Consider the following 57,671-nt stretch of genomic DNA (forward strand, 5'->3'; position numbering starts at 1 on the left):
AAAAACCAGCCAAGTGCTGGCTTCATCCCTCCAATACGAAAGGAGCTGTTATCCATGGGTTCAACCGATCTCGTTAACCAGGCCATCCAAGGAGATCGTGAAGCCTTTATCCGGCTTATTCGAGACATTGAAAACTCTTTGTACAATACGGCAAAGTCCATGCTGAGAAAAGAGGAGGACGTGGCCGATGCCATTCAGGAGACAATCCTGAACGCATACAAATCGGTGCATACACTCCGGGAAGCCCGGTATTTCAAAACCTGGCTGTTTCGTATCCTCATCAATGAATGCAACACGATGCTGTCCCGCCGCTCTCTCTCCACCGCTTATGCGGAAGTACCTTCAGAAAAGCGGGAGCATTCCAGTCCCTACGATGAGGTCGATATGCGAGAAGCGGTAGACCATCTGGAGGAATCGAAACGAATTGTTGTCGTTTTGCATTATTTTGAAGACCTGTCCCTCCGTCAAGTCGCCGATGCCCTGAATATTTCCGAAAGTGCAGTGAAAATGAGACTTACTCGGGCAAGGCAGGAGTTATATCAGAAATTCAAAAATTTTCGGGAGGTAAACTTACATGTCAAACCCGTTTAATATCGATCAGGAATTAAAGAACCAAGCGAAGGAGCGTCCCCTGATGTCTGAACTTGTTCGTAACCGGATTGATGCCACACTGGAATCTCTGCCGGTGTCGCCAGACACATTGAAAACGGAACAGACTTTGCGCTCCAGTCGCCAGAACAAGCGATGGCACAGGGCTGCAGCTGCGACGATCGCAGCCGGAGTATTGGGCGTGACCGTATTTGCATCCGGCTTTGTATCACCGGCCATGGCTGCCTCCTTGCGCAATATTCCAATCGTGGGCAGCCTCTTCAGCTCGATAGAAGCCGATATGGGTCTGCGAACGGCGGGCAACGAAGGCTTGACTACCCCTGTTAACAGCAAGGTCGCTTACCAGGATGTGAAGCTCGAAGTGCTTGAAGCGGTATATGATGGTACACGTGCTGCGTTTCTGGTTCATTTCACTGCGCCTAATCTGAATCATGGCGAATATGACAATGGCAAGGACATCGTGAAACTGAGCAGCGGAATTGAGGATGTCTTTTTAAAAGTCGACGGGACCTGTCCGAATAGCGGACTGTTCTATAGTTCGGTAGGAGAAACGCAGCCAGATACACTGCTCTTTGAGCAGGTCATTTCCTCCGATCAGGGAACGGCACATTGGCCGGATCAGTTCGACGCCAAAGTTCAATTGACATTGCAGGGTATTGATCATGAGTTCGAGCTGACGGTTCCATTTACCAAATCAACAGATAACATTCATCGGGTTCTGCCTAACACAGCCATGACCAACGATCTGTATACGGCCGCTGTTACGGAAGCTGTGGTTACCCCTGTCACCACTCGTCTAACTACTGTTATCAGTTTGAATGATAAGAATACTCTTACGGCAAAGGAGCAGGAAAAGCTGAGTCACATCGGATTTGCCGTCTATGATGATCAGGGGCGGCAACTGACCTCACTTAGCGGCGAAGGCATCTTTGAGGGAAACCAAATAACATTCGAGCGCATGTATGCTACGACTTCCAAAGATGTGAAATACCTGATTGTGAAACCTTTCGAGATCAAGGATGACTTCGCCGAAGAGGTTAAAGATACACAATTCATCAAGGGAATGGAAATGAAGATTCAGCTTCAATAGCCTAATATCATTGCCTTATCGAAGGAGCCATTCCATGTCCATCCAATATTCAATCTCATCTCCCATCGTACTTGGCCCATTATTCGTTCTGGTCCTGCTCGCCCTGATGCTCCATGCCAGGGTGAGCAAAACCAGGTACACGGTCAGACAGTATGTGTCGATGCTCGCATTTGCCATATATATGTTGGGCGTTATGCATTTTGTATTTTTCCCTATCAACGTGAACATCGGAATCTATGCCAATCAAACGCCATGGTATCAAAGCATTCAATGGATTCCGCTCCTGACAGCGGATGCACCAAGCTTTCTCCTAAACATTGTGCTGTTTATGCCACTGGGGTTCATGCTTCCTTTCATAAAGCCTTGGATTCATTCGATGCGTACAGCAGCATCAGCAGGATTAGCCCTAAGTTTCCTCATTGAAATTACACAGCTCCTGCTCCGAATAACCTTGGGCAACGGTCGCAGCACCGATCTGAACGATATAATAGCCAATACAACAGGAAGTGTACTTGGTTTTATCATCCTGAATCTGTTCACCAAAAGTTCCATCGGCCAGCGACTAATGGCACTATGGGAGTCACCACAGGGAGTATCATCCAAAAATATGCAGTAAAATGAATATGAGCATGCATAACGCCCCTTGAAGGCAAAACATGGTCCATACACAAGATGAAAAAAGTCGAGTGCTATGGTACAATGAAGGAATTGTGTATTCAGAGACAGACATGTGGATAAAGGCCATGAACGAAGGATTTCTGATGCGCTTTTATCCATTCATCATGCTGCCATTTTAGGGAGGCTTATGGAACAACCATGCTCATTATTGGTATCGCCGGAGGAACCGGCTCCGGTAAAACGACGGTAGCTCGCTCCGTCATAGACCGTCTGGGATCAGCTAAAGTAACGTTTATCTCCCAAGACAATTATTACAAAGACCAGTCGCAGCTCACACCTGAGCAACGCCGACTCACCAATTACGATCACCCGTTTGCATTCGATAATGATCTGTTGATTGAGCATCTCACCCTGTTAAAAAAAGGCCAAGCGGCGTATGCTCCCGTATATGACTTCACCATAGATAACCGTGCTGCCAATGAGACGGTTGAACTGGCACCGAACCATATTGTCATTGTAGAAGGATTACATGTGCTGATTGACGAACATCTTCGCAGTCTGATGGACATCAAAGTATTCGTTGATACCGATTCCGATGTGCGGATTTTGCGGAGAGTACTGCGGGACATTGAAGAACGCGGACGCACGATCCAATCCGTGTACAAACAATATCTCGAAACGGTAAAACCAATGCACGATGCTTTTATCGAGCCATCCAAAAAGTATGCCGATATCATTATTCCAGAAGGCGGACATAATGAAGTAGGTATTCAGATGTTATCCATCCTCACCGAGAAATACCTCACCGGAGAGAATTGGAACGGCGCTTAATTTGTTTCAAAGCAACACAACAGAAATCTAGGTTACGATACAGCGTAATCTGGATTTTTTGTTGATTTTTCATTTATAATAGTCCCCAATAGTTGAAAGGAGATCTACCCCTATGGCTACTTTTGAAGAGTTCATGCAACATGACATCCGTGTTGGTACCGTGGTGGAAGCCGAACCCTTTCCCAAGGCTCGCATACCCGCTATTAAAATGACGATCGACTTCGGACCACTTGGTCTTAAGCGCTCCAGTGCTCAGATTACCCAGCGCTACACGCCTGACATGATGATCGGCAAACAGGTCATTGCTGTAGTTAATTTCCCACCCCGGCGTATTGCCGGTTTTGTCTCTGAAGTACTTGTGCTAGGCGGCGTGCCTGGTGAAGGCGATGTTGTCTTGCTCACACCGGATAGTCCATTACCTAATGGAACACCGATAGCCTGACTTTATTTTGAGTAAGAAGAATAGGGCTTTTCAAATGTTTGGAAATCGAGTATTCTTGATTTATTGATTATTGATGGAACTACATATGTTGGAGACCTTAAAGCATAAGGCTATGAATCTGCGGATTCGTGGCCTTTTTTTGTGTTTTTTGAGGAAATATAGGTCTTGAGCATTAGTAACAGTTGTGTAGAAAGGAGAAAATATATTGCTAAATCATACCAACAGCCTAGTTATACATGGTAGAATATTGATTATTATTACAAATTTAGTATCTAGTAGCCTGAAAAGTACATATCAAGGAGAGAAATTCACAATTGAGAGGAGTAAGATTCATGAAAAAAATGATGATTTCTGGAGTAACGGCATTAGCTTTATTAACAGGGGGTATCGTAGGTTTTGGAGGCGTTGGGAGTTCTGTAGAAGCCGCACAAGCTACAACTACATTCAAGGACGTTCCAGCTACACACTGGGCATCCGCAGCGATTAATTCAGCCGTGGAACAGGGATATTTCAAGGGGTATGCCGATGGGACATTTAAACCAAGTTCACCAGTCACCAAAGCTGAAATGGCAAGTATCCTGGGACGTCTATCCTACCAGCCTAATGCATCGACACAAGAACAAAACAATTTCACGGACATACCCGAGTGGGCAAAGAGTGGTGTCTCAATAGCTATCGCAAAAGGTTTTATCAACCCTTCTAATTACAAGGGAAAATTGGATGCACAAGGCGCTCTTCAACGAGGCGAAATGGCTACTTGGCTAACGCAAGGGCTAACCGTGGTTGATCCTGAGTACAAACAAGCACTCTCTGATGTAACCAACACCGTTGTGCCCGCAAAGGAATATTTTATAGGTAAACTCGCAAGCGCTCAAAAAAATGCAGTAGCCGTTGCCCTGGGAACAGGACTTATGAGTGTGGCAAACGATAAAACATTTGGCGTTGATCGTACTACAACACGAGCGGAAGTAGCCGTATTGATCGCCCGTTATGCGGCAGTTGCCAAGACAAAACCTGCCGATTTTCAGGGTCTGAATGAGCTGCGGGCGGTGGGCTTGACGGGTACGAATTTGAATATTATTGCGCCTAAGTATCAGAAGACTCCAAAAAATAAATTCTTTGATTCGTATGATTACAGTAGAGTCACTGATCAATTCTCTCAAGTCAGAAATAAAGAATTAGTTACAGTTACTAGTTATGCAGATGTTAAATTAAAAAATTGGATTATCATAAATCCGTATGTTACAGGATTAAAACGTAGTATCTATTATCCAGTTTTTGTTGATGAGAAAGACACCTTACTGCGTGGATCGTATTATTCTTTTGCTGAATTTGATTTAAACATTAAAAATTCCATGACTCAACTTCAGGCTGGTAGCCTTTTACAATCTCCAAGTATCAATGCTTTAAAATCACCAAATTCTGAATCTTTCTCTAAATACTCAGTACCACATATTAATGATTTCCTTGGTAGTAAAGGGTTATTTCAGGTTAAGAATCCTACTTACTGGTCGATGGGATTGTTACACTTTGATAAAGAATTAACAACTCAAGTGAAACTTATTACCAAAGAGGGAACCGACTTCAATGTCACATCAAATTAATTTCAAAAGGGTGATTCGCATTGCGTTTCGATTCCGTACTTAAAAAATCATTCATTTCTTTACTCATAATAAGTATATTATCACCTATTCCTTCTATTCTTGCTGGAGGTGGCCCGGGGGTAAAACCCCCTTTGGAGGCTCCACGTTGGGAGCCTGCCACCCCAGCAAAATCTCAAAAGAAAGTTAGTCCTGTCGAAGGTAAAGGTACAAGTAATATCGGCATTTACATATATCAACTAGATAATATGAAGTGGCAAGTAGACGGAGAATGTAATGGACAAGAATTATCAAATAATTCTACGACAAATAAACCCAATTCATCCTTGGTGTGTATCAATCTTCCTTTAGACAAACCAGTCTACAAGCCAACTGTATATACAGATAAGCTTGGTGAACCACATCATAGCTCTGAATTCAATTCTGCTTCACTAAAACCAATGTATATGGACAATAAAGATTACTATACTTCGGGTGAACCTATTTTGGTCAGCGTAGATAGTTTCACAGGTGATGCAGTGAAATTTACGATGCAAATCGGAGGTGCTATTGAACCAACAGCCCACAGACCCTATAATCCACCTAAATTCTCTGCCGACTACATATTCAATACGGATATATATTGGCGGGCCTTTGCCGAAATAACCAAAGAGATCAATCTTACCGCTGGCGGGCAACTTAACTTGAACCAGTCCAAACAATTGAATGCAACGGTCAAAACGAAAACTGGAGATGGAAACTTTGGTGCAGAAACCAATGTAAACACCGGTAGCGGTGGTACAACTACATGGGAATCATCCAATCCTGGTGTCGCTACCGTTAGTAACTCCGGAGTAGTCCAAGCCGTCAGCAGAGGAACAACAACCATCACCGTATTGTGGAAGAAAGATGGATTTCAGTTAACTACCACTACAAACATTGGTGTTGAAGAGAGCCCAGGTACTGGCGAAGGCGACGGTAACGGAGGCGGTGGAGGTTGCACACCAACGATTGGACCACCTTCTGCTGGAACCATCATGAGCATGAATGATCTCGATCCAAATGCCAACGGTGTTATTAAGTCAGATAACAGAGATAATGAGACATTCAATGTGTTAAAAGGAATCCCTACTTCCGAGTCACTCTACACAAATGCCTTTGCTGACAATTACCTATTTAAACAAGCTTGGGCAAAAATGAGCGGTAAAGTTACATACAACTGTAATGTCACAATCTCGTACGAAAGAGAGTGGACAGTACCTGGACCAGAGGAATGTGATGATGATGGTTGTACACCAGGGCCACCTGTACCCGCGAACGACACGGTACCCAAGCCATACAACTTCCAGATCACAAGAGACTACTCCTACTGGAAAATTAACAATCTGGAAGTATACAAGATCGCTAAAGCAACCATGAGTAATTACGCTTTGCCCGGTGAGACCGTTACGATGAATCCAACAGGATACACACCACCAACACTAGAGTCTAAAAATGATGAATCCGTAGAAAGCCATGTACGACCAGGGCAAACCACTTCAATCTCATATACTCCAACCAAATTAACAGGTGGTTTGAACCAACCTCCCAGTGTGCCTGATGATACATCACGGTTAAAAGGGATGGCTGAGTCCAACACACCTCAAAGTAAAGTGAATAATGATCAAGTGAAATTCAACAACACAACCATTATGAATGATGTGGAAGCAACCAAAGATGGCCCAACGCCATCCAATATTCCTAATCCAACGATGATTGGGCGTGATGTGCTGTACAAACCGGGTAATATGATCAGCAATTCCCTGCTGAATAAAGCAAACACCACAAGCTCTGGTGAGATCTATTATGATTTGCTACCGGGTAACGTGAATGGCGGTGCCAATAAAATATTACCGATTAACGGCATCAACACGGTCACCGTACACACCCCTGTCGTCAACTACGCCTGGGTATCGGATGATCAACCGCATAATCAGAAAACCGTACCGGACCCAACCAGCGCTGCACTCATTCTGGAACGTCCGTTCATTGTGCGAATCCCTACATCGGGACAACACTTGGACGCAGCGAGTTATCCCGGTTATGGAAATCGGGACTATGCCAAATATTTTCGAATCAAACAGGTGCAATTCCCGTTTGATGTCTATAACGCTGACCGGAGTCAGTTTATCCCTGCCAAGACATGGGTTGATATTCCGATCAATCAACTGGATACCACATTCTACCTCCCTGTATGGGTAGACGAAGGCAAGTACCACATTGCATTCCGCAATATTGCAGAGAATGCACCTGCAAACTTTACCGAGCAACAGGATGCCAATACCAATCTGGCATATCATGTCGCAGCAGACACTGTACCGGTAGATGTCATCGGAAGGTTATATGATTTTCATGTCACTGATATCTCTGATTACAACTGGGAAAGTGTATTTCGCAAGCGGTTGGGTAGTCCCGAACCAACGGGCTATAGCTACTGGACCGGGATGAATAGCATTGATGGTGATCCGCGAGGCAACCTGGCTCCATTTGTATTGCCTATTCGACCAGGAAGCCATCCGGTGCAGGGATTCGCTAACGCAACTGTGAAGACAGGGTACCATTTCAAGTTCGATCTGAAGACCAAGGGCAATATGTTTGGCAAACAGGATGGTATTCGAATTACACCCACTTTTGCTTTTGTGAGTAAAGACGGGTCCTCCCGACAAGAAGTGGATCTGTACTACCATCGAGGCCAGGAACGCCTGATCCGTATCGGATCGGTGCAGGATCTGGAGAAACGCTTTGTTGTCCTGAACTCACGTCTTCGAAATGTACCCGGCACAGAGTTAGGCGATACAGCGCGTTACCAGTATACTTATGAACTGTCAGCTGAAGAACGTAATCAGCGTACGTTGGCAGAATATATGGTTCGCTTGGTCGATCAGATTTCTCATCAAAAAACATGGGTAGGTCGTTATGACTGGATGATCCTGTCTGCTCCAATTCGGACACTCATTGGACCCAAAACGGACATTCCTTCCGGGGTCAACGTGGACCGGGCCAATGCATCAATCCAGCGCTGGTACGGGGAGTACAGCTTACCTGCCGATGTATATGCCGTACCAAAAGGTACAGATCTCGAACCTCTTGCTCGACAAAATCAACTGGATGAGAAATCGAATGTTTTTCTAAAGAATGGTTATATCGTAGTCAACTTCAGCATGGAGAGCCTGCGGAATGGAAATACAGAGGCACCCCATCTGCAATACATTCATGCACCACTGATAAATCAATGGCAGATGGAAGGTTTCAACAAAAAGCCAACAGACAGTCAAGGTAGAACCTGGCCGCTGAAGGATGGCGACATTGTCTTTTACCATGCTGATCAGTCTAGCCGGAATGACTTCCAATCCCAAGTACCGCACTAGTTTGAATCTCTCATGTCAGCACGACTGGCTAAGCATATGTAGCCAACTGCATGTGGACCGAAGAGTCTAAATGTGGAGTACCTCTCCAAAATAGACTGACTGTCTTTATAGCGATAATCACCCAATGAAGCAATCAAAAAATATATTATGAAATAGACTTGAGGGGCAGATAAAATACTATGCAGCCTTCACAAAACTACGGTGTACTCAATGACATAGGTGAACTGCAGACATAAGATGAAGCATTCACAAGTGATTCCAGTGTCACATCCCAACTACACACAACATGCCTGTTATACAACAAAAGGGTTATCCTGAAAGTCATCTATGGACTTCTGGGGTAACCCTTCTTGCATCATTCTCTTTTTATAACCTTACTTAGACTATAAAGAAAACCCGCACATTAGTATTATCCTGACAGACTTTCTCCAGGAGACAGGTAGGTTAGCAGGAACGTGATGCCGAACAATACGACTACGAGTTGTAATAATCGTTTAACGATATATCTGCTCAAGTGCTCTAACGTCCTTCCCCAAAACTTTATTTATGTGCCATGATGTTCTTCATCCACAGCTCCGCTGAAAACTTATAAATTCTATCAAAAAAAGCGTCCATCTCCGTGTTACTGGATGAGGACGCCTTAAACAAACAGATTTCCAGAAAAAATCATGCTTTCTAAACACCTTCCTATCTCCCGTAGGGTACTACTGTGTTTGTAAAACCTGGCAGGTCTCCTGGCTCCAGAATCATCGTCACTTGCAGCTCCTTCCCGGCTTAAACCAGTGGATTATCGCTACCTGACTCCTCTGTTACAGTGGCGGGACCGCGCCGGTATCACACCGGACTTCCCTATTAAGCTTCCACCCTGACGGGCAAAGCACCAAGTTCTACATATTCAATTACACTTCTGTATCAGTAAAGCGGGACAACGTTTAATGATCAAAACTTTTCTTTTAAATCTGAAACACTAGATGCGTCTAATCTCGATTTCGCGAACCCTTCGGAGACACACCCGTCACTCGCTTGAACATCTTGGAAAACAGTAATGGGTCTGTATAGCCAACCGAATGGGCCACTTCACTTACCGACAGCCCTGGATTCTGAAGAAGTTCGGCAGCACGATTCATACGGTACTCCAGGAAAAAGGACTGTAGCGACATGCCATATCGCTCTTTGAACAATCCCGATAGATACGTGCGATCCAGCCCCACAGCTTGGGCAATATCCAGAATGGAGGTCCGCTGACTGTATCTGTTCTCCATAAACTGCACCGCCTGCCGGATGTACGTCTCTTTGTTCGAAAGGAGCTGTCCGATTTCTTCCTCCACAGGTGAAGAAGAGATTAATTCTGCGATCAAGCGGTACAAGAGACTCTGATTCATCACATCGCCCCCCGGACGCGTAGAAGCCTGGACCAACTCCGTATACAACTGTTCCATCGTATTGGTATCCTGAGCATCATATATCGGACGCTCCGGGCTCAATTGGGCACGTTGCATGAATGCTTTGGCTTGTACGCCTTTAAAACCAAACCAAGAATACGTCCAGGGCTCCTGCGGATCTGCCTCATAATGTATAAGTGTGTCCGGGAGAATGACAAAACCCTGTCCCTGAGTCAGATTGTACTCCTGATCCCCCATGTACACGGTGCCCCGTCCTTCATGGATGTAGTGCACAATGTAAGAATCACGTACACCCGGTCCCCAATAATGCGCAGGGTCACATGCCTCCCACCCAAAAAACAACAAAATCAGCTCCATCTGTGTCCAGCCTGCGGGAACCACATTCATCTCAATGCGACTCATTTTTCGCCCTCCATCCTGACTTCGTTCCGCTTATCTCTTCATTCAATCTATTTATATTATAACAGCTAAATTGCTTCCATATTAATTGAAAGCGGGAACAAAAATGGGATTATGACATGTTTGAAAGGGGTTGAGCCATAGTTATATGCGCCGAATCGGCCTATAGTTGGGGTACAACATTTTTCAGGGAGGCTAAACTTAAATGAATAAAATTACGTTCCTCGGTGCAGGCAGCACCGTCTTTGTTAAAAATGTGTTGGGTGATGTCATGATGACCGAAGCACTGCAGGATTTTGAACTGGCATTGTTTGATATCGATGCTGAACGTTTGAGCGATTCAGAGCGTTTGCTGACCAGTCTGGCCCGTTCACTCGGAAGTCGTTGCATCGTGAACGTATATCATGACCGCAAAGAAGCGCTGCGCGGAGCCAAATATGTCATCAACGCCATCCAGGTCGGTGGATATGATCCATGTACCATTACGGACTTCGAGATTCCGAAGAAATACGGACTGCGTCAAACGATTGCAGACACACTCGGTATCGGCGGAATTTTCCGTAACTTACGGACGATTCCGGTCATGCTGGATTTCGCCCGAGATATGCAGGAAGTATGTCCAGATGCGTGGTTCCTGAACTACACCAACCCGATGGCCGTGCTTACCAACGTCATGAATGTGCATGGTGGGATCAAAACCGTAGGATTGTGTCATAGTGTGCAGGTATGTGTACCGCATCTGTTTGATGCACTGGGGATCGATCAGACGGGTGTCGTAGCCAAAATTGCAGGCATCAACCACATGGCATGGCTGCTTGAAGTCACAAAAGATGGGCAGGATCTGTACCCTGAGATTAAACGTCTGGCGAAGGAAAAACAGAAGGAACAGCATGACGACATGGTTCGTTTTGAGCTGATGCAGCGTTTTGGCTATTATGTAACGGAATCCTCTGAGCATAATGCCGAGTACCACCCTTACTTCATCAAGCGGAATTACCCGGAGCTGATTGAACGCTTCAACATTCCGCTTGATGAGTATCCACGTCGCTGTGTGAACCAGATTGAAGGCTGGAAAGAAATGCGTACCAAGCTGTTTGCCAGCGAAAATATTGAACATACCCGCAGCCGGGAATACGCATCGCATATTATCGAAGCGATGGAGACGAATAACCCGTACAAAATTGGCGGCAACGTCATGAACAACGGACTAATTACGAACCTGCCGCGCGAGGCATGTGTCGAGGTACCTTGTCTGGTCGATGGCTCAGGAATAAGCCCTACGTACATTGGGGATCTGCCTCCACAACTCGCGGCATTGAACCGGACAAACATCAACACGCAACTGCTGACAATTGAAGCGGCAATCACTGGTAAAAAAGAACATATCTATCATGCTGCCATGCTTGACCCACACACGGCTGCCGAACTGTCTATCGATGACATCGTAGCGATGTGTGATGAGTTGATTGAGGCTCACGGCGACTGGTTGCCAAAATACACGTCATAATATAAAAGCACCGTTTCCTTTGCAGCTAAAGGGGACGGTGTTTTGTTCGTTCCATAGTGCTCACCCGCTGAAGCGTGCATCACATTATTGTTAAGAAATGTCCCTCTGCGTTGAACCTTACTCGGCAGGGAGCAAAAAGCGATAACCAATGCCAGGCTCCGTCTGAATATATCGCGGATTCGTTGGATCTTCATTTAATTTTTTACGCAGATGTCCCACATATACCCGAAGATAATGGCTGTCGGACTCATGATGATGTCCTCCCCATACTTGCTGCAAAAGCTGACGCTGGGTGATGATTTTCCCCGCATTCGAGGCGAGCACCTTCAGCATCTCATATTCCGTTGGGGTTAATTTGACCAAAGCCCCCTCCAGTTCGACCTGCCTTTGGGCCAGATCAATCGTGAGTGATCCGAAGTGCAGTATCGGCTCATCCGTCGTTTTGGCTACATGACGCAGCGCCACCCGAATACGGGCGACCAACTCACCCATTCCAAATGGTTTGGTCACATAATCATCTGCACCACCATCCAACGCGGCAATTTTGTCTCCCTCCTGATCCTTCGCTGTCAGCACTATAATCGGCACTTGCGACCATTCGCGAATCCGGCGAAGGACCTCCATGCCAGACATGCCCGGCAAACCAAGATCAAGGATGATCAAATCCGGATGTACAATACTGGCCTGAATAACGCCCTCCTCGCCATCCCCACACTCGTGAAGTTCGAATTGGTGTGCCTGAAGGGTGACCTTGAGCAATTTGCGAATCTGCGGCTCATCATCGATCACCAGTATGCGAGCCCCTAGTGGTGCGTTCATGTTATTCTTCAACCTCTCCTTGTTCTGAATAGGAAAACGACGATCCGTGAGCCTCCATGGGGATATCTATGCGCATTCTCGTTCCCCCGCCCGGATTCGGCTCTGCCACAATGGTACCTCCGTGGACTTCCACAACGCCTTTGCAGATTGCCAGACCAAGCCCCGTTCCTGTGACATGTTGAGTCGACTCTGAGCGATAGAACTTATCAAATATACGCAATCTTTCCGCTTCCGGTATACCTATGCCTTGATCAGCTACCCAGATCGTCAATTGATCTGTACTCTTATCGCTTGCCACAGTGATGACAATCTGGCTCTCATCAGGCGAATATTTGATGGCGTTGCTGACGATATTGACCAGCACCTGCTCCAGTAACACTTCATCTCCGTAGATAAAGGCAGGGTCATCAGGCAGGTCAACTTGAATGTTGCGATGCGGACTGAATCCCCGAACTTGTGTCAGTACAACGCTAATGATTTCTCCCACGTCACACCATTTCCGGTTCAGTTGCAACATGCCGCTCTCCAGCCGAACCATACCCAACAGATTCGTGACGAGACGATTCATACGCAAGGCTCCATCCCGAATGTTGCCTGTTAATTCTCTCCGATCCTCGGGTGTAAAAAGCGTATCATTCTCCAACAATCCTGTAGCCGAGCCGATAATGGCGGTTAGGGGTGTACGCAATTCATGAGAGACAGAATCCAGCAGCGCTGTGCGTATGCGCTCTGATTCAGCAGTAATCTGCGCCAATCTGGCCTCTTCCGCCAGCTTCACTCGGGCAATAGCACCTGCGGCCAGTCCTCCGCATGCCTCCAACAGACGAAGCTCTTCTTGCTGCTCATGAATCTCGCCAGCGTCCATGCTTACGGCGAGCACGCCATGAATCTGCTCCTCTGTGCGTAGCGGCACATATAGCCCGAGAGATTCCCGCAATGTGGATGATCCTTTACCAGCGATCTGTCCGTGATTATACACCCATTTGGCAATGGCAATCTCCGACTCTCCATCTCCCCAGCCATCCTTTTCGCCTTCTGATGCGGGTGCAGAAGAGCTTGTAACCAGCAGATCACCCTGCCCATTCGGAAGATACACAGCTACTGGCTTACCCATGGTAAGCGATACTTGGGTTGCAATGTTAACCAGTAATGTATTCAGATCCGTAATAGCTGTCATCTGACGACTCAATGCGTATAGGGAGTTAGTCGTGGCCTCGCGTGCTTTTACCATCTCCAACTGTTGTCGCAATCGACCTGCAAGACTGGCTGTCAGGATCGCCACCGCAAGATATACAACAAAGGAGATGAGATATCTCAAATCCTCAACCGTAAAGCTCAAATATGGCGGGACAAAAAAGAAGTCAAACATAATGACGCTAAAACTCGCGGCATATACAGCTGGCCCCATTCCCCAATACACGGCACTCACCAGGACGGGAAACAGATATATAAGCGCTACATTAACCAAATCACCACTCATGCCGATGGCATGAAGCAGTAAAGTTAGCAGCGTCACCCCGAGGGTCACCCATACATATGCCGGAACCCGTTTCCCGTGGGCTGCCTGCGTTTCTTTTTTTATTTGTTCAGACAATATCCATTCACATCCCGCTCAGTTCATAATCATAATCTGCAACGATTAATACATCCAGATGCCGCGACAAGCGTACAAGTCGGTTGACCACCGACCCTGAGCCGCGATAGCCATTCAGCCACCACACCCGTCTTGCCTGCCCGACCACCAGCTGGGTTGCTCTTGCCTTCGATGCCTTTCTTGCCAAAATCTCAGGTACATCGCGCAGTCTTGGACTGTGATGAATATGAAATTGACCACCAAGCCGAATTGTCAGCTGCTCCAACGCTTCCAGATGGCACTTCACTTCGTCACTCATGGACTCACCGATGTGGATATGATGTACATGCCAGATGGCTTTTAGACGATAAGCCATGCGGAATCCGCGCCGGATCAGCCGCTCGGCATGACGATCACTGCTTACACATACAAAGACCGCTTCCTGTCTGCGCCAAGGTCCTCGAAGTGCAATTTTGGCCTGCTGTGTTTCAAGCCGTTCATCGACATCGTCCGCCAGTTCGCGCAGGGCAAGTTCTCGCAAGGCAATCAGATTGCCGATTTTGAAGAAATTCGCAAGGGCTTGCTCGACCTTGGCAGTTGCATAGATTTTACCCTCCCTCATGCGCTGCCGCAAGGCCTGGGGTGCCACATCAATCAGTTGCACCTCATCCGCCATCTGAATGATCCGATCGGGTACGGTCTCGCGGACACGAACACCAGTAATATGTTCAACGGCATCATTCAGACTTTCGAGATGCTGTACGTTCATTGTGGTAATCACCGAGATGCCCGCATTCAGCAGGAGCAGGACATCTTCATAACGCTTTTGCCGAACACTCCCGGGTACATTCGTATGCGCCAGTTCATCCACAAGCACCACTTCTGGGCAAAGATGCAGAATGGCCTCCGTGTCCATCTCTTCCAGACGAGTTCCCTGATAAACGCGCTTCGCGCGAGGGATCACAGACAGGTGGCCCATCTGCTCCACGGTTTCTGCCCGCCCATGTGTCTCCAGCAAGCCGATCTGCACATCGATGCCCTTGCGGAGCAAATCATTGCCTTCCCGCAGCATCATGTAGGTTTTGCCTACACCTGGTGCAGCTCCGATATATATTTTGAATGTGCCGCGCTGAATCTGACCAATCTGTTCCTTCATTTCCTGCTCGCTTAGTCTGCGGTATGTCAGCGACTCCACATCGTTAACTTTAGCCGGAACCACACGTTCACCCTCTCTTGCCGCTCGATCAGCAACCAGAAACAGATCGACACCACGTAATTTGCGCAACAGCGAGTTAACAACAGACCCTTGCCACAGTTCCTGCCAGCGTGTACGCCGGGAGTGTCCCATCACAATACGGGTAATCTGGTGCTCCATGGCGTAACGTGCCAGCGTAGACGGGATGTTGCGACGGTGTAATACGGACAGTTCCTCCATATGGCCGCCAAACTTCTCCACCAGCTTGATCATATTGCGCCTAAATACGGCTGCCTCCTTGGTTAATGGCTGCTTCATATTCCGAAAAACCACGGCGCACAGATCACCATTCAGCCGTTTGGCAATCTGTTGTCCACGCCGGATATAGATGGAGCCGTTCCAATGATATTGCGTGGACACCAGAATCCGTTCCATGATGCCTGTTGTGACGGTAATTCCCATCTCCTCCCGATGCTCGCGCAGGGATTCATTCACCCCTTCTGCAACCAATCTCAGGGCCAGTTCGCGCAGAATACCCAGATTACCTTGACGAAAAACTGCTTCTCCCTCATGCCCCTTCAGATGACCTTCTGCCAGACGGCTCAGTATGGTTTCTGGTGTGACGTCTATCAGCTTCACTTCATCCGCAAGCTCCAATGTATCGGCAGGCACCGTATATTCTGCTGCGATCCCCGTAAGTTGTCGTGCCAGCTCTGTATAGCCTTCCAGCTCATACACATTCACCGTTGTCATGACACTGATGTTGTTTCGGAGCAAAAACTGAATATCCTCCAGCCGGGTAGCATACCGAGCACCTTCTCTGTTGCGATGTGCCAAACCATCCACCAGCACAACCTCCGGATTACGTGCCAATAGTGCATCCAAGTTCAGATCCTTCATCTCTACATCATCACTCTCGCGTAACCAGTGAATGCTTGGAATCCGTTCGAGTGCGCCAAGCTGCTCTACCGTTTCCGGTCTGCGCATCGTGGACACGGCACAGATGACCACATCAATGCCTTGTTGGCGCAACGTGTTCCCTTCCCGCAACATGTGATACGTTTTGCCCGATCCGCTGACTGGGCCGATGTAGATTTTGAGCGTACCCTGTTGCAACTTCGTAATCATCTTCAACATCTCTTCCGGTGACTTGCGCTTGAAGCTGTCTTCCATCCGTCCCACTCCCCCTTTCCTTTAAAAATATGAAGAAAAAATGGAGAAAGCCCCTCCCGATAATCGTGAGCAGGCTAATATGTTCGTTCGTTAGTTCAGTTCTGCTGTCAGCGCCAGATTCAGAGCCGTTACATTCACACGTGGTTCCCCGAATATACCCATCTGACGGCCTTCCGTATGCTCATTTACAAGTTGCACAAGCTGCTGTTCACTAAGCCCGGTAGCTTCGCTAATGCGCGGGATCTGTGCCTCAGCGGCTTCGGGAGAGAGATCCGGATCAAGTCCAGAGCCTGAACCCGTCACGAGATCAGCAGGGATCTGCTTCAATCCCGGATTTTCCTGCTGGAGCTGAGCAATCTTTTCTTTCATCTCGCCGATATACTCCTCCGAGGCTACGGCGCGATTTGAACCGGCTGAAGCCGTTGGATCATAATTGGCATTTGATGCCCGGGGCTGGAACAGCCCCGGCGATTGGATTTCCTGCGCCAGCAGGGACGAGCCGATGATTTTCTCATCTTGCGTAATCAAACTTCCATTCGCCTGCGCAGGAAAGAGAAGTTGAGCTACGCCAGTCGTTACAAGCGGGTAGATTAAGCCGCATATCAGCATAAGCACAACGGATAACCGTACGGCGGTCAAGAACATGTTCATACAGATCACTTCCTGATTTCATTAGGATAGAAGGACAATATTGATATGGGTTGTTATCTCGTTAAAAAAATCCCGACAGAACCATGTCAATCAGCTTAATGCCGATAAAAGGTACAATCACACCACCTACGCCATAGATGAACACATTGCGACCAAGCAGTCGTTCGGCTGACATCGCCCGATACTTAACCCCTTTCATCGCGATGGGAATAAGCAGCGGAATAATAATAGCGTTGAAGATGAGCGCCGACAGGATCGCGGACTGCGGCGAAGCCAGATTAATAATATTCAGCGCCTGAAGCTGCGGCATAGCGAGAATGAACATGGCTGGAATGATCGCAAAATACTTCGCGATATCATTGGATATCGAAAAGGTTGTCAGTGCGCCGCGTGTAATCAGCAACTGTTTGCCAATGGAGACAACCGACAATAACTTGGTCGGGTCGGAATCCAAGTCAATCATGTTGGCCGCTTCCTTGGCCGCCATGGTGCCCGAATTCATCGCCAGGCCCACATCGGCCTGCGCCAGAGCAGGAGCATCGTTGGTACCGTCGCCCGTCATGGCGACGAGCTTGCCCTCCTGCTGTTCTTTTTTGATCGCCGCAATCTTGTCCTCGGGCTTCGCTTCCGCAATAAAATCATCCACGCCCGCTTCCAGCGCTATGGTTGCTGCGGTCAGCGGATTGTCGCCTGTACACATAATGGTCTTGATGCCCATGGCGCGCATCTCAGCGAACTTCTCCTTCAGCCCTGGCTTCACAGTGTCTTTCAGATAGATCACACCGTAGATTCGTTCATCGATGGCAACAGCAAGCGGCGTGCCTCCGGCCTTCGCAATACGATTTGCAATCTCATCCAGATCTCCCGGTATACGGCCTCCTTCGGAAGCAATATAACGTTTGATTGCATCCACCGCTCCTTTGCGGATCTTCATTCCGCTGATCAGATTCAGACCAGACATCCGGGTCTCTGCCGTGAACTCCACATTTTCCGCATTGGCATACCCCGTCTCAGACCAACTTTGGCCTTGTTTGCCTGCCAATTCCACAACAGAACGCCCTTCCGGGGTCTCATCTCGCACAGAAGCCTGTAAAACAGCCCTCGTCATCTCTGATGAAGTAATGCCCTGAACTGGAATGAATTCAGATGCCATACGGTTTCCGTATGTGATCGTCCCCGTTTTGTCCAGAATCAACGTATCGATATCCCCGGCTGCTTCCACCGCTTTACCCGACATGGCGAGCACATTAAACTGCGTAACACGGTCCATCCCGGCAATACCAATGGCAGACAGTAATCCACCAATTGTGGTTGGGATCAAGCAGACGAGCAGTGCGATTAGGGTCGCCAGATCCAGTCGAATACCCAGGTAATTCGCCATCGGGACCATTGTTAGAATGACGATCAGAAAGATCAGGGTTAAAACGGCGAGCAGGGTTGTCAGCGCGATTTCATTAGGTGTTTTCTGGCGCTGAGCACCCTCAACCAGAGAGATCATCCGGTCAAGGAATGACTCCCCAGGATCGGTCTGAACACGCATGACGATGTAATCGGACACGACGCGGGTCCCTCCGGTAACGGAGGAGAAATCTCCCCCTGCTTCCTTGATGACCGGGGCGGATTCTCCCGTAATGGCCGATTCATCAATGGAGGCCAAGCCTTCCATAATCTCACCGTCCGTCGGGATCAGTTCACCAACTTCCACACGGACCATATCGCCTTTTTTCAACTGGGTCGAAGACACTTGCCGGATTGTTCCATCCTTCTGCACCAGATTGGCCAGGGTGTCCGACTTCGTCTTGCGTAACGTATCCGCCTGAGCCTTACCTCTGCCTTCTGCAAGTGCCTCCGCGAAGTTGGCGAACAGCAGCGTGAACAGCAAAATGAAAAACACGGCAATGTTGTACCCGCGCCCAGCCTCGGATGCGGTGAATAGATCGGGATTGATGCAGAGTAAGAGCGTAATGAATGTACCAACCTCGACAATAAACATGACCGGATTTTTGATCATGAACATCGGATTTAGTTTCTTGAACGCATCGAGTGAAGCCTGAAGTATCATATCCTTGCTTAACGACCGTTTCGATCCGGGATCACGTTGAATATTACCTCGGTTGTTATCCGGCTCATTGCCCTTCGTTCTAAACATTTCTGTATCCATGTGTTGCATCGTCTGCTCCTTCTTTCGTTCGACTGCATTCATCGTGCACTGCCACCTCCGTACGTTACGTCCTTATACCAATTCCTCTGTTGCTCCCCTGTCATATTTCTCATTGAATCATTGCCAGATGCTCTGCGATCGGTCCAAGGGCAAGCGACGGGAAGAACGTAAGCGCACCAACTACAATGATCATCATGACCAAAATGCCAGCAAATAGAGGTGTGTGTGTCCGCAACGTGCCCGTAGTTACAGGCACAACCCGTTTGGTGGCGAGTGAACCCGCAATAGCCAGCATGGCGATCATCGAAACGTACCTTCCCAGCAGCATAACGATACCAATCGCGATGTTGTAAAAGTCTGTATTGGCATTTAGTCCTGCAAAGGCCGATCCATTATTGGCTGCACCCGAGGCAAAAGCATAGAGAACTTCAGTCAGGCCATGCATGCCCCCGTTCGAGATGGACGCAATGGCTTCGGGCCGCATAAGCGCGATTGCCGTTGGCCCCAGAATAATCAAAGGATGAATGAGCAAGGCGATGGATGCGAGCTTCACCTCTTTGCCCTCGATTTTTTTGCCCAGAAACTCAGGTGTCCGTCCCACCATTAATCCACAGATAAACACAGCCAGAATCACATACAGCAGTCCGTTGATCAGCCCTACCCCTTTGCCCCCAAACACGTTATTGAGCATCATCTGAGCCAGTGACACCAGACCTCCAAGCGGAGTGAGCGACTCGTGCATATTGTTGACTGAACCTGTTGTAGCCGCCGTCGTGACCGCTGTGAATAAGGCCGACTCCGGTATGCCGAACCTAACCTCTTTCCCCTCCATATTGCCTTGAAGACCTACTGCATCCAGCGCGGGTACACCGCGATATTCGGAGACAAATACGGTGGTCAACATCACTAGGAAAAGAAAACTCATCGCCGCGAACAATGCCCAACCCTGCTTCCGGTTATTGACCATCAAACCGAAGGCGTATACCAGTGCCGTTGGCAGCAACATCATACAGACAATATGCACCAGATTGCTCAGGGCCGTCGGATTCTCGAATGGATGTGCAGCATTGGTTCCAAACCAGCCGCCACCATTCGTTCCGATGTGTTTGATCGACTCCAGTGAGGCGACCAGTCCACGTGAGATCGTCTGCTGCGCGCCTTCCAGCGTGGTTGCGTTCACCGCTCCCGCGAGTGTCTGAGGCACCCCCTGGAACACGAGGAACAAGGCCACGATGAAGCTCAGCGGTAAAAAAATTCTCGTAATCGACCGTACAAGGTCGACGTAAAAGTTCCCCAGCTCATCCCGGCGGCCTATCAGCCCGCGAATGAACGCAATAGCCACTGCAAATCCCGTTGCTGCCGACGTAAACATCGGAAACGTCACGGCCAGCATCTGTGACAGATACGACAAGGCGTTCTCGCCCGTATACGACTGCCAGTTCGTGTTGGTCATGAAGGATACGGCCGTATTAAATGCCTGCGCCGCTGGCATTTTGCCGATGCCATCCGGATTGAGCGGTAAATACTTTTGCAGCCGCAGCACCAGAAACATCAACACCAACATTACAAAGTTGGAGAGAAGAACAGCCATTAGGTACTTTTTCCACCCCATGGATTCGTTCTCGCGTACTCCCATTACTCGATAGAGCAGTCGCTCCGGTCCACCAAAAATCCGATCCAACCCCGTTCGCTGTCCATCAAACACGTTCACTATATATTTTCCCACCGGTTTCACCAGCAGCAGGATGATAAGCAGCGTCACCGCTACTTGCACTACACCGATACCCATATCCGCATTTCCTCCCTATTCGACGTTCACTTGTTCGTGCATTACGCACATTGTCAGCATCAGAATTTCTCCGGCTTCACCAGCACATAACCGAGATATATCACCAGTGCGAGTACAATCATGCCGATGACGATCATTTGGCATCCCCCTCTCTACCCTCAAGCCTTCTCGCAGAATTTCACGAATCCCCAAAACACCGCAAACAGCAGCACAACCAATCCAATCATCGTGGCATCATTCACCATGCGCCCTTCCTCCCTCTCTCTACCGTTTTCTGCACCTGCTACATGTAAAATCGTAATATGAAACGCTGTAAAAAAGGGGTAAAGAAATTCCTCCATGGGTGTAAAAAAAACGTAAAAAAGACCCGCTCTCCTCAGCTAAAGGCTGAAAAGAACGGGTTTATCATCATTTTATACGGAGCAATCCATTACGTGCCAATCTATTACCTACCCGTCATTTCAAGAGCTACGTGTAGGCATTTCCCTAACATTTTTAATACTAGTTTGTGGCTTGTTCGTCATGTACTTGTTAAAAAAGTCGGTGTTTATTCCTGTCATATGATGAAAGAAGGAAGTTTCCACTTTCCAATCCTCCTCAATCATATAACGGATATCCACAAGACCTTTATTGGAAAGCAGGTCAATAATGGTTTTAATTCGCATCGGCTTTTGAAGTGGAATCTCCCTGTCAAAAGGCTCCTTTTCCAGATATCCTCTTCGGTGCATCGCCGCATAGAAATTACGATGATCCTTAGCTTCCATCATTCCTAGATGTGCTGCTCTGTATCCCAGCACTTGTAGGGAAGTCTTCCATTTATTTTTCAAATCAAGATATAGATCGGGATTCGTCTTATAAGTGATCTCATTCATGTCCGATGAAAACTCTTCTTCGGGCAATAAAAATGCACCCGCAAACAGATTAGCTTCATTTTCAATCAATTTGTGTTCTTTTCGGTCCAGATTGACAAATTCAAGACGATAATGAAGCAACAAATGACCAAGTTCATGTGCAATATCGAAATTCCTACGAACCGCAGAACGTTTGATGTTGCCCAGTATGATAAACGGACGATCATTTCGTGTCCAAAGGCTGTACGCATCAATTTCTTCACCAATCGCTTTTTCAAAAACATATACACCACTTTTTTCGATCCGGAACATCAGGTTCTCATTCGTGGATGGCTCCATATTCAGCCGTTGTCTCGCAAGATGGGCAACATAATGGATCTGAGTCGTACGATCATCGTCTGTATGGTTCATATACTCAATTGCCTCTTCCCGCAATTGGATAATATTCAGTGTGGGAAGGCTGATCTGAGCGGTAATATAATTAATGAACGTGTCCAGATATTCTACATGCTTTGCTTCTGTCTGTGTCTTGGATATCACATTCATCACTTTCGAACGATAGGCAATGTTCATAACATCAATGTTGGCTGCGTTATTACGCTGTGTAAGCATATCTTTCGTATAAAAATACTTGCTTTTTACACTGAAAATGCGTTTCAACTCATTCACAATTGGCACCTTCGGAGAGGTATAAGCATTTTCATATTGCCAGACTGCTTGTTCTGTCACACCTAATTGTTCAGAGAGCTGTTTTCTCGAATAACCATGCATGATCCGCAAATTGGTCAAATTTTCACCAATGAACATGCTGCTCCCTCCTTACTGAACGACACAGGGAATCACCCCCGCTGTTCTCCTTCCAAAATTTCAATATCATAAGCTGCCGGATCAACGATATCTTCCACATCAGGCGTAAGCGCCTCCCGTTCACTATCATCCAGTTCAGCACCAGAGATGAGGTCTGATAAATCTTCTATAAAATAAGCGATATTATCATGCGGATTAGGCAGATAATGCTGAACCTTCGAAATTTGGTATGCATCATCAATAGCATAAGTGAGTATATGAAACTCATTATATGTAGATGCAAGATGTTCAAGTTCTTCTTTCACACGGCTGACCTGACTCTCTGAGATTGGAAAAGAAAGTTGCTCAACCCTCTCCAACTCACCATGTTCATTACGGCGTGGTTGAATCAAAGAAAATTCCAGATCGTTATTAATCTTGGAGAGATCGTGTAAATAGGTACGGAAAGCACCTTTGTTGTCAACGCCCGTAGGTAGCTTGGCACTGGAAAAACTATTCTCATTAAAGTAGGCTGCGTTCTTTATCAGAAACAGAACTTTTGATTCTTCATGTGTGAACTGGAGATAATCCCATGTTAAACCTGCTTTGGATTTCTTGTGAGTGAATCCTTGTTCACCGCAATAATCTGCGATTTTGCTCTCAATAAAATTTCCCTTTGTCCAGGCAAAGGCTGAACTAATCTTCATGTTTCTCTTCCGATCTTTACGGTGATCAATATATTCGCGGTATCCTTCAACAATAGCATCAACAAGCATCTGACTATGTTCCGACTTGAACTTATATTGTTCCATATAGATCACTCCGATTCATAAATATGAAGACAAGTTATATTTTAATCGAAGTTCGTGTGCAAAGATATGATTTTTTTTGATATTTTTAAAGTAAACCTATCTCATACTATTTATCCAAATGGATTCTGCGCCCACTGCAATAATCTCTTCTTCGTGATTTTGCCATGAGAGGTATGATGGACGACTTGCCCCTGATCGAGCAGAAGTACCTGTGGTGACTCATGGTGAACCTCTGTCTCTTCCGCAATGTGACGGGACAACGAGCGATTTTCAATCACTTTGACGATGCGGTAGTCCATAGGTTGTTTGGGATCTGATGCATGGGTGCCTACAAACGCCATAAACTCTCTGTACGCTCTCGCACTGGTTGGACAAGTCGTGCTGTGTTTCAGGATAAGCACCGGATGATCCTGCGAGCAATCCAGCGCGTCTTCCCAGTCATCTGGTTTGTGCAATTCACGGACATGTTCGCTGAGCATATGTTCCGAGTCTGACCCTGCACGTTTGCTAACCACCGAACCAATCACTATGCCAAGCGCCAAGCCAAAAGCAATCCCGAGTCCAAGCTGCTTCGTAGCCGTACCAATGCTGACTCCCATGGCAACACCTATAGCAAGCCATACACCTTGATGATTTACTTTTTTCTTCATGCAGATCTTCCCTTCCTGAAATATGTATATCAAGGCAACCTTCCCACCTTACATTCTGATCAAATTATAGCATAGGCCTCTGTTAGCAGGCGTTGATAATCTTCATCTCCGAGTACAGATTTCAGCGTTTCGATTTATGCAAAATGCTCATTTGTGATACACTGGTTGTAATTTGGAAACGATGAACATGAAGAATGGATTGGAAGGGCGGAAATTCCATATGACATACGCATTTATGATTGAACCGCAGGATTTTATTGCGCTGGATAACGAAGATGAACTGATTGAGAAATGTCAGGAGTGGGGCCTGCTTTCCGGTAAAGCGACCAAACTCAAAACGTTCTATTATAAAGGAAACGGTCTGAACATGCCGTGTACCATCATTGGATATGTGGATCACATGGCAGCCGTTATTCAACTGGATAATGGACAAAAGCATTGTATTCACCCGTCGTATCTGAAGGAAATGCAAGCGTCCAGTTACAGCGCCAGAAGCATAAGTAATGTCGGGTCAGATCGCAGCACAGAACCCTCAACTTCGGATACAGTCGTACCAGTTACCCCTGCTGAACTTACGCAAACTCCAGATAATCCGGATGAAATTCCGTCGGATCTGGATGATTCGGACGACACGGACACAGATGAATTCTCCTCGGGGATGAAGGGTGATCCGGATGGGCTAGTAGAAGAGTATGTTGGACCTCAGTCTGATGCAGCCAGTGAAGCCAAACCTAAAGCCAAAACAGCGAGCAAAGCTAAGAGCGTCAAGATTGATCTGCCCGAAGGCAAAGTGAAGATGAGTGCCGTTGTCAAAGAGTTCACCACCGTACCGAATCACTTCTCTGACAATGACGATGAAGTCATCATCTATGAAGCAGTTACCATTACGGAGCCAGACGTCATTGATGTTGGGGAAGCCTGGTCAAGCCACAGTGCCACCGTTAAGAAACAGGAACTGGAAGTGGGAGATGTTATCACGTTTGAAGCGAAAATTATCAAGAAAAAGCTGACACGTAACCCGGTTCCCTATAAAATCAACAATCCTTCCAAGATTCAGAAGGAAGACTAATCAAGGAAGATTAATCACGAGTCATTACAAAAAAAGCAAAAAAACCTCCACAACTGCTCAAAGCAGATCGCGGAGGTTTTGCCATTTGTAGGCTATATTAGCGAAGAGTACACTCTTAAGCTTGTCCCGGCGTAGCACTGATCTGAAACTGTACGCCAAACTTATCGACAACCGAACCGTAGGCTGGACTCCAGAACGTTTCTTGTATCGGCATTTTCACTTCGCCACCGTCTTGCAACTGGTTGAAAATCGCTTTGGCTTCATCCGTCGTATCCGTGTTCACCGTAACCGTAACATGATTACCTACAGTGTACGGCATACCTGGAAACGTATCAGACAACATTAATACTGAGCTACCAATCTGCAAAGAAGCATGCATAATACGGTCTTTCGCTTCTGGCGGGATGGGGTGATTCGGGTCAGATGGACCGTCGCCAAATGTTTGAAGCGCGAGCACTTCGGCTCCAAATGCCTTTTGATAAAAATCTACCGCTTCACGTCCATTACCGTCTGTAACCAGATACACATTCAAGCTGATCGACATGCGTTCTTCATCTCCTTGGGCTCTTGTAATTATACGATTCACGCCACTTGCGACATGAGTATATATGAACAGATTGTTCTTTGACAAGCGTATATTTCTGCACTCATCACTGCGGACCTTTACACGATTAGGGTTACCAACATATTCTTAATCCATCCCTCTCTCCACTACTTCTTGCGCCTGCGTATATAGTAGAGAACCGTGATCAGAACACCCGGAACCAGTGCTGCAAAACTGGCATAGATCAGACACCATTTCAACAGGGTAAATATCGGAGTGAGTTCAGCAAGCACAGGCGTACGTTCAGGATAACGATGCATGATCAGGGACGCACCTATGTTTTCAAGCATGTCCATAGCCCAACCTAAGACCGGAATCAGATTCACCCAGCGCCAGCTACTCTTTACCGGAAGGTCGCGATATAGTATCGATAACAGAACAACCAAAAGAAACAGATAGGCCAAGGGCCATATGAGGTCAAATGTGAACCGTGCCTGAATATAGGCGCTCCGCCCTGCTTCACCATAATGCTCAGCCATCTGATACAGATCATCCGCCGTGTACAGAAAAGAGGAATCCGGGGACTGCCCTCCACCGGTGGCCTCCTCCGACTTTGCCGCCTGCCAGGGCAGAATAAATGCAATGAAACAGGCAAAAACAACAACCGCAGCTGCAACCCATTTCCAATTCACCCGCTGATAGAACCAATTTGACACTTTATTCAGCACGTTCCGTCCCCTTTCAGATAAAAAAAAGACCACTCTCCCGAATCCTGTCGGTAAAATGGTTGTGTTCAATCCTATGAAGTTATAGAGCTTGAACGATGTTATCTATTTCACTTTTCAATAAGAGGTATCGGTGAACACTTCTCATGATCGGGACCTTCGTTAGTTTGTTCTTGTCCACGTACAGTTTCATCTGGTCTTTGGTCAAACCAAGCAAACTTCCAGCTTCCGATACCGTCAACACTACCTCGGGGTTCGTAGCATTAAACGTCCTCTTTACTTTCTGATTCCAGTCCTCGAATACCTGCATAGATCAGTGACATCTCCTATCCATAGCCAGTTATTATCAGGCTGAATATATCCAGTATACCACACTTGTGCTGCTCGTAACTTAATCCTTGCGCAGAACCATATTCTGATAGGCATATTTCCTGCTTGACCCTGACGTTAACTCGAGGGTTTATACTGGCTTCAGGAGGGGATTAGCATGAGTATGTCACCTGAACATGTAATCAAGAAACGACGCAGTAGTGGAATAGCTATTATTGGAATGAGTTGGTTAACGATGACATTGGGTCTGTTTTTTGCTACACTCGCAGGGGAGTTTGTCAGCACTATTGGTGCTGCTGATTGGATGGTTCATCTCACCCAAGCTGTTGTCATTATTAGTATCGTCTTGCCCGTACTATTCGTCATTCGAAGACACTTCCATATGAAGTCCGCTCTTCTTCCTCTGACAGGAAAAAGCATAATTCACTTGCTCTTTGGCGCATTATTTGCCACTTCTCTGGCCTTCATCGGGTTAGCGATAGCTAGTATGAACAACTGGATTACGATTACGGAGTGGCACTTCTCAGCCGAGTTCTTGCTTGCTGTTGCACTTAATAGTTGTATTGCTTTCTTGTACGAAGCTTTGCCAGAGGAACTATCCATGCGAGGCATGGTCTATGATGGATTACGCTCCAGACTGCGACTTCCTGTGTTTTTCGCTTATGTAACTCAAATCATACTCTTTCTGCTGGTTCCGATGACTGTCAGCCTATTGCAAGAGCTCGTCGGTATGGATGCCGGAAACCGGATAACCTTGGATTATATGATCCTGCTCTTGACCTATGGTATTACGTTACAGCTTCTGCGCAGTTTGACCGGATCTTTATGGGCCTCCATCGGATTTCATGTCGCTTACCTGGAAGTAGCCAGATTCGTTGTTATGCCAGGTGATAGACCGGCATTCTTAAACTATACCGCGCAAGATAACGGGTTGGCCGAAATATTTATTTTGTATATGATGATAATCTTTGTCGGTGGGATCATTCTGGCGGTGCTCAATGCATGGCGCTGGTGGAGAATACATAAATCATGAGGGAGGGATCTGCCTGTTGTATACCGTAGGACAACTATCCAAACATACCGGAGTATCCATCCGAACACTGCATTATTATGAGAAGCTGGGTTTACTGCGACCGGCCCGTAATGAGAACAATCAGTATCGCTTATATGGTGAAAAGGATATTTTACGGCTTCAGCAGATTACCATTCTGAAGAAAATGCATTTTAAATTGAATGAGATTGGAGAATTCCTCGATCAGGATGCTACTCGCTCTGAACCAGAGAGTAATCTCACTTTATGGAATAATACGTTGGAACAACAACTGGCCGTCGTTAAGGAACAGCAGGAGAGATTAAGCAAGGTCGAGCATCTTCTTTTTTCAACTATATATGCCATCAGAGCCTCCGGTAAAATCAGTCTGGATGAGATGCTGGGTTTCATCCGTGAACTGGATCAGCCTCAGGGCAAGTTCCGTCAAGATGTTTTTACACCTGAAGAAATGGAATCGTTACCTCTGAATAATCAGAACGATTCAATATCCATGGAATGGGCTGATATTCTTAAAGATGTTCATACATGCAAGATGGAACCTCCGGATTCCGAAGCCTCACGAATACTGGCCATCCGAATCTCTGATTATGCTGAAAGGGCTTTTCAAGGGAATGCAGAATTGGCAGAAAAATATTGGGATTATATCACCCCAGGGGATGATCAGTCAGCTCGTGTATATGGTATGACAACGGAAACCATGCGTTACATCGAAATGATCCTGGACCGATGGACAGTCCAGAATCCTAATGATCAACAATAAGAGCCACTTCGAAAAGTGGCCCTTGATCCATTCCCTTATTATGTTTCATCATGCTTCGTTACGCCTCTTCCCAGAAGCGGCGCAGGTTGTCCATGGCGATTTTGGATGCGGATTTGCATTCCTCCATGCCTTCGAACTCCACCGTAATGTTGCCATCATAGCCGGAGTCTTTGATCAGCTTTACAATTTTACGAATTGGAATGTCACCTTGTCCAACGATGGCCCCACGCAGGAAGTTACCGTTGGCCGTCGTAAACCATTCACCCTCACCTGGATGCTCATCATAAGGACGGAAGTAAAAATCTTTGAAGTGGACCAGAGAAGCGTACGACAAATTTTTCATGACGCCGATGATCGGATTCTCATCCACACACATGAAGTTTCCAATATCGAGTGTTGTTTTGAAGTTCGGACGATCTACAGCATGCAGAACACGCTGCACCCGATCACTCGCCTGCACGCTGAAGCCGTGATTTTCAATGGTTGTGGTGATGCCAAACTGCGCGGCATAGTCCGCAATAATCTGGCTTCCCCGCACCATCAGCGGCAGATGTTCCTCGAACCAGGTGATGGTCATCTTCTCCTTTGGCAGAGTAAACGCCGTGACGTCATGACGCAGATGTTTTACACCCATCCGGTGTACGACATCCACATGTCTTTTGACCCTGGCCATCTCCTCTTCAAACGCCTCTTCCGTCTCCTGCACGAAATTCGCTGGCATGGAGTAGTTGGACAGTTCAATACCCGTAGACGCTGCCCGTTCCCGAATCGCATCCGCCAGATCGTGATTATCCTCCACGGTATAACCGTAAGGCACCATCTCCATATGCTCGCCGCCGTTCGCCGCAATCCAGTCGATCACATCCAGCACCGTCATCTCACCCGAATTCAAATCGTTCAACAAACTATACGTGCTCAGGCCCACTTTCATCTGCTCAGCTCCCTATCGATATTGTTGGATAAATTGAACCGCTTTGCGAATGTCCTGCTCCGGTTGATGACCAACCTCGCGTTCAATCGTCAGATAACCGGTGTAACCAATCTCCTGAAGCGCTGCAAAGTATCCGTCAAAATCAACGCCACCCTCGCCCAGCGGCACCTCACGGAAGAAAGTCCCGGAAGAGACCATCTCGGCAATCTTATCGTGATCCATAGGGGCATAACCGACCGCTCCGTATACGTCTCGTGGGTCAACTTCCTTCAGCCGCACACCATCCTTCACATGAGTATGTACGATGTAATCCTTGAGCAGATGAACGCCCCGCGCCGGATCATCTCCGGTCACCATCACCATATTCGCCGGGTCAAAATTCACCGATACTCCGTTGGTCGACAGCGTATCCAGGAATCCTTTCAAGTCAGCAGCCGTTTCCGGTCCTGTCTCAATGGCAAAGTATGCGCCAACACTTTTGGCGTATTGGCCCAATTCCTCACAAGCAGCATGCAGCGTAGCGTAGACTTCCGATGAAGGATCATGTGGAACAATGCCGATATGTGTTGTGACGATGTTGGTGCCCAGATCGAGGGCCAGATCCACGATCCGCTTCGACTTCTCTACTTTCCACGGATTATCTTCCTTGACCTGGAACCCATGTCCGCCCAGATCGCCGACCAATGCTGAAATGTCGAGACCCAACGAATCGATGTAACTCTTCAACTCCTTACGCGCCGCAGGTGACAAATTTTCAGGGTCCATCTCTCCCTTGACGGCATAGATCTGCACACCTTCTGCACCTACGTCTTTGGCCTTGTTCAACCCTTCCCGTACACCTACGCCAAAACTATCCACGATGACACCGATCTTATTCGTTAATTTCATGTCATACCTCCTGTGATTGAGTGAGTAACTCTACGTTCTCATGTAAATGTAAGGTTCGACTCATTACTGATATCAACAAGTTTCACCGACTTGATCTCATACGGTTTGAATGTCAGTTCAATTGTGCCGGCTGAACAAGCCAACGGATGGATCTCATCCTCCAGAAGATTAATGATGGACGCTTTGATTTCCTTTTCAGCACACTGAACCTGCACCGTTTCCCGACCTCCGGATGATTCGTAGAAACGCAGCACCGTTCCCGAGCCGTCTTCCGCAGCCTTAATTGCATCCAGAATGACATGTTCACTGTGGAACTGAACCCAAGCATGTTCAGCTGGCAAGTGACCGGAAGACTGACTCGCTGCCACAACTTCCACCGGATGGTTAAGCTCCATCGCCCGGCGAACGACGGCAGCTTGTCGCCAATCGCCCTGGTGTGGCAGGATCGAATACGTGAATTCATGATCGCCCTGATCGGCATGTTCATCCGGCCATTTCGGAGCACGAAGCAGAGACAGGCGGATCGTCCGATCCTTGATGTCATACCCGTACTTGCAATCATTCAGCAAACTCACACCGCTGTTGCCCTCCGAGATATCCGCCCAACGATGTCCACAGACCTCGAACTGCGCCTGCTCCCAACTGGTGTTGTTATGAGTTGGACGCTCCAACGCTCCAAACGGAATTTCATAAGCCGCTTTGGCTGCCACCAGGTCCACCGGAAATGCCACCTTGAGCAGTTTATGGCTCTCATTCCAGTTCACTTTTGTATGGAAATCAACACGCCGCTGGTAACGATGCAAAATGATATCCTGACTGATCTCCGATTGATTCAACTTCCAGACAAAGCGTAGTACATCTCGCGTAGCCCCGCGTTGTACAATCTCTCTGGAGATCAACTGCACCGCACCAGCTCGCTGGGATTCAAACCGTGGATCGATATCCCAGGCGTCCCAGTATGTCGGTTTGTCATGGAAAAACTGCCACTCATTCGCCCGATCACCAGGCTTCAGCCAGTCACGTCCTACCGTTTTGTCATACCATCGAGTGATCTCTCCCAAGTCATTAAACTCAAGCGTGTAAAATTCAGTTTCCCACGTGGAAGGGAAGGATTTTTCTTCCCTTACTGGAAGGATAACATCCGATGCTTCGCGCAGCCATATGGTTGTATACCCAAAAGCAGGAATCGACGGAACATGCACGAGCAACGTATACTTGTCTTCCTTTTGTTCAAGATCACAGGCCAGACGGTTTCCTTGACGATCAAATGCTACCATCCTGGCGAGGTGAGCATCCCCTGTAATGGTGATATTTTCTCCACGTTCCCAGCCGAGGCTGTTGAATATAATGTAGGGGAGACCATCAACTTCATCTGTTGCAATGTTCTCCGCAAGGGTATCCAGCGTTTCCCGCAGTGCGGATGTACCCAGTGCAAATACCTTCGTGTACTCCTCGGTGGACGTTACGTAAACTTCTGGAATCGACGTTCCCGGAATAATGTCATGGAATTGGTTGAGCATGATCAACTTCCAGCCTTCATCCAGATCATTCTTCGTGTGCGCGCCGTAAGCCCCGGCAAATTGCCCCCAGATTTCCGCTTCCCGATATAATACCTCTGCCTTACGGTTGCTACGTTTGTTCCTCGCATGAGTTGTATACGTTCCGCGATGCAGTTCCAGATACAAGTCCCCGTGCCATTTCGGCAACGTCGGGTTATTTAACGATATATCTTCAAAAAAAGCCCCTGCTGTGCTGAATTTGCTGATTGGCTGTCCAACCATCAAATGGGATCGCTCCGCAAACTCCACCATCTCATTCGTCACTCCACCACCACCATCGCCATGTCCGTAAAGCAACATTTGCTCAGGGTGCACATCCTTTTGTTTAAATGATTGCCAATGTTCATCCACATCTTTGGGACGCGTATGCTCATTCACCCCATGGTTCAGATACGCAAGCACCGAAGTACCATCAATGCCTACCCAGTCGAAGAGGTCATACGGAAACGCATTGGTATCATTCCAATTCAGCTTGGTGGTCATAAAATAAGGAATATCCGCGAGTTTCAGCATCTGCGGCAAGGAAGCACAGTAGCCAAAGGTATCCGGCAGCCACTCGATGTTGGAGCGTTTGCCAAACTCCGCCTGATAGAAGTTCTGTCCATACAGAATCTGCCGAACTAACGACTCGCCACTCGGAATATTCAGATCCGGCTCGACCCACATGCCTCCGACCAGCTCCCAGCGGCCTTCAGCAATGCGGGCTTTAACTCGCTCGTACAGCTCCGGGTAATGATCCTTCACGAAGGCATACAACTGCGGTTGGCTCTGGGAATACACAAAATCCGGGTACGTATCCATCAAGGTGCACATGGTCGAGAACGTGCGACTGGACTTGCGAACCGTCTCACGTACAGGCCACAGCCAGGCAATATCAATGTGGGATTGTCCAACCAGATGCATGAAGCCACTTCGATATTCCTCGGGGTCTTCCTGCTGTACCGACTGTGCTAATACATATTCGAAGTTCTGTATCCAGGCTGCATCACTCCAGCGTTCCGGGTCATTGTACAAGTTATCCATCACCTGATGAATAGCCTGAACAAGTGCCATCCGCTTGGGCTCCTTCTCGTTATATGCCCGGAGCGACTCGGCGAGTACCGTCACGCTGTACATCAGGCTCTGCAGTGGCTGATTAACATGAACCAACGCTGCCCGAATGCCCTGAATAGGCGGCTGAATGACAGCTTGTCGGTTGAGTGGATCATGCGGCTCTGGAATCGGATCGTAGAGTTCAATCTCCAACTGCGGTGTATTTCCTACCCGACTTCTCGGAAGGGGTACGAACCCGTGGTTCCGGTCCAATCCGTGATAAGGTATGCCATTCACCTTAAGTAGCCCTTCTCCTCCAGCCTCGAAGATCAGCCCAACAGCTTGATCTTGCCATTCCGCCGGAATCTCCACACGATTACTCAGAAAATACGTCGTGCCGTGTACGCTTTTCAGCGGATTCAAGCTTTGCATAGCCTTGTCTGCCTGTTCATCTTCATTTACTTCTGCCTGTTCGTACTCGTATTCCCCTGGCCGAATGTATCTGGCCCTCTGCATCTCCCACGCTGGAAGCTCGATCGTATCCAGCCATTGTCGCTGTTTCAGATCTTCGATGAATCGCTGAATTCGAATCATACCTGCACCTCCACCTTCTGAATGTGCAGACTGCAGGTGGTCCAATCCATAGAATTGCGGCCAACCATGAGCCTGAATTCACCCGGTTCTACGACAGACTGGAGACGAGAGTCGATCAGTGCGAGGTGTTCTTTTTGCACAGGGAATGTAACGGTCTGAGTCTGTCCTGGCTCCAGATGGATTTTACGAAAACCCTTAAGTGACATTTCAGCCCGTGTAACCGAAGCCGACACATCCGTGATGTACAACTGCACAACCTCACTTCCCGCAACCGCTCCGGTATTCGTGACTTCAACCATCACCTGAGCTTCATCGTCCGGGCCGATGATTTCTGGCATTACTCTTACATTCTCGTATTTGAATTCGGTGTAGCTCAGTCCATATCCAAACGGATACTGCGGCGCCAGATCCATCTCCAGATAACGTTTGCCACGAGTGCGTTTGGCATGATAGTAGACCGGAAGTTGCCCAACATGCTTGGGAATGGAGACGGTAAGGCGGCCAGATGGATTCACATCGCCAAACAGAATATCCGCAATCGCGTTACCACCTTCCTGTCCGGGGTACCACGCTTCCACAATGGCATGGACATGCTCATCAATCCAAGGTTCAGCAATGGGGCGGCCGTTAATATACACAACGATAACGGGTTTCCCCAGCTTATGTACCTCCTGCACCAGCTCCAATTGAACACCCATGAGATTCAAAGACGCCCGGTCAATGCCCTCACCGCACTCCATATCGTTCCATGGATCATCGGTTACCACAGACGCACCTGTCCGCAAGTCGATCGTACCTTCACCAAAATCGCGGGCACTGGAACCACCCATCACCATCACGATGACATCGGCCTGTTCCGCACAGGCGAGCGCTTGTGCAAAGCCCTCCCTGGAATCGCCTTTAATCCGGCAGCCGGGTGCGTACAGCACCTGACCCGAATCCACACCAAGCTTGCGCGTAATGCCATCCAGTACCGTGACGATCTGTTCTCTCGGCTGTGGCGAGGTATAGTCCCCAAGCTGGTTATAGATATGGTTTGCGTTCGGACCAATGACAGCTAGCTTTGGACCTGTTTTGGCAAGCGGAAGAGTATTTCCCTCATTTTTCAGTAAAACAATCCCCTCTTGTGCAACTTCCCTTGCCAGCTGAGTATGGCCTTCACATCCGATGACCTGTTCTGCAAAGTCAGGATCTACGAAAGGCTGTTCAAACAGACCAAGTCTGAATTTCATCTCCAGCACTCGCCACACAGCCAAGTCCAGATCCTTCTCTTCGATCATTCCCTGCTCAAGCGCCTGACCAAGATGTTTGCGGTACATGTACCCGGACATTTCCATGTCTACACCTGCCTGAAGGGACTGTGCCACGGCCTGCTCCCCGTTCTCGACGGTGTTATGTCCATGGACCAGCATCTGAATGGCACCAAAATCAGTAATGACAAATCCATCAAAACCCCACTGCTCGCGCAGAAGGTCATTCAGCAGATACGTACTGGACGTGCACGGTACGCCATCTATCTCGTTATAAGCGGTCATGACGGAACAAGCCCCGGCTTCCACTGCTTTTTTGAACGGCAACAGATCTATTTCATGTAATTCACGTAAGCCCATATGAACTGGAGCAGCATTCCGCCCACCTTCCGAACTGCCATAAGCCGCAAAATGCTTAAGTGTAGCGACAATTGTCTGGTTGGAATCAAGGCGGTCACCCTGTAGTCCCTTCATGGCTTCTACTGCGAATTCACCGATTAGGTATGGATCTTCGGCAAAACATTCCTCCGTCCGTCCCCATCTCGGGTCACGTACGACATCAAGCACCGGGGAATACGTTGCCGCTCCCCCCTGGCTCCGGGTCTCCACAGCGATGGCTTCACACATCTTGCGATACAGCTCCATATTCCACGTACTTCCCACCATTAACGGTACCGGAAAAACTGTTGCCCCGATCGCCATATGCCCGTGGGAACACTCTTCCCCAAACAAAATGGGTATGCCCAGCCGGGAATGCTCCATGGCATACTGCTGAATGACATTTGTGGCAACGGCTCCCTGCCGTGGGGTAAGCCCCGTTTCCAGCGTCACTTCGGTCCATGGATCGGCCCGAAGCACACCGTACAGAGAACCGACACCACCCTGTTCCATGTACGCTTTGAACTCTTCCGTCACCTGTACTGTACCATCAGCTGCTTTATCATACGTCTTCCATCCCATCGGCTGAATGAGTTGTCCAATCTTCTCTGCCGTTGTCATCCGTCCGATCAGATCCTGAACCCGCTCCTGAATGGGAAGCGAAGCATCTTTATAGTCCATATGCACATTCTCCTTATGCGTTCGGAATTAGTTAGGCGCGTGCACTCACATGGCTTTGCGATAGTCACTTGGTGCCACACCCACCACGTTCTTGAAAGCCCGGTTGAAGGAATTATAGTTCGTGTATCCCACTTCCTCACTGATCTCCTGAATGGCCTTATCGGTCTCCTGCATGAGCAGCTTAGCTTTTTCGATGCGATGACTAATGAGCAGATCCACAAACTTCTCCCCAATCTCATCCTTGAAAAGCTTGCTCAGATACTTCGGATTAATATCGAATAGATCACTAAGGTAGTTCAGCGACAGATCAGGATTGTTGTAATGCTCTTCGATGTATTTGCGAATCTCCAGAATATGTGATCTGTGTTTTCGGGAACAATGCAGCGTCTGCATCTGCAGCGCCAGTTCTCTGAACCCTTCCCAGCACAGCTCACGCAGATCGTCTAACGTCTCCCAGCCCTCAAGCCTAGGAAGCAGTGGAGTGAATATAGCAGCCCATGACTCCTGATACTCCCGTGGAAGTTCGGCGAATTCCCGATTGTAATGTTGAAATAACAATTGGATCGTATTCATAATCTCCTGACGGGACAGAACGGACTCACTAATCTGTTCAAACAGTCTTTCAAAATGTTTTTCCCAGATATCGTCCGACAAGCGCATTGCCTGCACGAGCAGTGAGATGGTCTTCAGAAACTCATACACATCATTGGTCGAATTCGGTACATCGCTACAGGGAATGATGCGATTCATGCCCAGTACAGCCTTATAGTCCAGCGCGTGCACAGCTTCTTTCAATGAAGCTCTCAGCCCCCGAATATCAACAGCGACCCGACCAACACCAATGGTCACCGTGAAGTTCAGATACTGATCGATTCTGTCCAGATAACCAGCGAGCAATCGATGCTCGGTCTCCTCGGCCTGTTTCATTGCCGGAATCCAGAGGATGGCGTACAGACGCTGATCGGAGATCCATTCAGCCCATACTTCCGTTCCTTCATGACGCGCACTCTCCTGCAGGATACTGGATAACACAAATTTCAAGAGGGATTGGTCCTGATCATGATACTCCGTCACAAATGCATCATACCGATCCATTTCAACTACCATGACGGCCCAATGATGCTCCAGCTCAGGCAGTTTGAACTTCTTCATCTCCGCTGTCAGCTCCGTGCTCGTAAAGTCTCGTGTGCCCTCCAGCAACTCCTGAAAGAACATTTTTTTCTGCAAAATCAGATTCTCTTCGTGCTCCTCCTGATATTGCCTCGTCTGATCAATCATGCGTTCCAGCGTTGTATGGATGAATCGGAACTCATTCTCTTTGCCATAGTTCAGTCCGGATTGCTTCTGCGAAGAGACGGTCTGAATTAACGTGACAATCTGCTGAATTGGCTTATAGTTTCTACGGGTCACGTAGATCACCCACACCACCCCGATCAACACAACCACTACAGCAAAGGCAAACCAGATATTATAAAATTGCAGCGTCCATTTAACGATTTTTCCATTGTTGAGACCTGTCTGCACCTTCCAACCACTATAACTCGACGTAAATTCGGAGAAGACTTCTCCCGACGTGGTTTTAGTAGAAGCTGCAACCCCTCCTGGCATGCTGCTATCCCACAGATTGCCGCCCGAACGGTTGAAGATGTTCACAAACGTAAATTCCGGATCATACATCTGCATAATGGATTTCCTCAGGGTACTCAGGTCCACATTTGTCACCACAAGTCCTTTGCCGTTTCCTACACTTCGCACAATCGTAATCACCTGCTCCGTCGCTTGCGAAGGAAAAGCTCGGAACGCTCGTGCCCCTGCCCACTTCTGTTCATCCCTTGACCGGCTATCTGCAATAAAGTCTGCATCCGGGAACTCTTCAATCGGAACAGCCTTCCCGTTACTGAAGACCGTGCCATCCCCGTATCGAACGAGATAAATTGAATCAATCAGCGGATACTCTATTTTCAATTCATCAACCACCTGGACCGCCTGAATGCCGGCATACACATCATCGCTGCCAGATACCGAGAAATAATTCTTCAAGTTAGGGTTGGTCAAAATCTCACGCAGTACCTTGAAGTCGATGGAACGCAGGGAGTTGTCCAGATATTGCGTGACCTGAGAGGCCAGAAATTCATTGGCCTTGAGCGCTTCTCTACGGTTCTGTTCATTGAATACTTGAAAGAAAATAAAGAATAGAATGGTCGTCACAATAAAGAAAACAGGCAGATACGATAACAGCAAACGTCTAAACCAATTGTTGTTCATCTCCGAGATCCCCCCACCGTTACTGTTCATGCTGAATGACGACAAACATCTGTGCTGATCGCTAATTTTCCATAAATATTCAGTACATTATATCGGATGACGTGGGGTTGTCATAGGAGAAGACCGTCCCGGTCACGGGTGACAGACGGGACAGCCTCTATATTGAATCCTTCAATTATTGATTCTTCTCAATGGCACGCTGGTAGATCTCAAGGTAATTACTCAGTCCGAGACCATCAAAGCCTTTGACATACGAATCCCATTCCTTTTCAATGCTCTTACTGCCAATAATGAACTGTGCCATATTCGTCTGCACATAATCCTTGATGGCCGTAGTCAGTTGCGCAGCTGATTCCGTATCCTCTGGACGAATAAATACGTTCGCAGGGTATACTTCTTTGGGTGCATAAGGTTCATACACATTGGTAGCTTGAGCCAGACGTGTACCATAACCCTCTGCTTCTAAAGGATTCTGTCCTTCCGCAAACAGATTACGGAACGTGTTGGACAAGTCATGTGCTCCAATCTGTGACCAACTCTCGTTCACAACAACGTTTGGATCACGCTCAGGCAGGTTGTAGTAGCTGTATTTGGCCGGCTCGCCATTGATGTTTTTCTCATCGGCATCTGCCTTCTTCCAGCCCTTGCCTTCAGTTGGTCCATACTCCGCGTACAGCGCACCTTCTTCACTGAACATGTAGTCTACGATTTTGATGGCGGCAATCTGCTGTGCTTCTGTCGCTTTGTTCGTGATGGCAAACTCAAACTCACCTACGCTCTGCGTGGCGCCTGTCGTCTGCACTCCATCTGGTCCTTTCAATGGAGGAACGATCTCCCAGTGCTGGTGACGGGTGATATCTTTGTCATAAGTATTCACGAGATAACTGACCAGCGCCGTTGTAATGGAGCCGACCACTTCATCGCCTTCCTTGTTCCCCAGCTGTCCAATCGCCTGATCATTCTGTGTAAAGGAAGCCGGATCAATCAGGCCATCTGCATAGAGCTTGTTCATGTACTCCAGCCCTTTCTTCCAGCCTTCCTGATTGGCGGCAAAACTCACCTTGCCATCGTTCACGATCAGATATTTGTCGTTGTCATTGTATATAAAGCTATTCATCAGGTAGGCATCAATGTTGCCATTCCATACATACTTGTTCGGTGCGCCTGTAAGTGGAATCTCGTCCGCTTTCCCGTTACCGTTTGGATCTTGTGTCTTAAACGCCTTCAGAACGGTATACAGTTCATCAGTTGTGGTTGGCATTTTCAGGCCCAAATTATCAAGCCACTCCGTGTTGATCCAGTATTTCTGTGCATACGTACAGTGGTAACATTCATTGAAGATAGGCAGCGCATAGATGTTGCCATCCGGTGCCGTAATAGCTTCTTTGAAGTATGGCTTCTCTTCCATAATCTTGGTCAGATTCGGACCATACTTCTGAATTAGATCTTGTAGCGGAAGGAACACGCCCTGTTTTCCATAGGTTTGAAGATCTGAGGTGGTGAACTTGCCGTGAAGAAATACTTCCGGATAATCACCACTAGCCAGCAGCAATTGTCTGCGATCCTGCAAGGCGTCCGTTGGGGCCAGATCCCATTTTAGGGTAACGTCGAACTTGTCTTCGATAAATTGGGTGAATTCATTCTCTTCCATGGACGCTTTGCCTTGCGGAGCAAAGAGGGTCATGGTTACAGGACCGCCGCTCTCCCCGCTACCGTCGCTACTTCCACCCGATTCCTCGGATGAACTGCATGCGGACAACAAAGCCACCGAAGCAAAGACCAGAAACAACATCGAAATCCAAGATTTTCTCAATCTGACTCCTCCTTTTTGTTCATAACGGCAAATTATTGACTTGTACTGCACGTTTATAAAATCGACCCCGGAAGCCGGCGTGTTCCTTCCACCTCCTTTCAAGAGGCAACCAGGCTTAACTCACAAGGATTAACCTTTTAGGGAACCAACCATGACCCCTTTAACAAAATGTTTCTGTACAAATGGATACATGATCAGAATTGGAATGCTCGCGACAACAATCAGTGCATATTTCAACACCTGCTCGAACCCTTGGTCCCGCATCTGTTGGCTGGTATTGGCGAGCATCGCCGGATCAGCCGCGTTCAGGATAAGCAGATTGCGAAGCACGTATTGTAGAGGGAACAATTTCTCGGAACGCAGGTAGATCAATGCATCAAAGTACGCATTCCAGTGACCTACGGCATACATGAGTGTCATGACTGCCAGAATGGGCTTTGATAAGGGAAGAACCACGCTGATCAGATACCGGATATCCCGGCAACCGTCCATTTCCGCGGCCTCCCCGAGTTCTTCCGGGATGGAAGATTGGAAGAAAGTCCTTGCCACGATGACCTGAAATACTGCGAGCGCCCCGGGCAGCCACATCGCCCAACGTGTATCGAGCAGGTGCAAATCCTTCATCAAGAGGTAGGTGGGAATCAGACCGCCATCAAAGAACATCGTGATCATCATGAAAATAATGATGGCACCTCGTCCATAGAACGATTTTCGTGACAAAGGATACGCCAGCATGACGGTCAGCACCACGTTAATGAACGTGCCCACCACGGTGTAGATGATCGTGTTATAGAAACCGAGCATAAGCTGTTGGCTTTTGAAAATGGAGATGTACGCCTTGATGTTAAAGTCTACCGGGAACAGCCACACCTGACCGGATGTCACGGCTCGTGAAGAGCTAAACGAAGAACTGATGATATACAAAAGCGGGTAAAACACCGTTAGCAGTATGGCGAACAGAAAGATATAGTTGAATGTCATGAAAATGCGGTCACCGAGCGGGTCCTTGATCCGGTTACGATTAATCAGGTTGAACATGGATAAACTCCTCCTTTACCACAAGCTGTTCTGGGATACTTTGCGCGATATGCCGTTGACGATAACCAGCAGGATCAGGTTGATAATGGAGTTGAAGAACCCTACTGCCGAGGAGAAGCTGAAATTCGCTCCGATCAGACCCACCTTGTACACATACGTGGAGATGACCTCCGAAGCGCTTGTGTTGAGCGGATTCTGCATCAGGTATATTTTCTCGAAGCCCACGCCCATAATGCTACCCAGACTCAGAATCAGCATGATAACGGTGACTGGAATGAGCGATGGGAGGTCGATGTGCCATATTTTCCGAAGCCTTGATGCGCCGTCCATCTTTGCTGCTTCATAGAGAGATGGATCAACACCAGCAAGAGCTGCGATATATATAATTGATGAATATCCCATACCCTGCCACACACCTGACCAGACATAGATCGATTTGAAGTATTCCGGAATACCCATGAAGTTCGTCATCGGGAAGCCGAGCAGTGTGAACAGCTTGTCTACCACGCCGACATGCGGGGAGAGCATCAGAATGATAATGGATACCATAACAACCGTTGAGATAAAATGCGGAGCGTAAGTGACCATCTGCACGGTCTTCTTGAAGTAACCCGTTCGAATCTCATTCAGCGCCAGCGCAAGAAGGATCGGAATGGGGAAACCGGCAATTAAGGAATAAAAGCTGATGCCTATCGTGTTTTTGATTAACAGCCAGAAGTTTGGAGATTGGAAGAAGGCTTCAAAATGTTTGAATCCGACCCACGGGCTTCCCCAGATTCCTTTGACTACACTGAAGTCCTTGAAGGCGATTTGGACACCCACCATAGGGATGTACTTGAAGATCAACAGATACAATACCGGGGGCAACACGAGCAGGTAGAGTTCCCAGTGTTTCTTGAGGCTTTTGATGAATGGATGCTGCCGCTTGGGCTCCACATGTTTCCTCTGTTGGAGTTCCATCTTGGCGGGTATGCTTTCCGTAGCTCGACTCATTTGCGTCACTCCTTCTACACCTCAAGTGTAATAATACATTACATTTACATCCCTTAAACATCCTTTTTTCTGTTCCTAGTTCCTTGTTTAACAAACATGATGTAAACATTCATATCAGGTAGCGCTTTCTTGATTTGATAGTACATCGCCCGATAAACTTTTATCAATTTGCAATTTTCTCCGACTTCTCTTTATTCCACAAACCCTTGTGTGACAAGCGATTGCGAGCCGTTTCTATTGGGAATTGTGTCCCTTATGTATGAATAAAAAAATTCCGGAGGTGGTTATATCTCCCCCGGAATTGACATGGCATTCTTACATGCAAGTTCAAAAAGTTAACGATTCAGCACCGAGAAGGTTGTGAGAACCTGAAGGAGGAGGAGCGGAGTGTAGGCAAACCTACATGAGCACCGGACTCCGAAGGTGAACGCAAGATTCGATGTCGAGTTCGCTTCGTGGTTTACTTCGTGATCAATTGGGGACTTTTTGAACAACCTCTATGCGCTTGTGACCAATCTGAACGTATGTGTGATCGGAGCTTCACTCGTTGCAGCGGATTGTGGCAGATCCACAAGAAGTCCGTCTCCCGTTTGCTGATACGAAAGTACATCATCGCTACCGACGAGTTCGATCCGCTCTACCTTTTCCAGATAAGGAATGACCAACTGTGGGTGTACGGTCTCATTCTCGTTTCGGTACAAACGGAAGGCATATACGGTGTTGATCTCTTCCTTCTGAGTGAAGGCCCAATCTTTCGTAAAATATGGTCCGCAGATCCGGGTTCCATAGATGCCTTCTCCATGAGTACCCAACCATTCACCGAGGCCCTTGATGCCTCGAATTGCCCCTTTTGGCAGACGCCCATCGGGTTGTGGACCTACATTCAGCGCCAGGTTACCGCCTTTGGACACAACTTCAAGTAGAATATGTGCCAGCTGTCTTCCCGTTTTATACTGATCATCGAATCCGAAGGCAAAGGAGTTCCCCACCGTAATACAGCTCTCCCATGGAATGTTCATCGGATGTTCCGGTATGGTCTGCTCGGGGGTAACGATATTCTCATACGGCCCACCCACGGTGCGATCTGCGGACAGAAGCCAAGGTTGTGTGGTCTGACGCGCCCGTTCCACGACTTCTCCGAGCCTGATATCCTGACCATGGCGACCTTCGCGCACCCAGCCGGCATCCAGCCACAGACATTCGATCCGCCCGTAATTCGTCAGTAGCTCCATGATCTGCTCATGTGTGAACTCCACGAATTTCTCCCACAGCCACGGATACTTATGGGGATCATACGAGGGCCCGCGCCACATATGACGTCCACGCTCCATGCCCGGTGCCCAGTAATACGGGGTATGCCAGTCCGCTTTGGAGAAATACGCTGAGATGCCCAGTCCTTTGGCCCGAAATGCATCAAATAATGCTCGACAGATGTCCGCATACTTATGGGTATGAAAAGGCGTGTCCTTGCCCGTTATCCGGTAATCCGTCGTCTTGGTATCCCACATACAGAAACCGTCATGGTGCTTGGTGGTGAACAGGAAATATTTGAACCCGTTATCTGCCGCCATTTGTGCCCATTCCTCAGGCTGGAAACGAATCGGATTGAAGGTTTTGTTCAGATCAAAATATTCCCGCTTGAAGTCTTCCATGTCATCCGTCCAGTCGATGTCATCGCGCGACCAATCGCCATCTTCGTCGCTCAGCGCCCAGGATTCCACGAGGCCAAGCTGGGAATACGGCCCCCAGTGCATCATCAACCCCAGCTTCTGATCCTTGAACCACCCCAACCGCTCATTCAGCAGCGGATCTTCCGGTTTGATCCATTCATCCTCTTTGCTAAAATTGTGCACGCCGGCTTCGACAATCTGCTCTTCCTGCTCCAGTACGGTTTCTTTGGCTTCGCTCATCCTGTTTCATCTCCTCTGGATTGGATAAAAGATAAACCATGCATGTTACGCCTGGTCACTCCGAGTGCAGTACCATCTTTCGATCGCTGTTATCCCCAGATTTCTCTTATTTCACTGTATAATTGTTAGAAATCCAGTGATAAAGGCGAGCGCTTCGCTTCTTCAGATTGGTTCTGCACTCTCCGTTTTGGCGTAAACGCTAGTTTAACTATTAAGGGGCGTAGTAACTTTGTTATTTCGAGTGCGGTGCCATCTTCAATCACTATGGAACCCCTTATTTCCCTTGTCTCTATAAGGGAAATCCAAGCGGCTGATCCTGGCAAATGGGTAAAGTTGTTTCTAAGGAACACAGGGCGTCTTATTTAGCCTTTTGGTCCTTTTTTTAAATTGTAAGGAACATCAGACACGTTATTTCACGAAATTAGCTGATAAAAACGCTGTATACTGCTGCTTATTCTGATATAGCATGTGTCAGGTTCCTTAGATTCCTGCCAGCGCTTCGAATCCTTAAATAAGACGCCTGAGATTCGTTAGCACTCGCTCCCTGCTCTACTCCAACCGCGGGCCAAGAAGCCGACTCCGAATCCCGCCCCGAGCGGAGCTTTTCATTGAAAAGGAGCGAAGTGCTCATAACTTTTAATGCCACGGGAGTAGTAAAGTATCAACTATAGTATCAACGAAATACAATCCTACCTTTACAGCGTGATTTCGCGGCCCTGACGGGCTGATTCATAGATGGCACAGAGCATTTTCATCACTTCGACGCCGTCTTCGACGGGGCTAAGTGTTTCTTTGCGGCCCTGCGTACTGTCGATAAAATGGTTAATTTCATTACGGAACGAACCCATAAAATCGAATGATTTGAAATCTACCTGTGGGGTCATGTTCAAAATAGTGTTGAATTTCTCACCGATGATCGAAATTTCCGGCTCCAACTCGGCACCGCCTTTGTCGCCATATAGTTTGACCGAGGTCTCATCCGCTTTGGCATGAAGCGTGAAGCTGACATCCACGAGTAGGCTCGCGCCATTCTCAAAACGAATCAGGGCATTTGCCATATCCTCTACGGTGTTTTGCTCCGCGTCATAGTCCGCTGCTTTGTAGAACGATAGATTGTTAATGTTCGAGCGGTTTCCTAATCGATTGGATACGTTAGCGGAGACGGATTTCACCTTCGGTCTGCCCATCAGATACCAGCATATGTCGATCACATGTACCCCGATATCGATCAGCGGGCCGCCGCCGGAGCGGTTGATATCCGAGAACCAGCCACCCGGATTGCCTAGACGACGCAGACTGGAGGCTTTGGCATAATAGATCTCGCCCAGTTCACCCTCGTCGATAAACTTCTTCAGAATCTGTGCATTGTCGCTATAGCGGCGAACAAAACCGACCTGAAGTAGCTTTCCGCTGCGGTGAACGGCCTTCTCTACTTCGAGCGCATCCTCAACGGTTTGGCATAGTGGTTTCTCACACAGCACGTTTTTGCCCGCGTCCAGAGCAGCAATACTAATCTCCGCATGGGAGTCGTTCCATGTACAGATGCTGACGGAATGAATTTCGGGCATTGCGAGCAGTTCCTTATAATCGGTAAACACATGAGGTGCATTATATTGCTTCGCGACTTCAGTGGCACGTACTGCATTCAGGTCACAGATGGCGTATATTTCAACCTCCGGGTTACTGGCGTACGCTTGCAAATGGCAATCGGATATGGATCCGGCACCGATAACGGCGACTTTCAATTTGGGCATAGTGCTGATTCCTCCATATATAAAATAATTAACGTCCAGCAGGTAGACGTTCCGGTTGCGAATCGTTCTTCCGATCGCTCTTATCCCCAGATTTCTTTAATCCCCTTTCTCAAAAGGGGAAATCCGGTGATAAAGGCGAGTTAATGCTTACGAAGTAGCTTTCTTGCAGAAAGCTTTTAGCTTCGTTTCTTCAGAATCGATTTCGCCCCCTCCACTACTTTTTCTGACTGAACTAACTTTCTGTCTGAGCCATACGTAACTATTCATATTTCATTTAAAACAAGTACTCAGCCCTATGCCTCTTCCCATAGGCGGCGGACGTTATCCATGGCAATGCGTGAGGCGGTTTTGCAATCCTCCATGCCTTCAAATTCAACCGAGATATATCCGTCATACCCGGATTTTTTCAATACACGGAATACCTCAGGCATGTCGATATCGCCATGGCCCACAATGGCACCGCGCAGGTAATTGCCATGCGAGGTTTGGAACCAGCCTTCACCGGGGTTCCGGTAGGAAGGTCTCCAGTAGAAGTCTTTGGCGTGCACGATCGACGCGTACGGAATGTTATTTTTCACGGCACTCACCGGGTCTTCGTCCACACAGAGGAAATTGCCGACATCCAGCGTGGTCTTAAAGTTACTCCGCGCCGTTTCGTGTAACAAACGCTGAATTCGCTCACTCGACTGCACATAGTACCCATGGTTCTCAACGCTTGTTGTGATTCCAAAATCCGCTGCATAATCGGCTATCCGCTGACAGGCTTTCACCAGTACCGGTAGGTCGATCTCGAACTGTGCTACAGTTCCCTCTGGTGCAGGGCGGAAAGCCACGTCATGACGCATCAGCTTCACGCCGAGCGCAGCAGCCACATCCACATGTCGCATCACATTCTGGATCTCTTGCTCCAACGCTTCGGCGTCCTCCTGAACAGCGAAGTTTGCGCCGATGGCGTAATTGGAAATGTCGATCCCGACCTCTTTTGCCACAGCTTTAATCTCATCAATCAACTCCGGATTATCGATCAGACTGAATCCCATCGGTACAATCTCCACATGTTCCCCGCCCTGATCGGCGATCCAACGAATGGCATCTGGTACGTTTAATTCTTTGCGATCCAATGCTTGTTGCAGACTGTAGGTGCTGAGTCCAACTTTCATTTTCCCTCATCCTCTCCTTTAGGACGTGTCTCAAAACTCATTGAAGTGCATATTTTACCGCCTTTTCGCCCCCTGCTGCGTCACTTTCCCTTGACGTGCCCCGGCACGCCTACGGAAAATTTCCTTGCTTGGAACGAAAATTCGGCAAAATCTGCGTCCTTCGGAGTTTTCAGACACGCCCTAGTCGATGTCCATACCCAACGTATACCTTTTTCCGGCGGACACGACAATTCTCAATAATCGTTTTGCTCTACTATTTTCCTTTTTCTAGCCCAAATCCGGTGTATCCACAAACGTTACGGCCTGATCAGCCGTCTGATGAAGCTCGAATACCATGATTTCATTCTCACCTTCATGGAGGAGCGGGGCTGGTACATATAACGTTTTTTGCGGTCCTTTATTCCAGTAGCGCCCCAGATTGAATCCGTTTACAAATACAACTCCCTTGGTCCAGCTATCCAGACGCAGAAAAGTATCTCTTACATTCGTGATATTAAACTCTCCTCGATAAAATGCTGGTCCCTTTACTTCATTAACTGTTTCGTTAATTGCCTCGCTAATCACATCACTAAATTGTAAACCCGACAGATCAGTTAATGGCAGACAATGAATCGTCCAATCATATAAAAATTGAAAGCCATGTCGTACCCCCTCCGTAATCCCCTTCGGATCTCTCAGGTATGGACCATAATTAATTCGCCCCATATTTTCGACAAGGATCAATAGTTCTGCGCCCTCTGGCGGTACTTCAAAGGAAATCAATAATTCCGTATTGCCCCGCTCGAACACACCTTGAAATTGCCCATCAACAAACACAAGCGCACGGTCATGCACCTCCTGAACCACCAGTTCCTGTCGCTCCCTTGGGCCGGATATTCGGGTTTGATAACAAATAAAGCCATAATCCTGACCCAGCTTCTCCATCGGTTCCGGATTCGTGCGTTGTACCGGGACTGATATCCGGTCCATCTGCGCCAGTAATGACGCCTGTTGGGTCAACTCCACCCGCCCATAAGCGATGGTCCCCTTTGATTCTGGCAGCACAAGCTCACCCAGATCTTCGCCGCTATATTGAGCAATAAGGTCCCTCACCGCATGGAACTTCGCTGTCGGCTCCCCGGATTCACTGAGCAGTGAATCATAGTCGTAACTTGTAATTGTGGGTTCGTATTGATCCTTCTGCTGACAGTTCGCCCCGTTATAAAATCCAAAGTTCGTTCCACCGTGGAACATGTAAAAGTTAACCGAAGCCCCTGCTTGAAGCATCTCCTCAAACACACCAGCCACATCTGCGGCTTCTCGGGTATGATGCGACTCACCCCAGTGGTCGAACCAGCCGTTCCAGTACTCCATGCACATCAAAGGTTCGTCCGCCTGATATTCACGCAGCTTGGCGAACGCTCCCTCCGTTCCTGATCCAAAATTAACCGTAGCCAGATGTCCTGGCACTGATCCCGCTTGCAGCATGTGGTCTGTCGGTCCGTCCGAGGTAAATAACAACACATCCATACCGCGCTCCACCATGCCATCACGTAAATATTGCAGGTAACTCGCGTCATTCCCGAAGCTGCCGTACTCATTTTCAATCTGCATTGCAATGATCGGCCCGCCATGGGTGCTCAGAAGGGGTTTCATTTTGGACAAAAGCACATCATAATAACGATCCACATTCGCCATAAATTTTGCATCATTACACCGCAGACGAATCTCATCATCAGCAAGGAGCCAGGCAGGTAATCCGCCAAACTCCCACTCGGCACATATATAAGGACTTGGACGAACAATCACATGCAGACCCACATCTCCCGCAATGCGAATAAAACGTTCCAGATCAGCCATGCCTTCAAAACAATACCGGCCCGGCTGGGGCTCATGAACATTCCACGGCACATACGTTTCCACCGTATTGAAACCGCAGGCTTTCAGCTTGAGTAACCGATCCTCCCAATAGTCGGGGACCACTCTGAAATAATGAATGGCACCCGACAAAATCTGAATGGGCTCGCCATCATACATAAATTGTGAATTTTTATACGTTAGCACGGCCATATTACAACCCTCCCCGCTCGCTCAGATATATGCCTAACCCGGACAACGTAGGGCACCATCTGGATTCATGAATGCTTAAACGCATCTTACTCGATGTAACCTGTGGGAAACAGCAAATTCGCTTATACCCCACCACCGTCCCCTTGTAAAACTCTTCCCAACCACCATCTGCCCTCTGCGACTCCAGCGTAAAACGTTCAATCCGTTGGCCTGTCTGGATATGTTCCATCAGCACCACCCGGTCAAACGATCTTTCTTCCTGCAAATCCAGCTCGATCCAAGCCTGCTCTGTCCCTTCGTGAGGACACCAATACGTATCCCGTCGTTCCGTCAGCACTTTCGATACAGCATGTTGTTCATCCATCGTCTGCGATGCTTTTACCAGCGCCTGCAAGGCGAAATTTTCCTGAAAAATGGTACGCAGCGAATCTCCCAATTCCTGTAGTCGCTCCACATCCGTTTCGTGAATGAGACCACGCGTATCCGGTGGCAGATTGAGTAAAAAGGTGGCGTTGCCTCCCACTGCGCCGTAATAGACGGCGAGCAATTCTTCCAATGTTTTGACCTGATCATCTTCACTGGCATGATAGAACCATCCTGGGCGAATTGAGGTATTCACCTCGGCAGGGTACCAGATCAGTTGGTCACCTTGGGAACGAATGACCTCTCGGCTTCCCAAATCACTGTCCTGCGTATTGATCCTTGTGGCGAACTCACCATCATCCACCTGCTGCGATTGCTCCTGGATCTTCTCATTATCCTGCATATGCGCTGGCACAACGCTCCATTCCGATTCCCGCGTATGCCCCGCTTCATTACCGCACCAGCGAACATCCGGGCCACATACCGATATGACAGCCTCAGGCTGAAGTTCACGAATAAGCGCATAATAGGCGTCCCAGTCATAGACCTGCCTTTTGCCATTCGGACCCTCACCACATGCACCATCGAACCATACACAGAAGATGTCGCCATAATTCGTAAGCAGCTCGCGCAACTGTTGGAGGAAAAACTCGTTATACCTCTCCGAATCTCCGTAGGAGGCTTCATGCCGATCCCAAGGAGACAGGTACACGCCAAACTTCAATCCGCCCTCACGGCAGGCATCGGCGACTTCCTGAACCAAATCCCCCGTACCATTCCTCCACGGACTAGCCGCGACCGTATGCGCTGTAAACTGACTGGGCCACAAACAAAATCCATCATGATGCTTACATGTCAGAATCAGCCCCTTCATCCCCGCAGCCTTGCACGCCTGCACCCATTGCGTTGCGTTCAGTTCAGAAGGATTGAAAATCGCCGGGTCTTCCTCCCCAGTGCCCCATTCCTGATCCGTAAATGTATTTACCGTAAAATGAATAAACGCGTAGAACTCCATCCCCTGCCATCTCAGCTGGCGTTCGGATGGGCTGACCTGTGCTGCGGACTTAATCCATTCGGCTGGTTGCAGTTCACGATTCATGGCGTATCACTCCTTTTATTTAGCGCATCCCTATATTATTGGACCACCCTTGCTTGGACCACTACTCAGTGCACTACTGTCCATGAATGGCCGTGATGCAAGCAATAACTGCTGCTTGGCTTCTTCAACCAAATGTGGATCAATGGGACAACTAAAGCTGCCTTTGTACCTCACGCCTGATCCCATATGGATTTCCGTGATACCCGTCTGACTCACTAGCTTTTGAATCCGCTCTATGGTGATCCCCGACCCTGCCATGACAGCGATGTTCAAGGTTTGCCCCAATTGCTGAAGCTGTTTCAGTTCCAGTATGGCTTCAGGCGCTGTCTGTTTCCCTCCCGATGTAAGCACACGCTCCACGTTGCCCAATGTGTTAATGGCCTTGAGCGCCTCAGTCAGGCTTGTGCTCACATCAATTGCACGATGAAACGTAACGCCCAAACCCTGAGCTTCGGCCATACATGATTGCAAGGATATGAGGTCGACTTCACCAGCTCCGGTGAGGGCACCGATCACAATGCCAGCGGCTCCAAGTTCCCTCGCCACGCGTACATCCCGGGTCATGGCGTGGATGTCATCTGCGCTATAGCGGAACGAGCGGCTATGGGGACGGATCATGACATACACCGGAATGGATACCTGGGACACCACATGCTCCATGACACCATAACTGGGGGTAAGTCCTCCTTCAGACATCGCAGACACCAGCTCAATCCGATCAGCCCCTCCCTCCTCAGCTACTCTGGCATCTTCCACATTCACAGCAATGACTTCCAATACAGGCTGTCTTTCCATAAGGTCGCTCCCTTCACTTCATCGTAGATTATTCCAGAACCGTTAACCCGTATCGATACACATCTCTCGAACTGCACACAGCTTGATCCATGACATAAAGGACCGACTGAACGCTTCATCAGCGCTCCTACGGTCCTTCTTCATCATTATGGGCGACGGTCAGCTTCCCGGAACGCAATCCGAATAGGCTGACCTTCCTGAAAGATATATTGTTTGTGGGCAATGATCTTCATGATTGGATTCTCCTTTGGGGACCGGAATGGGCTAGCAAATAGAGAGTGCAACGGATTTCATCACTTCATCTAATGAATTTTGTTATTTTTGTTATTTATAATGTTATTATCAATTAGCAATAGTCTAAAACGTTAGGATCAGAACGTCAATACAAAAAAGACACCCCGAGGGTGTCTTCGTGTCTTGGATAACCTTCTGGTTATCCGAGCTTTTTCTATTTTCTGCGCCGAGCCTTCGTCATTCGATTAAACATAATCAGTGCAGCAATAATCATGGCTATCATGGCAATATTACTCGCCACTTCTTGTGATAATCCGAAAAGAACTCCCAGGTTAGTCACCAGGCCTCTTACAATCAGCGCCACCACAACCAGCAGGATTGGACTCAAAAAATTATAATTTCTCATTCCTCGCAACACCCCTGACCCCATTGTTCAGAACTACGAATCTCATAACACTATCATAACAGTAGCTATTCTGTGTTACAACAAAGGACACCCGCGTACAGTGTCCTTTGTCTTATACCAACGTATTCTACTTTTGATGACAGAACAACCTTTCGATTGCTCTTATCACCTGATATTCCCGATTATCTTCTACACCTGTTTGAATTCGATCCAGTCAATCTGGAGACCTGGTTTGGTGAAGTCCAGTTTCAATTCATACAGTCCTGCTTCAAGATCTATTTTGACAAGTTTCTGTCTGATCCATTTGCCTTCTGTACCATTCGTTTGGATGGTGGTCACCAACTGATCATTCAGGAGCAGGTTACATGCACTTTGAGCCAGTTCCGGTTCAGGGGACATGATCTGTACGATAATCCGGTAATGGCCTGCCTCGTCCACTTTCATGTAGACGGGTTCAGCTACTTCAGGTTTCACCTGTGCGTTCTCAACCAGTGCCTGAGCTTGTGCAACAGATAGGGATGCATTCGCTTGGAACGAAGCGACGTTCTCCACTATCTCGTGTTTTCTGCCGGACACCGGTGCATTCATGATGAACTTGCAGATGTTGATCGCCGAGCGTTGCAGCTCTCCGCGCGTGAGTGTTCCATTTTCCAAGGATTCAATCGTGTTATCGTCCCAGCCATTAATCTCTGCGCCGTAGTTCGGTACAACCATGTAGAGATCATTCTGCGCACGAATCATCCAGTTGGTGTATTTGCGATCAGCTTCTCCACCTTCGGTCACATCATTCATAATCGCCCACCAGTCGGTCATTACGATTCCCTCGAAATTCCATTCGCCACGCAAAATCGTGGTGTTCAGGTCGTAGTTTGATGCTGCCCAGTGTCCGTTAACCGGGTTGTAGGAGGTCATGATGGAGTTTGCTCCGCCTTCTTTTACAGCGATTTCGAACCCTTTCAGGTAAATTTCACGCAGTGCACGTTCGGACACAACAGCATCTACTTTACTGCGGTGTTTCTCCTGGTTGTTGCAGGCAAAGTGTTTCAGTGTGGCATTGGAACCACCCTTCATGATACCTTTCGTACATGCTGCGGCAAATACACCCGAGATCAGTGGATCTTCGGAGAAGTACTCAAAGTTCCGGCCATTAAGCGGGCTCCGGCGGATATTGAGTCCAGGTCCGAGCAGGGTATCCACCTGATTTCTTAGCAATTCCTGTCCTTCCATCACATACAACTCTTCAACAAGATCCTTGTTCCATGTCGCCGCAAGCAACGTACCAATGGATACCTGTGTTGCCTTTTCGCCACTATCCATACGAATACCGGACGGGCCATCTGCCGTACATGCTACCGGAATACCGTAGTTAAACAGGCTGTCGCTGACACCACCAAATGCAGATGCCGTCCCCGAAGTAACGAGCGGACTGCTCATGCCTTCACCACGGACAATCGCTGCCAGATCCTGATCACTCAGTTGAGCGATGAAGGTTTCCAGACTCACTTTGCCAGCCTTAACGTCACTCAGCTTGTGGCCCTGGTTACCTGTCTGCTCCAGCGTTTGCGGGAGATTCTGCTCAATCCGGTTCGCCATGGATATCTTACGTTTCGGTACTTCTGCATAAGTCAGTTCATAAGATCCATCTTCCTTGCGCGAACCTGGTTTCATCCGTGTAAAATCTTCAGTTGGGGCCATCGCTTCTTGCAGTTGCTCCACCAATTGAAGAGATTCAATCACATATCCATCCTGGCCATCAATGCTGATATGTTGCACTTGTTTCACACTGGTTCCTACATGCAGTCGGTATGTGCCTTCTTCCAGAACATATGCGGAAGCAAAACCTGTAACGCCTGCATCATCGTAAGATGCCATCGCATGGATCGGGAAGCTGATCGTCAGAAGTTCTGACTCGCCCGGCTGCAACAATCCTGTTTTGCCAAAAGCCACCAAAGCCTTCACCGGTTGTCCCAGTTTGCCTTGTGGTGCTTCATAATAAACTTGCACAACCTCTTTGCCCGCATATGTTGTACCTGAGTTGGTCACATTGACACGAACTTCAATGTAGGTTTCGCCGTCTTTGGACACGGATTTTGCTTCTTCGTTCTGGGCCAAAAACGTCGTATAAGACAGGCCGTAACCGAATTCAAACTGAACGCGCTCAGGTCGAAACGTTTCGAAATAACGATAACCTACATAGATATCTTCCTGATACAGGTTCTTGAACTCATTGCCGTAGTTGCTTGTCGAAGGGTAATCTTCAATGGAATATGCAATCGTATCTGTCAGTTTACCGCTTGGTGTAACGTCCCCCGCCAGCACATCGGCAATCGCATTACCACCCTCCATACCGCCATGCCAGGAGTAAATTACGCCTTGGATCGGATGTAGATACGTTTCGTTTAACCAGCTCATGTCGATGATATTTGAGACATTCAACACAACGATTGTGTGTTCAAATTGCGAAGTAACTTGCTTCAACATCGCTTTCTCATCTTCTGTCAGTTGGTAACTTCCTGGCGCATCCGCATTATCCTGGTCTTCTCCTGCTGTACGTCCAATCACGATAATGGCTTTGCTGGATTTGCTCCTAGCCTGTGCAACCAGTTCATCCGTCAAAGGCATTTCTTTCTGATTCCATGGCTCAGCCGCCCATACTTTTCCGCCATCATCAAATGGATTTTCCTCAATCCACTTCTCATAGACAGCTGCCAGCTCTTCATTGACCGTTATATTCTCTTTGCTGCGAAGACCATCCAATAGATTCGTTGTATAAGCCACATGTACACTACCGCCTGAACCTGTACCGCTACGATAATAATTGACTTGAATCCGTCCAAAAACTGAAACGTTTTCGTTCTCCCGAAGTGGAAGCACTTGGCCTTCATTTCTGAGTAAAACGGCTCCTTCTGCTGCAACCGTACGACTAAACTCTGCAAACCCTTCCAATGGAACTCCGATTTGATGTGTGCTCAATGATTTCCCTCCTGATTGTCATCCCCATATCTATGAATCGCTATATATGAAATGAACTAACAAAACGTACGCTCATTTGATATAAAAGATATTCTATGATCTGGTAGATTCACTTGTACATAGTCTCATATTAACAGATTCTATAGAAGAAATTAAATTAGATTTGTGCTTTATATATATTATTAAAAAATGTCCAGGATTAGCGGCATAATAAAAAGCCACGGACACCTGTTGTCCGTGACTTTTTATTATTTTATAGTACTCATATTAAGTCGTAAGTTTCGCATACACCAGGAAGAATAACATGTCTTCGCCCATGATGACATAACCCGGAACCCGGTAGACCAGATCAACAAGGACAAATGCCACCAGTAACCCCACCATGACTGCCAGATGACGTGGTCGGAGTCGTAGATGTGCGTGTCTGTAACGGTGGAACACAAGTGATGTCGACAAGAAATACAACAGCGCTGATCCAAATACAAACCCTATCATGAACACATAGTTTAACTGGTTCTGATATAACAGCTGAATTGAGGCAGCGATCATACTCATAGAGATGTAGATGAACAGATGGCCGTATATGATCGCTTGCCCGGCAGTCTGAATCTCTTTGCTGACCTTTTTCTCCACGTTGTCGAAGTATTGCCACCATATCGCAATGACAAAGATGGACGTAAAGGCGGCAAACAGAATGGATTTCATATCCCAATGATCGGCTTGCAGCACTGCAATAATGCTTACCACCGATTCACCCAACAGGATGAGTGTAAAGAGCGCGAAACGTTCCAACAAGTGATGGGTCTGAACCGGTACCTTCACCAGATTTTTGCGTCCGATCAATGGAAGTACGATGTCCACGGCAATCCCCGCATACAAAATCACGTAGCGTAACCAGGAATCGAAGAACAATGAACCTGATGAGATCAATATGCCAATAAGGAAACAGATACCCAAGTAACGAGCCGCTTGCTGCTGATGCTCGCCTTTTGACTTGTGAGCCGTCAGATACTGAATCGCCGTAAATGCCCGTGAGCCGATATATCCAATGAAGAAGGACAGGTAGTATTGGTCAAAATGGGTAGAGAGGCTTGCCGTCATGACCATAACGGACAGAAGCTGAAGGATGAGGAATATTCGATGGATCAGGATATCTTGACCATAGCGGTTAATAAACAAGGTCTGACCGACCCATGCCCACCAAACAGGGATAAAAATAAGCACAAACTTCATTAAATATTCAAACGTAATTACTCCATGTTCGGCATGTAACAGGACATGACCTGCTTTGGAGACCGCTGCTACAAAGAGCAGATCGTAAAACAGCTCCAGCCAGGTAACCTTTTTCTCCATCATCCTTCAATGCTCCTTTGGTTTTTCTCATAATACAACGCCTGTTGCTAACTCAGTTACCTTCCCGCTGACCTGGTGACGCGCCCAGAGGAAAAACTCTGAGCGCCATCTACCTTACTTCATTGTACTGTAGCAGGTACGAGCGTTCTGACTTCAATCGGTTGCAGATTGTCCTCAATTTGAGGGCGGTATTTCTCAAACCACTCAGGCAGCATCAATTTTTGTCCAAGCGAATCAGCAGGTTCATCTTTGGCAAAGCCCGGAGGATCTGTAGCAATTTCAAACAGAATGCCACCAGCTTCTCTGAAGTAGATTGCGTTAAAGTACTGACGATCCCGCACTGGAGTCGGTTGGTACCCGTAATCACGTACAGCTTCACTCCACTGTGCATGCTCTTCATCGTCTTTGGCGCGCCATGCAATATGGTGCACGGTTCCTGCGCCGCCCATACCCAGAGCCATACGGGTCACTGGAACATCTACGACATTACCGATATCCCCGCTAGACCGGAAACGAGCATACTCTTCATTTTCACTCACTCTGACAAATCCCAAAATTTTCTCAAGAGCATCCATCGTTCTTTGCGGGTTAACACTGAACAGGACAGCACCACCGAAGCCTTTAATCGCTTTATCGGTCGGAATCCCTTCATGCGCCCAAGTGCTGATTGCTCCCTCTTCCCGTTCAACAAGCTCAAGCCGCAGGCCTTCGCCATCTTCGAATTGAAGCAGGTCTTCATTGAAGCGACTTGTTTTGGTTACCTCAATGTTATACTGTTCCAGCCGATTCTGCCAGAAGCCAATCGACCCAGGAGGAATGACATAGGAAGTGATGCCGACCTGACCTCCGCCAATTTTGCCCCGTGGTGATCCAGCGGATGGGAAGAAGGTAATGATGGTACCTGGGCTTCCGTGTTCATCGCCAAAATACAGATGATATACATCAGGTGCATCGAAGTTGATTGTTTTTTTCACGAGACGAAGTCCCAGAACTCCGGCATAAAAATCAACGTTGGCCTGTGGATCTCCTGCGAAAGCTGTAATATGGTGAATACCTGCTGTTTGAATAGTCATGATTAATTCCTCCTTGGTTTGGTAAGCATGTTTTGAATTGAGTAGGTGTTGTACATATTTGAGTTAGTTAATTGATTTATAGTGAGTTTATATTATCTTTAAATTAAGATATATAATCTAGCGAATTGTATTCTAGTCGTTATTTTGATTGGCCTGTTTTTGTTTCAATTTATCAGGAGTCACGTCATCGCCGTTTGGATCATAGATGGTTGCATTCAGCAGAATGTCGTTGACCGAACCGCGAAAAGTTTGCAG

The 57,671-nt window shown here is 47.8% G+C and carries 45 protein-coding genes and 1 riboswitch (1 of these 46 only partly in view); of the genes, 11 read left to right on the top strand and 34 right to left on the bottom strand.

What is annotated here, in order from left to right:
* Nucleotides 1-54 precede the first annotated feature (54 nt).
* From MHI01_RS17400 to MHI01_RS17430, 7 genes are all read left to right on the top strand, one after another.
* The gene (locus MHI01_RS17400; protein ID WP_340983723.1) at nt 55-591 is read left to right on the top strand and encodes a sigma-70 family RNA polymerase sigma factor; all 537 of its coding nucleotides are present in this window, start codon (nt 55-57) and stop codon (nt 589-591) included.
* Nucleotides 575-1,699, top strand: a complete 1,125-nt coding sequence (locus MHI01_RS17405; RefSeq protein ID WP_340983724.1) for a DUF4179 domain-containing protein — start codon at nt 575-577, stop codon at nt 1,697-1,699. The genes MHI01_RS17400 and MHI01_RS17405 overlap by 17 nt, the downstream gene beginning before the upstream one ends.
* Before the next feature lie 34 nt (nt 1,700-1,733).
* Entirely contained in the window at nt 1,734-2,315 is a 582-nt protein-coding gene (locus MHI01_RS17410; RefSeq protein WP_340983726.1) for a VanZ family protein, read from the top strand.
* A gap of 200 nt (nt 2,316-2,515) precedes the next feature.
* Nucleotides 2,516-3,148: a uridine kinase gene (gene udk / locus MHI01_RS17415; RefSeq protein WP_036616377.1), complete on the top strand. Its 633-nt coding sequence runs from the start codon at nt 2,516-2,518 to the stop codon at nt 3,146-3,148.
* A 112-nt stretch (nt 3,149-3,260) separates the two neighbouring features.
* Nucleotides 3,261-3,590: a chaperone CsaA gene (csaA, locus tag MHI01_RS17420; protein WP_076320076.1), complete on the top strand. Its 330-nt coding sequence runs from the start codon at nt 3,261-3,263 to the stop codon at nt 3,588-3,590.
* Nucleotides 3,591-3,922: 332 nt separating this feature from the next.
* Nucleotides 3,923-5,194, top strand: a complete 1,272-nt coding sequence (locus MHI01_RS17425) for an S-layer homology domain-containing protein (RefSeq protein WP_340983727.1) — start codon at nt 3,923-3,925, stop codon at nt 5,192-5,194.
* Nucleotides 5,195-5,637: 443 nt separating this feature from the next.
* Complete coding sequence (locus MHI01_RS17430; RefSeq protein ID WP_340983728.1) at nt 5,638-8,577, top strand: DUF5704 domain-containing protein; 2,940 nt, start codon at nt 5,638-5,640, stop codon at nt 8,575-8,577.
* A 707-nt stretch (nt 8,578-9,284) separates the two neighbouring features.
* Nucleotides 9,285-9,477, bottom strand: a riboswitch (cobalamin riboswitch).
* Between the two features lie 77 nt (nt 9,478-9,554).
* On the opposite strand, the gene MHI01_RS17435 is transcribed toward MHI01_RS17430, so the two are convergent.
* On the bottom strand, nt 9,555-10,382 hold the full coding sequence (locus MHI01_RS17435) for an AraC family transcriptional regulator (RefSeq protein WP_340983729.1): 828 nt from the start codon (nt 10,380-10,382) through the stop codon (nt 9,555-9,557).
* A gap of 202 nt (nt 10,383-10,584) precedes the next feature.
* On the opposite strand from MHI01_RS17435, the gene MHI01_RS17440 reads away from it, so the two are divergent.
* Entirely contained in the window at nt 10,585-11,886 is a 1,302-nt protein-coding gene (locus MHI01_RS17440) for an alpha-glucosidase/alpha-galactosidase (protein WP_340983730.1), read from the top strand.
* A gap of 117 nt (nt 11,887-12,003) precedes the next feature.
* On the opposite strand, the gene MHI01_RS17445 is transcribed toward MHI01_RS17440, so the two are convergent.
* The 11 genes from MHI01_RS17445 to ytxJ form a co-directional block, all read right to left on the bottom strand.
* Nucleotides 12,004-12,705, bottom strand: coding sequence for a response regulator (locus MHI01_RS17445; RefSeq protein ID WP_091038717.1), 702 nt, complete (start codon nt 12,703-12,705; stop codon nt 12,004-12,006).
* Between the two features lies 1 nt (nt 12,706).
* Entirely contained in the window at nt 12,707-14,299 is a 1,593-nt protein-coding gene (locus MHI01_RS17450) for an ATP-binding protein (RefSeq protein WP_340983731.1), read from the bottom strand.
* Nucleotides 14,300-14,306: 7 nt separating this feature from the next.
* Nucleotides 14,307-16,646 carry a histidine kinase gene (locus MHI01_RS17455; protein ID WP_340983732.1) on the bottom strand — a complete coding sequence of 780 codons (2,340 nt, stop codon included), beginning with the start codon at nt 16,644-16,646 and terminating at the stop codon, nt 14,307-14,309.
* Between the two features lie 90 nt (nt 16,647-16,736).
* Entirely contained in the window at nt 16,737-17,297 is a 561-nt protein-coding gene (gene kdpC, locus MHI01_RS17460; RefSeq protein ID WP_340983733.1) for a potassium-transporting ATPase subunit KdpC, read from the bottom strand.
* 61 nt (nt 17,298-17,358) lie between these two features.
* Nucleotides 17,359-19,359, bottom strand: a complete 2,001-nt coding sequence (gene kdpB, locus MHI01_RS17465; RefSeq protein WP_340984873.1) for a potassium-transporting ATPase subunit KdpB — start codon at nt 19,357-19,359, stop codon at nt 17,359-17,361.
* Between the two features lie 208 nt (nt 19,360-19,567).
* The gene (gene kdpA / locus MHI01_RS17470; protein ID WP_445744903.1) at nt 19,568-21,247 is read right to left on the bottom strand and encodes a potassium-transporting ATPase subunit KdpA; all 1,680 of its coding nucleotides are present in this window, start codon (nt 21,245-21,247) and stop codon (nt 19,568-19,570) included.
* Between the two features lie 59 nt (nt 21,248-21,306).
* Nucleotides 21,307-21,384, bottom strand: coding sequence for a potassium-transporting ATPase subunit F (locus tag MHI01_RS30985; protein ID WP_074096687.1), 78 nt, complete (start codon nt 21,382-21,384; stop codon nt 21,307-21,309).
* Between the two features lie 21 nt (nt 21,385-21,405).
* The gene (locus MHI01_RS17475; protein WP_282319706.1) at nt 21,406-21,588 is read right to left on the bottom strand and encodes a hypothetical protein; all 183 of its coding nucleotides are present in this window, start codon (nt 21,586-21,588) and stop codon (nt 21,406-21,408) included.
* Nucleotides 21,589-21,708: 120 nt separating this feature from the next.
* Nucleotides 21,709-22,905: a spr1629 family repressor/antitoxin gene (locus tag MHI01_RS17480; protein ID WP_340983734.1), complete on the bottom strand. Its 1,197-nt coding sequence runs from the start codon at nt 22,903-22,905 to the stop codon at nt 21,709-21,711.
* Nucleotides 22,906-22,937: 32 nt separating this feature from the next.
* Nucleotides 22,938-23,696, bottom strand: coding sequence for a spr1630 family ClpXP-sensitive toxin (locus MHI01_RS17485; RefSeq protein ID WP_017691175.1), 759 nt, complete (start codon nt 23,694-23,696; stop codon nt 22,938-22,940).
* 110 nt (nt 23,697-23,806) lie between these two features.
* Entirely contained in the window at nt 23,807-24,346 is a 540-nt protein-coding gene (ytxJ, locus tag MHI01_RS17490; protein WP_340983735.1) for a bacillithiol system redox-active protein YtxJ, read from the bottom strand.
* Nucleotides 24,347-24,566: 220 nt separating this feature from the next.
* Between ytxJ and MHI01_RS17495 the strand changes: the two genes are divergently transcribed.
* Nucleotides 24,567-25,415: a hypothetical protein gene (locus tag MHI01_RS17495; protein WP_340983736.1), complete on the top strand. Its 849-nt coding sequence runs from the start codon at nt 24,567-24,569 to the stop codon at nt 25,413-25,415.
* A gap of 115 nt (nt 25,416-25,530) precedes the next feature.
* Here the strand turns inward: MHI01_RS17495 and MHI01_RS17500 are convergent, their stop codons facing one another.
* From MHI01_RS17500 to MHI01_RS17510, 3 genes are all read right to left on the bottom strand, one after another.
* Nucleotides 25,531-25,959 carry a VOC family protein gene (locus tag MHI01_RS17500; RefSeq protein ID WP_036616351.1) on the bottom strand — a complete coding sequence of 143 codons (429 nt, stop codon included), beginning with the start codon at nt 25,957-25,959 and terminating at the stop codon, nt 25,531-25,533.
* A gap of 167 nt (nt 25,960-26,126) precedes the next feature.
* Complete coding sequence (locus tag MHI01_RS17505) at nt 26,127-26,687, bottom strand: hypothetical protein (protein ID WP_340983738.1); 561 nt, start codon at nt 26,685-26,687, stop codon at nt 26,127-26,129.
* A gap of 79 nt (nt 26,688-26,766) precedes the next feature.
* A complete protein-coding gene (locus tag MHI01_RS17510) occupies nt 26,767-26,994 on the bottom strand; it encodes a DNA-binding protein (protein WP_340983739.1) in 228 nt (75 codons plus the stop codon).
* Nucleotides 26,995-27,171: 177 nt separating this feature from the next.
* On the opposite strand from MHI01_RS17510, the gene MHI01_RS17515 reads away from it, so the two are divergent.
* Together MHI01_RS17515 and MHI01_RS17520 are read left to right on the top strand one after the other, a co-directional pair.
* Complete coding sequence (locus tag MHI01_RS17515) at nt 27,172-28,047, top strand: CPBP family glutamic-type intramembrane protease (protein ID WP_340983740.1); 876 nt, start codon at nt 27,172-27,174, stop codon at nt 28,045-28,047.
* A 16-nt stretch (nt 28,048-28,063) separates the two neighbouring features.
* Nucleotides 28,064-28,825 (top strand): MerR family transcriptional regulator, encoded by a 762-nt coding sequence (locus MHI01_RS17520; protein ID WP_340983741.1) that lies wholly within the window; start codon nt 28,064-28,066, stop codon nt 28,823-28,825.
* Between the two features lie 58 nt (nt 28,826-28,883).
* Here MHI01_RS17520 and MHI01_RS17525 read toward each other — a convergent pair whose 3' ends face one another.
* The 19 genes from MHI01_RS17525 to MHI01_RS17615 form a co-directional block, all read right to left on the bottom strand.
* Nucleotides 28,884-29,756 carry a sugar phosphate isomerase/epimerase family protein gene (locus MHI01_RS17525; protein WP_340983742.1) on the bottom strand — a complete coding sequence of 291 codons (873 nt, stop codon included), beginning with the start codon at nt 29,754-29,756 and terminating at the stop codon, nt 28,884-28,886.
* Nucleotides 29,757-29,768: 12 nt separating this feature from the next.
* Entirely contained in the window at nt 29,769-30,644 is an 876-nt protein-coding gene (locus MHI01_RS17530; RefSeq protein ID WP_036674684.1) for a sugar phosphate isomerase/epimerase family protein, read from the bottom strand.
* A 38-nt stretch (nt 30,645-30,682) separates the two neighbouring features.
* Nucleotides 30,683-33,829, bottom strand: coding sequence for an alpha-mannosidase (locus MHI01_RS17535; protein ID WP_340983743.1), 3,147 nt, complete (start codon nt 33,827-33,829; stop codon nt 30,683-30,685).
* The gene (locus tag MHI01_RS17540; RefSeq protein ID WP_340983744.1) at nt 33,826-36,138 is read right to left on the bottom strand and encodes a glycoside hydrolase family 3 N-terminal domain-containing protein; all 2,313 of its coding nucleotides are present in this window, start codon (nt 36,136-36,138) and stop codon (nt 33,826-33,828) included. Before MHI01_RS17540 ends, MHI01_RS17535 begins: the two co-directional genes overlap by 4 nt.
* Nucleotides 36,139-36,183: 45 nt before the next feature.
* Complete coding sequence (locus MHI01_RS17545) at nt 36,184-38,403, bottom strand: helix-turn-helix domain-containing protein (protein ID WP_340983745.1); 2,220 nt, start codon at nt 38,401-38,403, stop codon at nt 36,184-36,186.
* 175 nt (nt 38,404-38,578) lie between these two features.
* Nucleotides 38,579-40,216 (bottom strand): extracellular solute-binding protein, encoded by a 1,638-nt coding sequence (locus tag MHI01_RS17550; RefSeq protein ID WP_282319716.1) that lies wholly within the window; start codon nt 40,214-40,216, stop codon nt 38,579-38,581.
* Between the two features lie 129 nt (nt 40,217-40,345).
* Complete coding sequence (locus tag MHI01_RS17555) at nt 40,346-41,254, bottom strand: carbohydrate ABC transporter permease (RefSeq protein WP_017691189.1); 909 nt, start codon at nt 41,252-41,254, stop codon at nt 40,346-40,348.
* 15 nt (nt 41,255-41,269) lie between these two features.
* Nucleotides 41,270-42,247 carry an ABC transporter permease gene (locus MHI01_RS17560; RefSeq protein ID WP_017691190.1) on the bottom strand — a complete coding sequence of 326 codons (978 nt, stop codon included), beginning with the start codon at nt 42,245-42,247 and terminating at the stop codon, nt 41,270-41,272.
* A gap of 497 nt (nt 42,248-42,744) precedes the next feature.
* Complete coding sequence (locus tag MHI01_RS17565) at nt 42,745-44,157, bottom strand: alpha-L-fucosidase (RefSeq protein WP_340983747.1); 1,413 nt, start codon at nt 44,155-44,157, stop codon at nt 42,745-42,747.
* A 695-nt stretch (nt 44,158-44,852) separates the two neighbouring features.
* Nucleotides 44,853-45,911, bottom strand: a complete 1,059-nt coding sequence (locus MHI01_RS17570) for a Gfo/Idh/MocA family protein (protein ID WP_076254236.1) — start codon at nt 45,909-45,911, stop codon at nt 44,853-44,855.
* A 293-nt stretch (nt 45,912-46,204) separates the two neighbouring features.
* Entirely contained in the window at nt 46,205-47,071 is an 867-nt protein-coding gene (locus tag MHI01_RS17575) for a sugar phosphate isomerase/epimerase family protein (RefSeq protein ID WP_340983748.1), read from the bottom strand.
* A gap of 267 nt (nt 47,072-47,338) precedes the next feature.
* Nucleotides 47,339-49,120 (bottom strand): glycoside hydrolase family 35 protein, encoded by a 1,782-nt coding sequence (locus MHI01_RS17580; protein WP_340983749.1) that lies wholly within the window; start codon nt 49,118-49,120, stop codon nt 47,339-47,341.
* A 1-nt stretch (nt 49,121) separates the two neighbouring features.
* The gene (locus MHI01_RS17585) at nt 49,122-50,582 is read right to left on the bottom strand and encodes an alpha-L-fucosidase (RefSeq protein ID WP_340983750.1); all 1,461 of its coding nucleotides are present in this window, start codon (nt 50,580-50,582) and stop codon (nt 49,122-49,124) included.
* Nucleotides 50,583-50,612: 30 nt separating this feature from the next.
* Nucleotides 50,613-51,377, bottom strand: a complete 765-nt coding sequence (locus MHI01_RS17590; RefSeq protein WP_340983751.1) for a copper homeostasis protein CutC — start codon at nt 51,375-51,377, stop codon at nt 50,613-50,615.
* A gap of 448 nt (nt 51,378-51,825) precedes the next feature.
* A complete protein-coding gene (locus tag MHI01_RS17595; RefSeq protein WP_017691199.1) occupies nt 51,826-52,017 on the bottom strand; it encodes a hypothetical protein in 192 nt (63 codons plus the stop codon).
* A 189-nt stretch (nt 52,018-52,206) separates the two neighbouring features.
* Nucleotides 52,207-54,990 carry a glycoside hydrolase family 3 C-terminal domain-containing protein gene (locus tag MHI01_RS17600; protein WP_340983753.1) on the bottom strand — a complete coding sequence of 928 codons (2,784 nt, stop codon included), beginning with the start codon at nt 54,988-54,990 and terminating at the stop codon, nt 52,207-52,209.
* A gap of 267 nt (nt 54,991-55,257) precedes the next feature.
* Nucleotides 55,258-56,346: a low temperature requirement protein A gene (locus tag MHI01_RS17605; RefSeq protein WP_150364683.1), complete on the bottom strand. Its 1,089-nt coding sequence runs from the start codon at nt 56,344-56,346 to the stop codon at nt 55,258-55,260.
* A 116-nt stretch (nt 56,347-56,462) separates the two neighbouring features.
* A complete protein-coding gene (locus MHI01_RS17610; RefSeq protein ID WP_340983754.1) occupies nt 56,463-57,416 on the bottom strand; it encodes a ring-cleaving dioxygenase in 954 nt (317 codons plus the stop codon).
* 132 nt (nt 57,417-57,548) lie between these two features.
* Nucleotides 57,549-57,671, bottom strand: the 3' portion of a protein-coding gene (locus MHI01_RS17615) for a DUF896 domain-containing protein (RefSeq protein WP_145326414.1). The gene runs 105 nt beyond the window's last position; the window shows 123 of its 228 coding nt (coding positions 106-228); the start codon falls outside the window, past its right edge — the gene reads right to left on this strand; it ends in the stop codon at nt 57,549-57,551.

The organism is Paenibacillus sp. FSL M7-0656 (assembly GCF_038003225.1).
In the GTDB taxonomy this organism is placed as follows: Bacteria; Bacillota; Bacilli; order Paenibacillales; family Paenibacillaceae; genus Paenibacillus; species Paenibacillus amylolyticus.

Bases quoted from the DNA above. Each gene is read 5' to 3' on its own strand.
- MHI01_RS17400 (WP_340983723.1), top strand. From the start codon at position 55: ATGGGTTCAACCGATCTCGTTAACCAGGCCATCCAAGGAGATCGTGAA.
- MHI01_RS17405 (WP_340983724.1), top strand. From the start codon at position 575: ATGTCAAACCCGTTTAATATCGATCAGGAATTAAAGAACCAAGCGAAG.
- MHI01_RS17410 (WP_340983726.1), top strand. From the start codon at position 1,734: ATGTCCATCCAATATTCAATCTCATCTCCCATCGTACTTGGCCCATTA.
- udk (WP_036616377.1), top strand. From the start codon at position 2,516: ATGCTCATTATTGGTATCGCCGGAGGAACCGGCTCCGGTAAAACGACG.
- csaA (WP_076320076.1), top strand. From the start codon at position 3,261: ATGGCTACTTTTGAAGAGTTCATGCAACATGACATCCGTGTTGGTACC.
- MHI01_RS17425 (WP_340983727.1), top strand. From the start codon at position 3,923: ATGAAAAAAATGATGATTTCTGGAGTAACGGCATTAGCTTTATTAACA.
- MHI01_RS17430 (WP_340983728.1), top strand. From the start codon at position 5,638: ATGGACAATAAAGATTACTATACTTCGGGTGAACCTATTTTGGTCAGC.
- MHI01_RS17435 (WP_340983729.1), bottom strand. From the start codon at position 10,382: ATGAGTCGCATTGAGATGAATGTGGTTCCCGCAGGCTGGACACAGATG.
- MHI01_RS17440 (WP_340983730.1), top strand. From the start codon at position 10,585: ATGAATAAAATTACGTTCCTCGGTGCAGGCAGCACCGTCTTTGTTAAA.
- MHI01_RS17445 (WP_091038717.1), bottom strand. From the start codon at position 12,705: ATGAACGCACCACTAGGGGCTCGCATACTGGTGATCGATGATGAGCCG.
- MHI01_RS17455 (WP_340983732.1), bottom strand. From the start codon at position 16,646: ATGGAAGACAGCTTCAAGCGCAAGTCACCGGAAGAGATGTTGAAGATG.
- kdpC (WP_340983733.1), bottom strand. From the start codon at position 17,297: ATGAACATGTTCTTGACCGCCGTACGGTTATCCGTTGTGCTTATGCTG.
- kdpB (WP_340984873.1), bottom strand. From the start codon at position 19,359: ATGATACTTCAGGCTTCACTCGATGCGTTCAAGAAACTAAATCCGATG.
- kdpA (WP_445744903.1), bottom strand. From the start codon at position 21,247: ATGGGTATCGGTGTAGTGCAAGTAGCGGTGACGCTGCTTATCATCCTG.
- MHI01_RS30985 (WP_074096687.1), bottom strand. From the start codon at position 21,384: ATGATCGTCATCGGCATGATTGTACTCGCACTGGTGATATATCTCGGT.
- MHI01_RS17475 (WP_282319706.1), bottom strand. From the start codon at position 21,588: ATGGAGGAATTTCTTTACCCCTTTTTTACAGCGTTTCATATTACGATT.
- MHI01_RS17480 (WP_340983734.1), bottom strand. From the start codon at position 22,905: ATGTTCATTGGTGAAAATTTGACCAATTTGCGGATCATGCATGGTTAT.
- MHI01_RS17485 (WP_017691175.1), bottom strand. From the start codon at position 23,696: ATGGAACAATATAAGTTCAAGTCGGAACATAGTCAGATGCTTGTTGAT.
- ytxJ (WP_340983735.1), bottom strand. From the start codon at position 24,346: ATGAAGAAAAAAGTAAATCATCAAGGTGTATGGCTTGCTATAGGTGTT.
- MHI01_RS17495 (WP_340983736.1), top strand. From the start codon at position 24,567: ATGACATACGCATTTATGATTGAACCGCAGGATTTTATTGCGCTGGAT.
- MHI01_RS17500 (WP_036616351.1), bottom strand. From the start codon at position 25,959: ATGTCGATCAGCTTGAATGTGTATCTGGTTACAGACGGTAATGGACGT.
- MHI01_RS17510 (WP_340983739.1), bottom strand. From the start codon at position 26,994: ATGCAGGTATTCGAGGACTGGAATCAGAAAGTAAAGAGGACGTTTAAT.
- MHI01_RS17515 (WP_340983740.1), top strand. From the start codon at position 27,172: ATGAGTATGTCACCTGAACATGTAATCAAGAAACGACGCAGTAGTGGA.
- MHI01_RS17525 (WP_340983742.1), bottom strand. From the start codon at position 29,756: ATGAAAGTGGGCCTGAGCACGTATAGTTTGTTGAACGATTTGAATTCG.
- MHI01_RS17530 (WP_036674684.1), bottom strand. From the start codon at position 30,644: ATGAAATTAACGAATAAGATCGGTGTCATCGTGGATAGTTTTGGCGTA.
- MHI01_RS17535 (WP_340983743.1), bottom strand. From the start codon at position 33,829: ATGATTCGAATTCAGCGATTCATCGAAGATCTGAAACAGCGACAATGG.
- MHI01_RS17540 (WP_340983744.1), bottom strand. From the start codon at position 36,138: ATGGACTATAAAGATGCTTCGCTTCCCATTCAGGAGCGGGTTCAGGAT.
- MHI01_RS17545 (WP_340983745.1), bottom strand. From the start codon at position 38,403: ATGAACAACAATTGGTTTAGACGTTTGCTGTTATCGTATCTGCCTGTT.
- MHI01_RS17555 (WP_017691189.1), bottom strand. From the start codon at position 41,254: ATGTTCAACCTGATTAATCGTAACCGGATCAAGGACCCGCTCGGTGAC.
- MHI01_RS17560 (WP_017691190.1), bottom strand. From the start codon at position 42,247: ATGAGTCGAGCTACGGAAAGCATACCCGCCAAGATGGAACTCCAACAG.
- MHI01_RS17565 (WP_340983747.1), bottom strand. From the start codon at position 44,157: ATGAGCGAAGCCAAAGAAACCGTACTGGAGCAGGAAGAGCAGATTGTC.
- MHI01_RS17570 (WP_076254236.1), bottom strand. From the start codon at position 45,911: ATGCCCAAATTGAAAGTCGCCGTTATCGGTGCCGGATCCATATCCGAT.
- MHI01_RS17575 (WP_340983748.1), bottom strand. From the start codon at position 47,071: ATGAAAGTTGGACTCAGCACCTACAGTCTGCAACAAGCATTGGATCGC.
- MHI01_RS17580 (WP_340983749.1), bottom strand. From the start codon at position 49,120: ATGGCCGTGCTAACGTATAAAAATTCACAATTTATGTATGATGGCGAG.
- MHI01_RS17585 (WP_340983750.1), bottom strand. From the start codon at position 50,582: ATGAATCGTGAACTGCAACCAGCCGAATGGATTAAGTCCGCAGCACAG.
- MHI01_RS17590 (WP_340983751.1), bottom strand. From the start codon at position 51,377: ATGGAAAGACAGCCTGTATTGGAAGTCATTGCTGTGAATGTGGAAGAT.
- MHI01_RS17595 (WP_017691199.1), bottom strand. From the start codon at position 52,017: ATGAGAAATTATAATTTTTTGAGTCCAATCCTGCTGGTTGTGGTGGCG.
- MHI01_RS17605 (WP_150364683.1), bottom strand. From the start codon at position 56,346: ATGATGGAGAAAAAGGTTACCTGGCTGGAGCTGTTTTACGATCTGCTC.
- MHI01_RS17610 (WP_340983754.1), bottom strand. From the start codon at position 57,416: ATGACTATTCAAACAGCAGGTATTCACCATATTACAGCTTTCGCAGGA.